This is a genomic window from Escherichia sp. TC-EC600-tetX4, assembly GCF_019356055.1.
Lineage (GTDB): Bacteria > Pseudomonadota > Gammaproteobacteria > Enterobacterales > Enterobacteriaceae.
The window spans coordinates 3,509,570-3,567,240 of the sequence record NZ_CP079924.1; the positions used below are offsets into that span (position 1 = coordinate 3,509,570).

Annotated in this window: 48 protein-coding genes and 13 pseudogenes (1 of these 61 cut by a window edge); 37 read left to right on the top strand and 24 right to left on the bottom strand. The window is 51.9% G+C overall.

All coding sequences use genetic code 11. From position 1 onward, the window contains the following. The 6 genes and pseudogenes from KXD89_RS17065 to yahM form a co-directional block, all read left to right on the top strand. Window positions 1-389: the 3' end of a carbamate kinase family protein gene (locus tag KXD89_RS17065; RefSeq protein ID WP_000661672.1), read on the top strand. Its footprint begins 562 nt before the window's first position; 389 of the gene's 951 nt are visible here — the last part of the coding sequence; its start codon lies beyond the left edge, outside the window; its stop codon occupies window positions 387-389. Between the two features lie 9 nt (window positions 390-398). Next, complete coding sequence (locus tag KXD89_RS17070; RefSeq protein WP_001698048.1) at window positions 399-1,781, top strand: amidohydrolase family protein; 1,383 nt, start codon at window positions 399-401, stop codon at window positions 1,779-1,781. A 215-nt stretch (window positions 1,782-1,996) separates the two neighbouring features. Further along, a pseudogene (locus tag KXD89_RS22335) lies at window positions 1,997-2,071 on the top strand (hypothetical protein); the annotation flags it as partial. Between the two features lie 86 nt (window positions 2,072-2,157). Next, complete coding sequence (gene yahK / locus KXD89_RS17075) at window positions 2,158-3,207, top strand: NADPH-dependent aldehyde reductase YahK (RefSeq protein WP_000692754.1); 1,050 nt, start codon at window positions 2,158-2,160, stop codon at window positions 3,205-3,207. 242 nt (window positions 3,208-3,449) lie between these two features. Further along, complete coding sequence (gene yahL / locus KXD89_RS17080) at window positions 3,450-4,265, top strand: protein YahL (protein ID WP_001301260.1); 816 nt, start codon at window positions 3,450-3,452, stop codon at window positions 4,263-4,265. A 412-nt stretch (window positions 4,266-4,677) separates the two neighbouring features. Further along, a complete protein-coding gene (gene yahM, locus KXD89_RS17085; RefSeq protein ID WP_000290616.1) occupies window positions 4,678-4,923 on the top strand; it encodes a protein YahM in 246 nt (81 codons plus the stop codon). Window positions 4,924-4,939: 16 nt separating this feature from the next. Here yahM and KXD89_RS17090 read toward each other — a convergent pair whose 3' ends face one another. Beyond that, window positions 4,940-5,611, bottom strand: a complete 672-nt coding sequence (locus tag KXD89_RS17090; RefSeq protein WP_000983410.1) for a LysE family transporter — start codon at window positions 5,609-5,611, stop codon at window positions 4,940-4,942. A 146-nt stretch (window positions 5,612-5,757) separates the two neighbouring features. Here KXD89_RS17090 and yahO point away from each other — a divergent pair, with 146 nt between their 5' ends. After that, entirely contained in the window at window positions 5,758-6,033 is a 276-nt protein-coding gene (gene yahO, locus KXD89_RS17095) for a DUF1471 family periplasmic protein YahO (RefSeq protein ID WP_000691956.1), read from the top strand. Window positions 6,034-6,130: 97 nt separating this feature from the next. Here the strand turns inward: yahO and prpR are convergent, their stop codons facing one another. Further along, a complete protein-coding gene (gene prpR / locus KXD89_RS17100; RefSeq protein ID WP_000941041.1) occupies window positions 6,131-7,717 on the bottom strand; it encodes a propionate catabolism operon regulatory protein PrpR in 1,587 nt (528 codons plus the stop codon). 238 nt (window positions 7,718-7,955) lie between these two features. Between prpR and prpB the strand changes: the two genes are divergently transcribed. From prpB to codA, 6 genes are all read left to right on the top strand, one after another. After that, on the top strand, window positions 7,956-8,846 hold the full coding sequence (prpB, locus tag KXD89_RS17105) for a methylisocitrate lyase (protein ID WP_000052206.1): 891 nt from the start codon (window positions 7,956-7,958) through the stop codon (window positions 8,844-8,846). A gap of 439 nt (window positions 8,847-9,285) precedes the next feature. Next, window positions 9,286-10,455, top strand: a complete 1,170-nt coding sequence (gene prpC, locus KXD89_RS17110) for a 2-methylcitrate synthase (protein WP_001285927.1) — start codon at window positions 9,286-9,288, stop codon at window positions 10,453-10,455. A 33-nt stretch (window positions 10,456-10,488) separates the two neighbouring features. Beyond that, on the top strand, window positions 10,489-11,940 hold the full coding sequence (gene prpD, locus KXD89_RS17115; protein WP_001275859.1) for a 2-methylcitrate dehydratase: 1,452 nt from the start codon (window positions 10,489-10,491) through the stop codon (window positions 11,938-11,940). Window positions 11,941-11,979: 39 nt separating this feature from the next. Beyond that, window positions 11,980-13,866 (top strand): propionate--CoA ligase, encoded by a 1,887-nt coding sequence (prpE, locus tag KXD89_RS17120; protein WP_000010288.1) that lies wholly within the window; start codon window positions 11,980-11,982, stop codon window positions 13,864-13,866. 329 nt (window positions 13,867-14,195) lie between these two features. Continuing rightward, complete coding sequence (gene codB / locus KXD89_RS17125) at window positions 14,196-15,455, top strand: cytosine permease (protein ID WP_000076233.1); 1,260 nt, start codon at window positions 14,196-14,198, stop codon at window positions 15,453-15,455. Beyond that, window positions 15,445-16,728, top strand: a complete 1,284-nt coding sequence (gene codA / locus KXD89_RS17130) for a cytosine/isoguanine deaminase (protein WP_001301240.1) — start codon at window positions 15,445-15,447, stop codon at window positions 16,726-16,728. Before codB ends, codA begins: the two co-directional genes overlap by 11 nt. 136 nt (window positions 16,729-16,864) lie before the next feature. Here the strand turns inward: codA and KXD89_RS22590 are convergent. Then, window positions 16,865-16,948: pseudogene (locus tag KXD89_RS22590) on the bottom strand (hypothetical protein); the annotation flags it as partial. Window positions 16,949-16,957: 9 nt separating this feature from the next. Here KXD89_RS22590 and KXD89_RS22595 point away from each other — a divergent pair. Next, window positions 16,958-17,037, top strand: a pseudogene (locus tag KXD89_RS22595) (hypothetical protein); the annotation flags it as partial. Between the two features lie 27 nt (window positions 17,038-17,064). On the opposite strand, the pseudogene KXD89_RS17135 reads toward KXD89_RS22595, so the two are convergent. Further along, window positions 17,065-17,331, bottom strand: a pseudogene (locus KXD89_RS17135) (LysR substrate-binding domain-containing protein); the annotation flags it as partial. A gap of 54 nt (window positions 17,332-17,385) precedes the next feature. Between KXD89_RS17135 and KXD89_RS17140 the strand changes: the two are divergent. Further along, the gene (locus KXD89_RS17140) at window positions 17,386-18,498 is read left to right on the top strand and encodes an IS4-like element IS421 family transposase (RefSeq protein WP_001300563.1); all 1,113 of its coding nucleotides are present in this window, start codon (window positions 17,386-17,388) and stop codon (window positions 18,496-18,498) included. A gap of 170 nt (window positions 18,499-18,668) precedes the next feature. Here KXD89_RS17140 and cynR read toward each other — a convergent pair. Next, window positions 18,669-19,313 (bottom strand): annotated as a pseudogene (cynR, locus tag KXD89_RS17145) (transcriptional regulator CynR); the annotation flags it as partial. Window positions 19,314-19,421: 108 nt separating this feature from the next. Between cynR and cynT the strand changes: the two are divergent. Genes cynT through cynX form a run of 3 tightly spaced genes read left to right on the top strand, consistent with a single transcriptional unit; the run spans window position 19,422 to window position 21,769 of the window. Continuing rightward, complete coding sequence (cynT, locus tag KXD89_RS17150) at window positions 19,422-20,081, top strand: carbonic anhydrase CynT (RefSeq protein ID WP_000658652.1); 660 nt, start codon at window positions 19,422-19,424, stop codon at window positions 20,079-20,081. 30 nt (window positions 20,082-20,111) lie between these two features. Continuing rightward, a complete protein-coding gene (cynS, locus tag KXD89_RS17155) occupies window positions 20,112-20,582 on the top strand; it encodes a cyanase (RefSeq protein WP_000616243.1) in 471 nt (156 codons plus the stop codon). Between the two features lie 32 nt (window positions 20,583-20,614). Beyond that, entirely contained in the window at window positions 20,615-21,769 is a 1,155-nt protein-coding gene (gene cynX, locus KXD89_RS17160) for a cyanate transporter CynX (protein WP_000927953.1), read from the top strand. A 102-nt stretch (window positions 21,770-21,871) separates the two neighbouring features. On the opposite strand, the gene lacA is transcribed toward cynX, so the two are convergent. The 7 genes and pseudogenes from lacA to KXD89_RS17195 form a co-directional block, all read right to left on the bottom strand. Then, window positions 21,872-22,483, bottom strand: coding sequence for a galactoside O-acetyltransferase (gene lacA / locus KXD89_RS17165; protein WP_001335915.1), 612 nt, complete (start codon window positions 22,481-22,483; stop codon window positions 21,872-21,874). Window positions 22,484-22,548: 65 nt separating this feature from the next. Next, window positions 22,549-22,839 (bottom strand): annotated as a pseudogene (locus KXD89_RS17170) (MFS transporter); the annotation flags it as partial. Window positions 22,840-22,850: 11 nt separating this feature from the next. Beyond that, window positions 22,851-23,548, bottom strand: a protein-coding gene (locus KXD89_RS17175) for an IS1-like element IS1A family transposase (RefSeq protein ID WP_094096600.1) whose coding sequence is annotated in 2 segments (ribosomal slippage) — window positions 22,851-23,299 and window positions 23,299-23,548 — 699 coding nt in all. Because the reading frame shifts where the segments join, the coding sequence is not laid out codon by codon here. 56 nt (window positions 23,549-23,604) lie between these two features. After that, window positions 23,605-24,579, bottom strand: a pseudogene (lacY, locus tag KXD89_RS17180) (lactose permease); the annotation flags it as partial. Window positions 24,580-24,630: 51 nt separating this feature from the next. Then, window positions 24,631-27,612 (bottom strand): beta-galactosidase, encoded by a 2,982-nt coding sequence (gene lacZ, locus KXD89_RS17185; RefSeq protein WP_000177853.1) that lies wholly within the window; start codon window positions 27,610-27,612, stop codon window positions 24,631-24,633. Between the two features lie 122 nt (window positions 27,613-27,734). Next, complete coding sequence (gene lacI / locus KXD89_RS17190; protein WP_000805902.1) at window positions 27,735-28,817, bottom strand: DNA-binding transcriptional repressor LacI; 1,083 nt, start codon at window positions 28,815-28,817, stop codon at window positions 27,735-27,737. Window positions 28,818-28,893: 76 nt separating this feature from the next. Continuing rightward, a complete protein-coding gene (locus KXD89_RS17195) occupies window positions 28,894-29,727 on the bottom strand; it encodes a DNA-binding transcriptional regulator (RefSeq protein ID WP_001301325.1) in 834 nt (277 codons plus the stop codon). Window positions 29,728-29,917: 190 nt separating this feature from the next. Here KXD89_RS17195 and KXD89_RS17200 point away from each other — a divergent pair, with 190 nt between their 5' ends. From KXD89_RS17200 to KXD89_RS17235, 9 genes and pseudogenes are all read left to right on the top strand, one after another. Further along, complete coding sequence (locus tag KXD89_RS17200; RefSeq protein ID WP_001007407.1) at window positions 29,918-31,582, top strand: bifunctional 3-(3-hydroxy-phenyl)propionate/3-hydroxycinnamic acid hydroxylase; 1,665 nt, start codon at window positions 29,918-29,920, stop codon at window positions 31,580-31,582. A 1-nt stretch (window position 31,583) separates the two neighbouring features. Continuing rightward, window positions 31,584-32,528, top strand: a complete 945-nt coding sequence (mhpB, locus tag KXD89_RS17205; RefSeq protein ID WP_000543457.1) for a 2,3-dihydroxyphenylpropionate/2,3-dihydroxicinnamic acid 1,2-dioxygenase — start codon at window positions 31,584-31,586, stop codon at window positions 32,526-32,528. 17 nt (window positions 32,529-32,545) lie between these two features. Beyond that, window positions 32,546-33,412 carry a 2-hydroxy-6-oxonona-2,4-dienedioate hydrolase gene (gene mhpC / locus KXD89_RS17210; RefSeq protein WP_000121907.1) on the top strand — a complete coding sequence of 289 codons (867 nt, stop codon included), beginning with the start codon at window positions 32,546-32,548 and terminating at the stop codon, window positions 33,410-33,412. Between the two features lie 9 nt (window positions 33,413-33,421). Then, window positions 33,422-34,231 (top strand): 2-keto-4-pentenoate hydratase, encoded by an 810-nt coding sequence (gene mhpD / locus KXD89_RS17215; RefSeq protein WP_000160710.1) that lies wholly within the window; start codon window positions 33,422-33,424, stop codon window positions 34,229-34,231. After that, a complete protein-coding gene (mhpF, locus tag KXD89_RS17220) occupies window positions 34,228-35,178 on the top strand; it encodes an acetaldehyde dehydrogenase (RefSeq protein ID WP_000044314.1) in 951 nt (316 codons plus the stop codon). Before mhpD ends, mhpF begins: the two co-directional genes overlap by 4 nt. Further along, complete coding sequence (mhpE, locus tag KXD89_RS17225; RefSeq protein ID WP_001013499.1) at window positions 35,175-36,188, top strand: 4-hydroxy-2-oxovalerate aldolase; 1,014 nt, start codon at window positions 35,175-35,177, stop codon at window positions 36,186-36,188. Before mhpF ends, mhpE begins: the two co-directional genes overlap by 4 nt. A 105-nt stretch (window positions 36,189-36,293) precedes the next feature. Next, window positions 36,294-36,587, top strand: a pseudogene (locus KXD89_RS22600) (hypothetical protein); the annotation flags it as partial. 178 nt (window positions 36,588-36,765) lie between these two features. Next, the gene (locus KXD89_RS17230) at window positions 36,766-37,977 is read left to right on the top strand and encodes a 3-(3-hydroxy-phenyl)propionate transporter (RefSeq protein WP_000107627.1); all 1,212 of its coding nucleotides are present in this window, start codon (window positions 36,766-36,768) and stop codon (window positions 37,975-37,977) included. Between the two features lie 101 nt (window positions 37,978-38,078). Further along, window positions 38,079-38,618: a DUF2058 domain-containing protein gene (locus tag KXD89_RS17235; protein WP_001096705.1), complete on the top strand. Its 540-nt coding sequence runs from the start codon at window positions 38,079-38,081 to the stop codon at window positions 38,616-38,618. Window positions 38,619-38,841: 223 nt separating this feature from the next. Here the strand turns inward: KXD89_RS17235 and fghA are convergent, their stop codons facing one another. The 5 genes from fghA to KXD89_RS17260 form a co-directional block, all read right to left on the bottom strand. Then, on the bottom strand, window positions 38,842-39,675 hold the full coding sequence (gene fghA, locus KXD89_RS17240; RefSeq protein ID WP_000419081.1) for an S-formylglutathione hydrolase: 834 nt from the start codon (window positions 39,673-39,675) through the stop codon (window positions 38,842-38,844). 93 nt (window positions 39,676-39,768) lie between these two features. After that, window positions 39,769-40,878, bottom strand: coding sequence for an S-(hydroxymethyl)glutathione dehydrogenase (gene frmA / locus KXD89_RS17245; protein ID WP_000842106.1), 1,110 nt, complete (start codon window positions 40,876-40,878; stop codon window positions 39,769-39,771). 34 nt (window positions 40,879-40,912) lie between these two features. Continuing rightward, window positions 40,913-41,188, bottom strand: a complete 276-nt coding sequence (frmR, locus tag KXD89_RS17250; protein WP_001141271.1) for a formaldehyde-responsive transcriptional repressor FrmR — start codon at window positions 41,186-41,188, stop codon at window positions 40,913-40,915. Window positions 41,189-41,375: 187 nt separating this feature from the next. Next, entirely contained in the window at window positions 41,376-42,149 is a 774-nt protein-coding gene (locus KXD89_RS17255) for a YaiO family outer membrane beta-barrel protein (protein ID WP_000596084.1), read from the bottom strand. Between the two features lies 1 nt (window position 42,150). Beyond that, window positions 42,151-42,594 carry a transferase gene (locus tag KXD89_RS17260; protein WP_000012218.1) on the bottom strand — a complete coding sequence of 148 codons (444 nt, stop codon included), beginning with the start codon at window positions 42,592-42,594 and terminating at the stop codon, window positions 42,151-42,153. A gap of 63 nt (window positions 42,595-42,657) precedes the next feature. On the opposite strand from KXD89_RS17260, the gene KXD89_RS17265 reads away from it, so the two are divergent. Further along, window positions 42,658-43,886, top strand: a protein-coding gene (locus tag KXD89_RS17265; RefSeq protein ID WP_088895425.1) for an IS3-like element IS2 family transposase whose coding sequence is annotated in 2 segments (ribosomal slippage) — window positions 42,658-42,973 and window positions 42,973-43,886 — 1,230 coding nt in all. Because the reading frame shifts where the segments join, the coding sequence is not laid out codon by codon here. A gap of 8 nt (window positions 43,887-43,894) precedes the next feature. Here the strand turns inward: KXD89_RS17265 and KXD89_RS17270 are convergent. From KXD89_RS17270 to KXD89_RS17280, 3 genes and pseudogenes are all read right to left on the bottom strand, one after another. Next, window positions 43,895-44,158, bottom strand: a pseudogene (locus KXD89_RS17270) (acetyltransferase); the annotation flags it as partial. Next, window positions 44,046-45,242, bottom strand: coding sequence for a glycosyltransferase family 2 protein (locus KXD89_RS17275; protein ID WP_000860444.1), 1,197 nt, complete (start codon window positions 45,240-45,242; stop codon window positions 44,046-44,048). The gene KXD89_RS17275 and the pseudogene KXD89_RS17270, both read right to left, overlap by 113 nt. 9 nt (window positions 45,243-45,251) lie before the next feature. Next, window positions 45,252-45,923, bottom strand: a pseudogene (locus KXD89_RS17280) (PIG-L deacetylase family protein). Between the two features lie 615 nt (window positions 45,924-46,538). On the opposite strand from KXD89_RS17280, the gene tauA reads away from it, so the two are divergent. From tauA to tauD, 4 genes are read left to right on the top strand one after another with little or no spacing between them, the layout of a single operon-like run. Then, window positions 46,539-47,501 carry a taurine ABC transporter substrate-binding protein gene (gene tauA, locus KXD89_RS17285; protein ID WP_001018417.1) on the top strand — a complete coding sequence of 321 codons (963 nt, stop codon included), beginning with the start codon at window positions 46,539-46,541 and terminating at the stop codon, window positions 47,499-47,501. Window positions 47,502-47,513: 12 nt separating this feature from the next. Then, the gene (gene tauB, locus KXD89_RS17290; protein ID WP_000939375.1) at window positions 47,514-48,281 is read left to right on the top strand and encodes a taurine ABC transporter ATP-binding subunit; all 768 of its coding nucleotides are present in this window, start codon (window positions 47,514-47,516) and stop codon (window positions 48,279-48,281) included. Next, a complete protein-coding gene (gene tauC, locus KXD89_RS17295; protein ID WP_000114620.1) occupies window positions 48,278-49,105 on the top strand; it encodes a taurine ABC transporter permease TauC in 828 nt (275 codons plus the stop codon). Before tauB ends, tauC begins: the two co-directional genes overlap by 4 nt. Continuing rightward, window positions 49,102-49,953, top strand: coding sequence for a taurine dioxygenase (gene tauD / locus KXD89_RS17300; protein WP_000004027.1), 852 nt, complete (start codon window positions 49,102-49,104; stop codon window positions 49,951-49,953). Before tauC ends, tauD begins: the two co-directional genes overlap by 4 nt. 106 nt (window positions 49,954-50,059) lie before the next feature. On the opposite strand, the gene hemB is transcribed toward tauD, so the two are convergent. Next, the gene (gene hemB, locus KXD89_RS17305; RefSeq protein ID WP_001295337.1) at window positions 50,060-51,034 is read right to left on the bottom strand and encodes a porphobilinogen synthase; all 975 of its coding nucleotides are present in this window, start codon (window positions 51,032-51,034) and stop codon (window positions 50,060-50,062) included. Between the two features lie 523 nt (window positions 51,035-51,557). On the opposite strand from hemB, the pseudogene KXD89_RS17310 reads away from it, so the two are divergent. Further along, a pseudogene (locus tag KXD89_RS17310) lies at window positions 51,558-53,006 on the top strand (outer membrane autotransporter barrel domain-containing protein); the annotation flags it as partial. A gap of 39 nt (window positions 53,007-53,045) precedes the next feature. Here the strand turns inward: KXD89_RS17310 and KXD89_RS17315 are convergent. After that, a protein-coding gene (locus tag KXD89_RS17315; protein WP_085947771.1) for an IS3-like element IS3 family transposase occupies window positions 53,046-54,208 on the bottom strand; the annotation gives its coding sequence in 2 pieces (ribosomal slippage) (window positions 53,046-53,947 and window positions 53,947-54,208; 1,164 coding nt in all). A 58-nt stretch (window positions 54,209-54,266) separates the two neighbouring features. Next, window positions 54,267-55,142 (bottom strand): annotated as a pseudogene (locus KXD89_RS17320) (inverse autotransporter beta domain-containing protein); the annotation flags it as partial. 551 nt (window positions 55,143-55,693) lie between these two features. Between KXD89_RS17320 and KXD89_RS22340 the strand changes: the two are divergent. The 4 genes and pseudogenes from KXD89_RS22340 to ykgO all read left to right on the top strand — a co-directional run. Next, window positions 55,694-55,783 (top strand): annotated as a pseudogene (locus tag KXD89_RS22340) (hypothetical protein); the annotation flags it as partial. A 473-nt stretch (window positions 55,784-56,256) separates the two neighbouring features. Then, entirely contained in the window at window positions 56,257-56,358 is a 102-nt protein-coding gene (gene ykgR, locus KXD89_RS17325) for a small membrane protein YkgR (protein WP_000662258.1), read from the top strand. Between the two features lie 363 nt (window positions 56,359-56,721). Next, complete coding sequence (locus KXD89_RS17330; protein ID WP_000803998.1) at window positions 56,722-56,985, top strand: type B 50S ribosomal protein L31; 264 nt, start codon at window positions 56,722-56,724, stop codon at window positions 56,983-56,985. Further along, window positions 56,985-57,125 (top strand): type B 50S ribosomal protein L36, encoded by a 141-nt coding sequence (gene ykgO, locus KXD89_RS17335; RefSeq protein ID WP_000866436.1) that lies wholly within the window; start codon window positions 56,985-56,987, stop codon window positions 57,123-57,125. Before KXD89_RS17330 ends, ykgO begins: the two co-directional genes overlap by 1 nt. Before the next feature lie 34 nt (window positions 57,126-57,159). On the opposite strand, the gene ykgL is transcribed toward ykgO, so the two are convergent. Next, window positions 57,160-57,387: a protein YkgL gene (ykgL, locus tag KXD89_RS17340; RefSeq protein WP_001147279.1), complete on the bottom strand. Its 228-nt coding sequence runs from the start codon at window positions 57,385-57,387 to the stop codon at window positions 57,160-57,162. Between the last annotated feature and the right edge of the window lie 284 nt (window positions 57,388-57,671).

A 57,671-nucleotide genomic window follows, 5' to 3' on the forward strand; every position in this document is an offset into this window, starting at 1 on the left:
TCGTAATTGGCGCGGGCGGCGGTGGAATTCCGGTAGTGCGTACTGACGCGGGAGATTACCAAAGCGTGGACGCGGTTATCGACAAAGATCTCTCTACCGCGCTGCTGGCCCGTGAAATTCACGCCGACATTCTTGTGATCACCACTGGCGTCGAAAAAGTGTGTATTCACTTTGGCAAACCGCAGCAGCAGGCGCTCGATCGGGTGGATATTGCCACCATGACCCGCTATATGCAGGAAGGGCATTTCCCGCCCGGCAGCATGTTGCCAAAAATCATCGCCAGCCTGACATTTTTAGAACAAGGCGGCAAAGAAGTGATTATCACCACGCCGGAATGCCTGCCTGCGGCGCTGCGCGGCGAAACGGGCACTCATATTATTAAAACGTAAGGACGTAAGATGAAAGAAAGCAATAGCCGCCGTGAATTTCTGAGCCAGAGCGGTAAGATGGTCATCGCCGCCGCGCTGTTTGGTACCTCTGTGCCGCTCGCCCATGCGGCGGTAGCTGGCACCCTAAACTGCGAAGCGAACAACACCATGAAAATCACTGACCCGCATTACTATCTCGATAACGTGCTGCTGGAAACCGGTTTTGACTACGAAAATGGCGTGGCGGTGCAGACCCGCACGGCGCGCCAGACCGTGGAGATTCAGGACGGCAAAATTGTCGCCCTGCGCGAGAACAAGCTGCATCCGGACGCCACGCTGCCGCACTATGACGCTGGCGGTAAGCTGATGCTGCCCACCACCCGCGACATGCATATTCATCTCGACAAAACCTTTTACGGCGGGCCGTGGCGCTCGCTCAATCGTCCGGCAGGCACCACCATCCAGGACATGATCAAACTCGAGCAGAAAATGCTGCCGGAACTGCAACCGTACACTCAGGAGCGGGCAGAAAAACTGATTGATTTATTGCAGTCGAAAGGCACCACCATTGCCCGCAGCCACTGCAATATCGAACCGGTTTCCGGCCTGAAAAATCTGCAAAATTTGCAGGCGGTGCTGGCGCGACGTCAGGCGGGCTTTGAGTGTGAAATCGTCGCCTTCCCGCAGCACGGTTTGCTGCTGTCGAAATCTGAACCTTTAATGCGTGAAGCGATGCAGGCGGGGGCGCATTACGTCGGCGGCCTGGACCCGACCAGTGTTGATGGCGCGATGGAAAAATCCCTCGACACCATGTTCCAGATTGCGCTGGACTACGACAAAGGCGTCGATATTCACCTGCACGAAACCACTCCGGCAGGCGTGGCAGCCATCAATTATATGGTTGAAACGGTAGAGAAAACGCCACAGCTGAAGGGCAAGCTGACCATCAGTCACGCCTTTGCGCTGGCAACGCTCAACGAGCAACAGGTAGATGAACTGGCGAACCGGATGGTGGTGCAACAAATTTCTATCGCCTCGACGGTGCCGATTGGCACGCTGCATATGCCGCTCAAACAGTTGCACGACAAAGGCGTAAAAGTGATGACTGGCACTGACAGCGTTATCGACCACTGGTCGCCTTATGGTCTGGGCGACATGCTGGAAAAAGCCAATCTGTACGCGCAGCTCTATATTCGTCCTAACGAACAGAACCTCTCCCGCTCGCTGTTTTTAGCCACTGGCGATGTATTGCCGCTGAATGAAAAAGGCGAGCGTGTATGGCCAAAAGCGCAGGATGACGCCAGCTTTGTGCTGGTGGACGCCTCCTGTTCCGCCGAGGCGGTGGCGCGTATCTCGCCGAGAACCGCAACGTTCCATAAAGGGCAACTGGTGTGGGGGAGTGTGGCAGGTTGATGCGCATTTGAAACGCCTGCAACGGTGAATAGTAAGAGATTTAAGCCCCAGGGAGTGGGGCAATCTGAATATGAGTGTGTCGGCAGAAATGGACATTATCTTTGAGGAATATGCCCTTATTGACGTTGTGTAGATAACTATTTGTCTACGTGAAAAGATCATCAGTTTTGCCGATTTTAGTCTTTTACAGATAGCAAATATCACACTTACAGGCGCTCGCCTTATGGGGAACGTTGCTGCTCTGTTTCATTCAGGCTCGCGGCATGTTGGGGCTGGATCGGGTGGTTTAAATATTGGCTATATTCAATGGACGCGTTTTGCCGCGATGACATATCAGGCGTTGCCAAATACACATAGCTAATCAGGAGTAAACACAATGAAGATCAAAGCTGTTGGTGCATATTCCGCTAAACAACCACTTGAACCGATGGATATCACCCGGCGTGAACCGGGACCGAATGATGTCAAAATCGAAATCGCTTACTGTGGCGTTTGCCATTCCGATCTCCACCAGGTCCGTTCCGAGTGGGCGGGGACGGTTTACCCCTGCGTGCCGGGTCATGAAATTGTGGGGCGTGTGGTAGCCGTTGGTGATCAGGTAGAAAAATATGCGCCGGGCGATCTGGTCGGTGTCGGCTGCATTGTCGACAGTTGTAAACATTGCGAAGAGTGTGAAGACGGGTTGGAAAACTACTGTGATCACATGACCGGCACCTATAACTCGCCGACGCCGGACGAACCGGGCCATACTCTGGGCGGCTACTCACAACAGATCGTCGTTCATGAGCGATATGTTCTGCGTATTCGTCACCCGCAAGAGCAGCTGGCGGCGGTGGCTCCTTTGTTGTGTGCAGGGATCACCACGTATTCGCCGCTACGTCACTGGCAGGCCGGGCCGGGTAAAAAAGTGGGCGTGGTCGGCATCGGCGGTCTGGGACATATGGGGATTAAGCTGGCCCACGCGATGGGGGCACATGTGGTGGCATTTACCACTTCTGAGGCAAAACGCGAAGCGGCAAAAGCCCTGGGGGCCGATGAAGTTGTTAACTCACGCAATGCCGATGAGATGGCGGCTCATCTGAAGAGTTTCGATTTCATTTTGAATACAGTAGCTGCGCCACATAATCTCGACGATTTTACCACCTTGCTGAAGCGTGATGGCACCATGACGCTGGTTGGTGCGCCTGCGACACCGCATAAATCGCCGGAAGTTTTCAACCTGATCATGAAACGCCGTGCGATAGCCGGTTCTATGATTGGCGGCATTCCAGAAACTCAGGAGATGCTCGATTTTTGCGCCGAACATGGCATCGTGGCTGATATAGAGATGATTCGGGCCGATCAAATTAATGAAGCCTATGAGCGAATGCTGCGCGGTGATGTGAAATATCGTTTTGTTATCGATAATCGCACACTAACAGACTGAAAAAATTAATAAATACCCTGTGGTTTAACATATTAACTTCGCTCTCCACTTAACTTTTTAGTTAAGGAGAGCGAAATAATATCAAAGTAGCAGTAAAACCTATAACGTAAATTTAAATTGTTAAATTAACGCCCTCCAGTACACAATACTTCACACGTTAGTTATGAGCGATTTCTGATAGTGCCTGGTTTAATCAGAGCTTTATTATCTGCGACGTTTATTTTTATTTAAGAGAGATCGCGATGATATCATTAAAAGCTCCGCACAATAATTTGATGCCATATACGCAACAAAGCATACTTAATACGGTTAAAAACAATCAGTTACCAGAGGATATCAAAAGCTCCCTGGTTTCCTGTGTCGATATATTCAAGGTTTTGATTAAACAATATTATGATTATCCTTATGATTGTCGTGATGATTTAGTCGATGACGACAAACTCATTCATCTCATGGCTGCCGTACGAGACTGTGAGTGGTCAGACGATAACGCACTCACCATAAATGTGCAGTTTAATGATTTCCCTGGATTTTATGACTGGATGGATTACCCTGATCACCCGGTTAAGTTTGTTTTTCACATACTTGAAAATCAAAAAGGGACAGTTTGGGTATATGACCAGGATGATGCGTTTCTTGATATTAAAGCAAACGTGCAGGCTGGACGCTTTACCGGGCTTAAGAAATTAGTGCAGTTTATCGATTCAGTGCGAACAGATTGCAAATGTATTCTTCTTGAATACCATATGCCTTTGCTGAGAATTTTCCCTAAAGGGAAAGAGTGTATGCATGTGGAAAAATGGCTTCGCGAAATGTCGTCTATTCCGGAGACAGACGCGCCCATTAAGCAGGCGCTTGCGCATGGATTATTATTACACTTAAAAAATATCTACCCTGTTTTTCCTGAATCACTGGTGATGTTATTGCTCTCTGTTCTGGACGTAAAAACATACAGAGATGATGCGCGATTAAATGAATGGATATCTAATAGAGTGCAGGAATTAGGTGACAGATATTATCCTGTAAATAAGCACGTTAAAATCCGCTACACTCTTTAGTTCAGAAAGGGTTCCACCTGCAAGTTGTTATTCCACCTGAGAGTGAATCGCAATGCAGGTAATCATTTCATCTGTATATCTGTATGCCAACTGGCATTCCATCTCTTTTTTCGCCGATATTTTGTTGTGATCGGCGACACTTCGCTTAAAAAAGCACCAGTAGTGGTTTCGCAGCCATGCGGTGTATAAAAAATGATCTCATGCAGATGTTTTGTGAATGTGTTGGTTGACATTCATATGAAAAAAATCATAATTCCATCATGTTTGTGTGGGGTCTTTTCTGTATCTTACGCATCGCACTCAAGCCTGACAGAAAATATGCTGTAAGGCTCATATCAAAAACCGCCATTAGCTCATCAGGAAGAGCAGACGACAACCAGGATTGTTGTATGGTACGGGGTTCGAGGCCTCGATGGCGGTCCAACTTTTCAAAACTCTTCTGAATCAGATCCCCTTATTATCATCCCTGCAAAGTGGAACATTGCCATTGTTTGGCTATTCAGGATGGGGCAGACCAATGAAAAAAGCCCACACAGGGGAGAGTGGGCTGAAATGGGAAGCTAAAGACTCAAGTAAACTTATCGGAAATAAGGACCACGCATTACGGGGGCTATCATCGCCGATGGCCGTGATTCGGCAAATCAGGTTGATTACGTAGAGAGTAAATTATCTGCTCACCGCTGCGTCACCCCTTCGTAAATCAGGCGTAGCGCGAATACACCAATAATTGCACCAATAACCCGACTGGCAACGCGTTGCATACGCCCATAAGCACGACGCACAGCGGGCAAAGAAAACGCCTGACTAAGAAAAACTCGCCAGATAATTGATGCGAGCACAATCCCCGCCCAGGCCATTAAACGTGCCCATGTTGGTGTTTCGGCATTTAATGTTACTGAGAAAATACTGATAAAAAATAAAACGGTTTGCGGGTTAGAGAGATCGGTAATTAATCCGCGGCGAAAAAAGACATACCAGGGGGCGCTAATCGGTTGTTGTAGTGTGCTCATTTGCGGTGTTGACTGGCGGCGCATGCTGCACCACGCAAACCATAAGAGATAAGCGCCGCCGACGATTCTGATAAGCGAAAAAATCTCCTCACACTGCGTAATTAGCGTTGCAAGACCAAACAAACCCAACCCGGAATAAAATGCATCGCCCAGCGCCACGCCCAGCCCGGTCAGCACCCCTGCGCGTCGACCGGAAGCCAGGCTGGTTTGTACTACCACAAAGAGATTGGCTCCCGGATTAAAAAAAGTAATCACGAACAGTCCTACGGTCAGGTAAACGGCATGCAAAGGATCCATAGTGATTTCATCCATAAATAAGTGAACTAACTGCATCATATTTCTACCAAAAATAATCGGGTGCGAGAGAGATCACAAAGTGTCTTATTTCCGGTTACTGGCGTTTATGCCCTGACTGAACTAATTATTAATCAACCCAATAATGTGGGTGGGTGATAGTGTGATAACAACTCTGGAGCCGTAATATGAAAATAATCTCTAAAATGTTAGTCGGTGCGTTAGCGTTAGCCGTTACCAATGTCTATGCCGCTGAATTGATGACCAAAGCGGAATTTGAAAAAGTTGAATCGCAGTATGAAAAAATAGGTGATATTTCAACCAGCAATGAAATGTCGACTGCAGATGCAAAAGAAGATTTGATCAAAAAAGCGGATGAAAAAGGGGCTGATGTGTTGGTACTGACCTCCGGTCAAACTGACAATAAGATCCACGGCACGGCAAATATTTATAAGAAGAAGTAATTCTGAATCCTATGTAAACATCTCCGATGCGTAAGTTTATCGGTGATCATCTATTGAAATTTATGCCGGATAAAGCGTTCGCGCTGCATTCGGCAGTTCAGCTTTTCAGCCGCCGCCAGAACGTCGTCCGGCTGATGCCTAAATAATTCGCCGCTGCTGTTTTATCGCCATTAAATTTCTCCAGTGCCTGTTGTGGTGTCAGTAAGCGTGGAGCGGGAGTTTTCGCCGACTCGCGCGCCAGTTCCGGCAGTAGCAGTTGCATAAACTGCGGCGTTAAATCCGGCGTCGGTTCCACACTTAAAAACAGCGCCAGTCGTTCCATCATATTGCGCAGTTCACGAATATTGCCTGGCCAGTCGTAGTGCAGCAGCACAGTTTCACTTGCCTGTAACCCCTGGCGTAATGCAGCAGAAAATGGGGCGGAGAGCGCCGCCAGAGACACTTTCAAAAAGCTTTCCGCCAGCGGAAGAATATCCGCCACCCGCTCGCGCAGTGGTGGCAATTGCAGACGCAAAATACTCAGCCGATAAAACAGATCACGGCGAAAACGTCCTTGCTGCATATCTTCTTCCAGATTGCAGTGAGTGGCGCTAATGACCCGTACATCTACCGGAACAGGCTGATGCCCGCCGACGCGGGTGACCTCTTTTTCTTCCAGCACCCGCAGCAGCCGGGTCTGCAAAGGTAGCGGCATTTCGCCAATCTCATCCAGAAACAGCGTACCGCCGTGGGCAATTTCGAACAGCCCGGCGCGACCTCCGCGTCGCGAGCCGGTAAACGCCCCTTCCTCATAGCCAAACAGTTCTGCTTCCAGCAGCGATTCGGCAATCGCCCCGCAGTTGACGGCAACAAACGGATGCGACTTTTTGCCCTGTCGCGCATCGTGGCGGGCAAAATATTCCCGATGAATCGCCTGGGCCGCCAGCTCTTTGCCCGTCCCCGTTTCCCCCTCAATCAACACCGCCGCACTGGAGCGGGCATACAGCAAAATAGTCTGCCGTACTTGTTCCATCTGTGGTGATTGACCGAGCATATCGCCCAGCACGTAACGAGTACGCAGGGCGTTGCGGGTGGCATCGTGAGTGTTATGGCGTAACGACATGCGCGTCATATCCAGCGCATCGCTGAACGCCTGGCGCACGGTGGCGGCGGAATAGATAAAAATTCCGGTCATTCCGGCTTCTTCTGCCAAATCGGTAATCAGCCCTGCGCCGACCACCGCTTCGGTGCCGTTAGCTTTTAGCTCGTTAATCTGCCCGCGTGCGTCTTCCTCGGTAATGTAGCTACGTTGGTCGAGGCGCAAATTAAAGGTTTTTTGAAACGCCACCAGCGCTGGAATGGTTTCCTGATAGGTGACAACGCCGATAGAAGAGGTGAGTTTTCCGGCTTTTGCCAGTGCCTGTAACACATCGTAGCCGCTCGGTTTAATCAAAATAACTGGCACTGACAGGCGGCTTTTCAGGTACGCGCCGTTAGAGCCAGCCGCGATGATGGCGTCACAGCGTTCGTTTGCCAGTTTCTTGCGGATGTAGGTCACTGCTTTTTCAAAGCCAAGCTGAATAGGGGTAATGTTCGCCAGGTGATCAAACTCGAGGCTGATATCGCGAAACAGCTCGAACAGGCGCGTTACAGATACCGTCCAGATAACCGGTTTGTCGTCATTAAGCCGTGGTGGATGTGCCATAGCGCACCGCAAAGTTAAGAAACCGAATATTGGGTTTAGTCTTGTTTCATAATTGTTGCAATGAAACGCGGTGAAACATTGCCTGAAACGTTAACTGAAACGCATATTTGCGGATTAGTTCATGACTTTATCTCTAACAAATTGAAATTAAACATTTAATTTTATTAAGGCAATTGTGGCACACCCCTTGCTTTGTCTTTATCAACGCAAATAACAAGTTGATAACAAAGGATGGGCTATGTCTCTACACTCTCCAGGTAAAGCGTTTCGCGCTGCACTGACTAAAGAAAATCCATTGCAGATTGTTGGCACCATCAACGCTAATCATGCGCTGTTGGCGCAGCGTGCCGGATATCAGGCAATTTATCTTTCTGGCGGTGGCGTGGCGGCAGGTTCGCTGGGGCTGCCCGATCTCGGTATTTCTACCCTTGATGATGTGCTGACCGACATTCGCCGTATCACCGACGTTTGTTCGCTGCCGCTGCTGGTGGATGCGGATATCGGTTTTGGTTCTTCGGCCTTTAACGTGGCGCGCACCGTGAAATCGATGATTAAAGCCGGTGCGGCAGGATTGCATATTGAAGATCAGGTTGGTGCGAAACGCTGCGGTCATCGTCCGAATAAAGCGATCGTCTCGAAAGAAGAGATGGTGGATCGGATCCGCGCGGCGGTGGATGCGAAAACCGATCCTGATTTTGTGATCATGGCGCGCACCGATGCTCTGGCGGTAGAGGGGCTGGATGCGGCGATCGAGCGTGCGCAGGCCTATGTTGAAGCGGGTGCCGAGATGTTGTTCCCGGAGGCGATTACCGAACTCGCCATGTACCGCCAGTTTGCCGATGCGGTGCAGGTGCCGATCCTCGCCAACATCACCGAATTTGGTGCCACGCCGCTGTTTACCACCGACGAATTACGCAGCGCCCATGTCGCAATGGCGCTGTACCCACTTTCAGCGTTCCGCGCCATGAACCGCGCCGCTGAACATGTCTACAACGTCCTGCGCCAGGAAGGCACGCAGAAAAGCGTCATCGACACCATGCAGACCCGCAACGAGCTGTACGAAAGCATCAACTACTACCAGTACGAAGAGAAGCTCGACAACCTGTTTGCCCGTAGCCAGGTGAAATAAAAAACGCCCGTTGATTGTATTCGACAGCCGATGCCTGATGCGTCGCTGACGCGACTTATCAGGCCTACGAGGTGCACTGAACTGTAGGTCGGATAAGACGGATGGCGTCGCATCCGACAACCGATGCCTGATGCGCCGCTGACGTGACTTATCAGGCCTACGGGGTGCACTGAACTGTAGGTCGGATAAGACGCATAGCGTCGCATCCGACAACCGATGCCTGATGCGCCGCTGACGCGACTTATCAGGCCTACGGGGTGCACTGAACTGTAGGTCGGATAAGACGCATAGCGTCGCATCCGACAACCGATGCCTGATGCGCCGCTGACGCGACTTATCAGGCCTACGGGGTGAACTGAACTGTAGGTCGGATAAGACGCATAGCGTCGCATCCGACAACAATCTCGACCCTACAAATGATAACAATGACGAGGACAACATGAGCGACACAACGATCCTGCAAAACAGTACCCATGTCATTAAACCGAAAAAATCTGTGGCACTTTCTGGCGTTCCGGCGGGCAATACGGCGCTCTGCACCGTGGGTAAAAGTGGCAATGACCTGCATTACCGCGGCTACGATATTCTTGATCTGGCGAAACATTGCGAATTTGAAGAAGTGGCGCATCTGCTGATCCACGGCAAACTGCCGACCCGTGACGAACTCGCCGCTTACAAAACGAAACTGAAAGCCCTGCGCGGTTTACCGGCTAACGTGCGTACCGTGCTGGAAGCCTTACCGGCGGCGTCGCACCCGATGGATGTTATGCGCACCGGTGTTTCCGCGCTCGGCTGCACGCTGCCAGAAAAAGAGGGGCATACCGTCTCTGGCGCGCGGGATATTGCCGACAAACTGCTGGCGTCGCTTAGCTCGATTCTCCTTTATTGGTATCACTACAGCCACAACGGCGAACGCATCCAACCGGAAACCGATGACGACTCCATCGGCGGTCACTTCCTGCATCTGCTGCACGGCGAAAAGCCATCGCAAAGCTGGGAAAAGGCGATGCATATCTCGCTGGTGCTGTACGCCGAACACGAGTTTAACGCCTCCACCTTTACCAGTCGGGTGATTGCGGGCACCGGCTCTGATATGTATTCCGCGATTATTGGCGCGATTGGCGCACTGCGCGGGCCAAAACACGGCGGGGCGAATGAAGTGTCGCTGGAGATCCAGCAACGCTACGAAACGCCGGACGAAGCCGAAGCAGATATCCGCAAGCGCGTGGAAAACAAAGAAGTGGTCATTGGTTTTGGTCATCCGGTTTACACCATCGCTGACCCGCGCCACCAGGTGATTAAACGTGTGGCGAAGCAGCTCTCGCAGGAAGGCGGCTCGCTGAAGATGTACAACATCGCCGATCGCCTGGAAACGGTGATGTGGGAGAGCAAAAAGATGTTCCCCAATCTCGACTGGTTCTCTGCTGTTTCCTACAACATGATGGGCGTTCCCACCGAGATGTTCACACCACTGTTTGTTATCGCCCGCGTCACCGGCTGGGCGGCGCACATTATCGAACAACGTCAGGACAACAAAATTATCCGTCCTTCCGCCAATTATGTTGGACCGGAAGACCGCCCGTTTGTCGCGCTGGATAAGCGCCAGTAAACCTCTACGAATAACAATAAGGAAACGTACCCAATGTCAGCTCAAATCAACAACATCCGCCCGGAATTTGATCGTGAAATCGTTGATATCGTCGATTACGTCATGAACTACGAAATCAGCTCTAAAGTGGCCTACGACACCGCACATTACTGCCTGCTCGACACGCTCGGCTGCGGTCTGGAAGCTCTCGAATACCCGGCCTGTAAAAAACTGCTGGGGCCAATTGTTCCCGGCACCGTCGTACCCAACGGCGTGCGCGTCCCCGGAACTCAGTTCCAGCTCGACCCCGTCCAGGCGGCATTTAACATCGGCGCGATGATCCGCTGGCTCGATTTCAACGATACCTGGCTGGCGGCGGAGTGGGGCCATCCTTCCGACAACCTCGGCGGCATTCTGGCAACGGCGGACTGGCTTTCGCGCAACGCGGTCGCCAGCGGCAAAGCGCCGTTGACCATGAAACAGGTGCTGACCGCAATGATCAAAGCCCATGAAATTCAGGGCTGCATCGCGCTGGAAAACTCCTTTAACCGCGTCGGCCTCGACCACGTTCTGTTAGTGAAAGTGGCTTCCACCGCCGTGGTCGCCGAAATGCTCGGCCTGACCCGCGAGGAAATTCTCAACGCCGTTTCGCTGGCGTGGGTGGACGGTCAGTCGCTGCGCACCTATCGCCATGCGCCGAACACCGGCACGCGTAAATCCTGGGCGGCGGGCGATGCCACTTCCCGCGCGGTACGTCTGGCACTGATGGCGAAAACGGGCGAAATGGGTTACCCGTCAGCCCTGACTGCGCCGGTGTGGGGCTTCTACGACGTCTCCTTTAAAGGTGAATCGTTCCGCTTCCAGCGCCCGTACGGTTCCTACGTTATGGAAAATGTGCTGTTCAAAATCTCCTTCCCGGCGGAGTTCCACTCCCAGACGGCAGTTGAAGCAGCGATGACGCTCTATGAACAGATGCAGGCAGCAGGCAAAACGGCGGCGGATATCGAAAAAGTGACCATTCGCACCCACGAAGCCTGTATTCGCATCATCGACAAAAAAGGGCCGCTCAATAACCCGGCAGACCGCGATCACTGCATTCAGTACATGGTGGCGATCCCGCTGCTATTCGGGCGCTTAACGGCGGCAGATTACGAGGACAACGTTGCGCAAGATAAACGCATTGACGCCCTGCGCGAGAAGATCAATTGCTTTGAAGATCCGGCATTTACCGCTGACTACCACGACCCGGAAAAACGCGCCATCGCCAATGCCATTACCCTTGAGTTCACCGACGGCACACGATTTGAAGAAGTGGTGGTGGAGTACCCCATTGGTCATGCTCGCCGCCGTCAGGATGGTATTCCGAAACTGGTCGATAAATTCAAAATCAATCTCGCGCGCCAGTTCCCGACTCGCCAACAGCAGCGCATTCTGGAGGTTTCTCTCGACAGAGCTCGCCTGGAACAGATGCCGGTCAATGAGTATCTCGACCTGTACGTCATTTAAGTAAACGGCGGTAAGGCGTAAGTTCAACAGGAGAGCATTATGTCTTTTAGCGAATTTTATCAGCGTTCGATTAACGAACCGGAGCAGTTCTGGGCCGAGCAGGCCCGGCGTATTGACTGGCAGACGCCCTTTACGCAAACGCTCGATCACAGCAATCCGCCGTTTGCCCGTTGGTTTTGTGAAGGCCGAACCAACTTGTGCCACAACGCCATCGACCGCTGGCTGGAGAAACAGCCAGAGGCGCTGGCGCTGATTGCCGTCTCTTCGGAAACAGAAGAAGAGCGCACCTTTACCTTTCGTCAGCTGCATGACGAAGTGAACGCGGTGGCCTCAATGTTGCGTTCATTGGGTGTGCAGCGCGGCGATCGGGTGCTGGTGTATATGCCGATGATTGCCGAAGCGCATATTACTCTGCTGGCCTGCGCGCGCATTGGCGCTATTCACTCGGTGGTGTTTGGTGGATTTGCCTCGCACAGCGTGGCGGCGCGAATTGATGACGCTAAACCGGTGCTGATTGTCTCGGCTGATGCCGGAGCGCGCGGTGGCAAAATCATTCCCTATAAAAAATTGCTCGACGATGCGATAAGTCAGGCGCAGCACCAGCCACGCCATGTTTTGCTGGTGGATCGCGGGCTGGCGAAAATGGCGCGCGTCAGCGGGCGGGATGTCGATTTCGCGTCGTTGCGCCATCAACACATCGGCGCGCGGGTACCGGTGGCGTGGCTGGAATCCAACGAAACCTCCTGCATTCTCTACACTTCCGGCACGACCGGCAAACCTAAAGGCGTGCAGCGTGACGTCGGCGGATATGCGGTGGCGCTGGCGACCTCGATGGACACCATTTTTGGCGGCAAAGCGGGCAGCGTGTTCTTTTGCGCATCGGATATCGGCTGGGTGGTGGGGCATTCGTATATCGTTTACGCGCCGCTGCTGGCGGGGATGGCGACTATCGTTTACGAAGGATTGCCGACCTGGCCGGACTGCGGCGTGTGGTGGACAATCGTCGAGAAATATCAGGTTAGCCGGATGTTCTCAGCGCCGACCGCCATTCGCGTGCTGAAAAAATTCCCTACCGCTGAAATTCGCAAACACGATCTCTCGTCGCTGGAAGTGCTCTATCTGGCTGGAGAACCGCTGGACGAGCCGACCGCCAGTTGGGTGAGCAATACGCTGGATGTGCCGGTCATCGACAACTACTGGCAGACCGAATCCGGCTGGCCGATTATGGCGATTGCTCGCGGTCTGGACGACAGGCCGACGCGTCTGGGAAGCCCCGGTGTGCCGATGTATGGCTATAACGTGCAGTTGCTTAATGAAGTCACCGGCGAACCGTGTGGCGTCAACGAGAAAGGGATGCTGGTGGTGGAAGGGCCGCTGCCGCCGGGGTGTATTCAGACCATCTGGGGCGACGACGGCCGCTTTGTGAAGACTTACTGGTCGCTGTTTTCCCGCCCGGTGTACGCCACCTTTGACTGGGGCATCCGTGACGCTGACGGTTATCACTTTATTCTCGGGCGCACTGACGATGTAATTAACGTTGCCGGGCATCGGCTGGGGACGCGCGAGATTGAAGAGAGTATCTCCAGCCATCCGGGCGTTGCCGAAGTGGCGGTGGTTGGGGTGAAAGATGCGCTGAAAGGGCAGGTGGCGGTGGCGTTTGTCATTCCGAAAGAGAGCGACAGTCTGGAAGATCGTGATGTGGCGCACTCGCAAGAGAAGGCGATTATGGCGCTGGTGGACAGCCAGATTGGCAACTTTGGCCGCCCGGCGCACGTCTGGTTTGTCTCGCAATTGCCAAAAACGCGATCCGGAAAAATGCTGCGCCGCACGATCCAGGCGATTTGCGAAGGACGCGATCCTGGAGATCTGACGACCATTGATGATCCTGCGTCGTTGGATCAGATCCGCCAGGCGATGGAAGAGTAGGTTATTGTCGGATGCGTCGCGCGGTGCATCCGGCACTGTGTGCCGATGCCTGATGCGACGCTGACGCGTTTTATCATGCCTACGGACCTGAACCGTAGGTCGGATAAGGCGCTCGCGTCGCATCCGACACCATGCTCAGATGCCTGATGCGACGCTGACGCGTCTTATCAGGCCTACCCACTGTTTTTACACCGATAATTTTTCCCCCACCTTTTTGCACTCATTCATATAAAAAATATATTTCCCCACGAAAACGATTGCTTTTTATCTTCAGATGAATAGAATGCGGCGGATTTTTTGGGTTTCAAACAGCAAAAAGGGGGAATTTCGTGTCGCAAGATAACAACTTTAGCCAGGGGCCAGTCCCGCAGTCGGCGCGGAAAGGGGTATTGGCATTGACGTTCGTCATGCTGGGATTAACCTTCTTTTCCGCCAGTATGTGGACCGGCGGCACTCTCGGAACCGGTCTTAGCTATCATGATTTCTTCCTCGCAGTTCTCATCGGTAATCTTCTCCTCGGTATTTACACTTCATTTCTCGGTTACATTGGCGCAAAAACCGGCCTGACCACTCATCTTCTTGCTCGCTTCTCGTTTGGTGTTAAAGGCTCATGGCTGCCTTCACTGCTACTGGGCGGAACTCAGGTTGGCTGGTTTGGCGTCGGTGTGGCGATGTTTGCCATTCCGGTGGGTAAGGCAACCGGGCTGGATATTAATTTGCTGATTGCCGTTTCCGGTTTACTGATGACCGTCACCGTCTTTTTTGGCATTTCGGCGCTGACGGTTCTTTCGGTGATTGCGGTTCCGGCTATCGCCTGCCTGGGCGGTTATTCCGTGTGGCTGGCTGTTAACGGCATGGGCGGCCTGGACGCATTAAAAGCGGTCGTTCCCGCACAACCGTTAGATTTCAATGTCGCGCTGGCGCTGGTTGTGGGGTCATTTATCAGTGCGGGTACGCTCACCGCTGACTTTGTCCGGTTTGGTCGCAATGCCAAACTGGCGGTGCTGGTGGCGATGGTGGCCTTTTTCCTCGGCAACTCGTTGATGTTTATTTTCGGTGCAGCGGGCGCTGCGGCACTGGGCATGGCGGATATCTCTGATGTGATGATTGCTCAGGGCCTGCTGCTGCCTGCGATTGTGGTGCTGGGGCTGAATATCTGGACCACCAACGATAACGCACTCTATGCGTCGGGTTTAGGTTTCGCCAACATTACCGGGATGTCGAGCAAAACCCTTTCGGTAATCAACGGTATTATCGGTACGGTCTGCGCATTATGGCTGTATAACAATTTTGTCGGCTGGTTGACCTTCCTTTCGGCAGCTATTCCTCCAGTGGGTGGCGTGATCATCGCCGACTATCTGATGAACCGTCGCCGCTATGAGCACTTTGCGACCACGCGTATGATGAGTGTCAATTGGGTGGCGATTCTGGCGGTCGCCTTGGGGATTGCTGCAGGCCACTGGTTACCGGGAATTGTTCCGGTCAACGCGGTATTAGGTGGCGCGCTGAGCTATCTGATCCTTAACCCGATTTTGAATCGTAAAACGACAGCAGCAATGACGCATGTGGAGGCTAACAGTGTCGAATAACGCTTTACAAACAATTATTAACGCCCGGTTACCAGGCGAAGAGGGGCTGTGGCAGATTCATCTGCAGGACGGAAAAATCAGCGCCATTGATGCGCAATCCGGCGTGATGCCCATAACTGAAAACAGCCTGGATGCCGAACAAGGTTTAGTTATACCGCCGTTTGTGGAGCCACATATTCACCTGGACACCACGCAAACCGCCGGACAACCGAACTGGAATCAGTCCGGCACGCTGTTTGAAGGCATTGAACGCTGGGCCGAGCGCAAAGCGTTATTAACCCATGACGATGTGAAACAACGCGCATGGCAAACGCTGAAATGGCAGATTGCCAACGGCATTCAGCATGTGCGTACCCATGTCGATGTTTCGGATGCAACGCTAACTGCGCTGAAAGCAATGCTGGAAGTGAAGCAGGAAGTCGCGCCGTGGATTGATCTGCAAATCGTCGCCTTCCCTCAGGAAGGGATTTTGTCGTATCCCAACGGTGAAGCGTTGCTGGAAGAGGCGTTACGCTTAGGGGCAGATGTAGTGGGGGCGATTCCGCATTTTGAATTTACCCGTGAATACGGCGTGGAGTCGCTGCATAAAACCTTCGCCCTGGCGCAAAAATACGACCGTCTCATCGACGTTCACTGTGATGAGATCGATGACGAGCAGTCGCGCTTTGTCGAAACCGTTGCTGCCCTGGCGCACCATGAAGGCATGGGCGCGCGAGTCACCGCCAGCCACACCACGGCAATGCACTCCTATAACGGGGCGTATACCTCACGCCTGTTCCGCTTGCTGAAAATGTCCGGTATTAACTTTGTCGCCAACCCGCTGGTCAATATTCATCTGCAAGGACGTTTCGATACGTATCCAAAACGTCGCGGCATCACGCGCGTTAAAGAGATGCTGGAGTCCGGCATTAACGTCTGCTTTGGTCACGATGATGTCTTCGATCCGTGGTATCCGCTGGGAACGGCGAATATGCTGCAAGTGCTGCATATGGGGCTGCATGTTTGCCAGTTGATGGGCTACGGGCAGATTAACGATGGCCTGAATTTAATCACCCACCACAGCGCAAGGACGTTGAATTTGCAGGATTACGGCATTGCCGCCGGAAACAGCGCCAACCTGATTATCCTGCCGGCTGAAAATGGGTTTGATGCGCTGCGCCGTCAGGTTCCGGTACGTTATTCGGTACGTGGCGGCAAGGTGATTGCCAGCACACAACCGGCACAAACCACCGTATATCTGGAGCAGCCAGAAGCCATCGATTACAAACGTTGAACGACTGGGTTACAGCGAGCTTAGTTTATGCCGGATGCGGCGTGAACGCCTTATCCGGCCTACGTAGAGCACTGAACTCGTAGGCCTGATAAGCGTAGCGCATCAGGCAATTCCAGCCGCTGATCTGTGTCAGCGGCTACCGTGATTCATTCCCGCCAACAACCGCGCATTCCTCCAACGCCATGTGCAAAAATGCCTTCGCAGCGGCTGTCTGCCAGCTGTAGTTTATGCCGGATGCGGCGTGAACGCCTTATCCGGCCTACGTAGAGCACTGAACTCGTAGGCCTGATAAGCGTAGCGCATCAGGCAATTCCAGCCGCAGACCTGTGTCAGCGGCTACCGTGATTCATTTCCGCCAACAACCGCGCATTTATCCAACGCCATGTGCAAAAATGCCTTCGCGGCGGCTGTCTGCCAGCTATTTTTCCGCCGCAACAAAACCGCCGTTCTCTCCAGTAGTGGCGGGGCAAGAGAAATAGCTTTAAGCCCGTCATGTTGTGTGGCAATCGCTGCTGGTAACAATGTGGAAAGGGAAGTGCGGCGAATCAGCTCCAGAACCGCGCTAATTGAGTTCGCCTCAATGACCACCTGTGGATGTAGCCCATAAGCGCTAACTTAAGGGTTGTGGTATTACGCCTGATATGATTTAACGTGCCGATGAATTACTCTCACGATAACTGGTCAGCAATTCTGGCCCATATTGGTAAGCCCGAAGAACTGGATACTTCGGCACGTAATGCCGGGGCTCTAACCCGCCGCCGCGAAATTCGTGATGCTGCAACTCTGCTACGTCTGGGGCTGGCTTACGGCCCCGGGGGGATGTCATTACGTGAAGTCACTGCATGGGCTCAGCTCCATGACGTTGCAACATTATCTGACGTGGCTCTCCTGAAGCGGCTGCGGAATGCCGCCGACTGGTTTGGCATACTTGCCGCACAAACACTTGCTGTACGCGCCGCAGTTACGGGTTGTACAAGCGGAAAGAGATTGCGTCTTGTCGATGGAACAGCAATCAGTGCGCCCGGGGGCGGCAGCGCTGAATGGCGACTACATATGGGATATGATCCTCATACCTGTCAGTTCACTGATTTTGAGCTAACCGACAGCAGAGACGCTGAACGGCTGGACCGATTTGCGCAAACGGCAGACGAGATACGCATTGCTGACCGGGGATTCGGTTCGCGTCCCGAATGTATCCGCTCACTTGCTTTTGGAGAAGCTGATTATATCGTCCGGGTTCACTGGCGAGGATTGCGCTGGTTAACTGCAGAAGGAATGCGCTTTGACATGATGGGTTTTCTGCGCGGGCTGGATTGCGGTAAGAACGGTGAAACCACTGTAATGATAGGCAATTCAGGTAATAAAAAAGCCGGAGCTCCCTTTCCGGCACGTCTCATTGCCGTATCACTTCCTCCCGAAAAAGCATTAATCAGTAAAACCCGACTGCTCAGCGAGAATCGTCGAAAAGGACGAGTAGTTCAGGCGGAAACGCTGGAAGCAGCGGGCCATGTGCTATTGCTAACATCATTACCGGAAGATGAATATTCAGCAGAGCAAGTGGCTGATTGTTACCGTCTGCGATGGCAAATTGAACTGGCTTTTAAGCGGCTCAAAAGTTTGCTGCACCTGGATGCTTTGCGTGCAAAGGAACCTGAACTCGCGAAAGCGTGGATATTTGCTAATCTACTCGCCGCATTTTTAATTGACGACATAATCCAGCCATCGCTGGATTTCCCCCCCAGAAGTGCCGGATCCGAAAAGAAGAACTAACTCGTTGTGGAGAATAACAAAAATGGTCATCTGGAGCTTACAGGTGGCCATTCGTGGGACAGTATCCCTGACAGCCTACAAAACGCAATTGAAGAACGCGAGGCATCGTCTTAACGAGGCACCGAGGCGTCGCATTCTTCAGATGGTTCAACCCTTAAGTTAGCGCTTATGGGATGTAGCCCCGCTTTCTCGCAGTAGTGGTCAATTTGCTCTCTGGTGGCAAATTCCGCGCTGAGCAGGACCAGTTTTTCATCATGCAAGCGACTCAACGCCACCTGTTCATGGACGGCCAGCGGATGATGTTGCGCCACGACTAACGCTAAACTTTCTGTCAGTAAAGGAATTGCCTCCAGCTCCGGCGAATGCACAGGCGCGAAGGCAATCCCAACGTCCAACTCGTCGCGGCAAAGCATATCCTCGATTTTCTCCTGCGACATTTCCTGTAGCTGGAGCGTGATGCTGGGATAGCGCGCATAGAAATCCGCCATTAAGGGGCCGATAAAGTAGCTCGTAAAGGTGGGGGTGACGGCGATACGCAGCGATCCTCGCGTCAGATCGGCAACATCATGAATCGCCCGTTTACCCGCCCCCAGTTCCTGTAACGCCCGGCTGGCGTACTGTCGCCAGACTTCTCCTGCATCAGTGAGACGAATCGTTCGCCCGCTACGGTCAAACAGCGGCACGCCTAAACTCTCCTCTAACTGGCGAATCTGCTGGGAAAGCGCAGGTTGGGAGACGTGCAACGCACTGGCGGCACGGGTGAAGCTGCCATGTTCAGCCACGGCAAGAAAATAATTGATATGTCGAGAGAGCATTCGCAACCTATAAGTAAATCCAATGGAACTCATCATAAATGAGACTTTTACCTTATGACAATCGGCGAGTAGTCTGCCTCTCATTCCAGAGACAGACAGAGGTTAACGGTGAAAGAGATTATTGATGGATTCCTTAAATTCCAGCGCGAGGCATTTCCGAAGCGGGAAGCCTTGTTTAAACAGCTGGCGACACAGCAAAGCCCGCGCACACTTTTTATCTCCTGCTCCGACAGCCGTCTGGTCCCTGAGCTGGTGACGCAACGTGAGCCTGGCGATCTGTTCGTTATTCGCAACGCGGGCAATATCGTCCCTTCCTACGGGCCGGAACCCGGTGGCGTTTCTGCTTCGGTGGAGTATGCCGTCGCTGCGCTTCGGGTATCTGACATTGTGATTTGTGGTCATTCCAACTGTGGCGCGATGACCGCCATTGCCAGCTGTCAGTGCATGGACCATATGCCTGCCGTCTCCCACTGGCTGCGTTATGCCGATTCAGCCCGCGTCGTTAATGAGGCGCGCCCGCATTCCGATTTACCGTCAAAAGCTGCGGCGATGGTACGTGAAAACGTCATTGCTCAGTTGGCTAATTTGCAAACTCATCCATCGGTGCGCCTGGCGCTCGAAGAGGGGCGGATCGCCCTGCACGGCTGGGTCTACGACATTGAAAGCGGCAGCATCGCAGCTTTTGACGGCGCAACCCGCCAGTTTGTGCCACTGGCCGCTAATCCTCGCGTTTGTGCCATACCGCTACGCCAACCGACCGCAGCGTAACCTTATTTTTAAACCATCAGGAGTTCCACCATGATTCAGTCACAAATTAACCGCAATATTCGTCTTGATCTTGCCGATGCCATTTTGCTCAGCAAAGCTAAAAAAGATCTCTCATTTGCCGAGATTGCCGACGGCACCGGTCTGGCAGAAGCCTTTGTAACCGCGGCTTTGCTGGGTCAGCAGGCGCTTCCTGCCGACGCCGCCCGCCTGGTCGGGGCGAAGCTGGATCTCGACGAAGACTCCATTCTACTGTTGCAGATGATTCCACTGCGTGGCTGCATTGATGACCGTATTCCAACTGACCCAACGATGTATCGTTTCTATGAAATGTTGCAGGTGTACGGTACAACCCTGAAAGCGTTGGTTCATGAGAAATTTGGCGATGGCATTATTAGCGCGATTAACTTCAAACTCGACGTTAAGAAAGTGGCGGACCCGGAAGGTGGCGAACGTGCGGTCATCACCTTAGATGGTAAATATCTGCCGACCAAACCGTTCTGACAGCCATGCGCAACCATCAAAAGACGTTCACGATGCTGCTGGTACTGGTGCTGATTGGTCTTAATATGCGACCACTGCTCACCTCCGTCGGGCCACTGCTACCGCAATTGCGCCAGGCGAGCGGAATGAGCTTTAGCGTGGCTGCCCTGTTGACCGCTCTGCCGGTGGTTACCATGGGCGGGCTGGCGCTGGCCGGAAGCTGGCTTCATCAGCATGTCAGCGAACGTCGCAGTGTCGCCATCAGTCTGTTGCTGATTGCCGTCGGTGCATTGATGCGTGAGCTTTACCCGCAAAGTGCGCTGCTGCTTAGCAGCGCACTGCTTGGTGGGGTGGGGATCGGCATCATTCAGGCGGTGATGCCTTCGGTGATTAAACGGCGGTTTCAGCAGCGCACGCCACTGGTGATGGGGCTGTGGTCCGCGGCTCTGATGGGCGGCGGTGGGCTTGGTGCCGCCATAACGCCCTGGTTAGTTCAACATAGCGAAACCTGGTATCAAACACTCGCCTGGTGGGCGCTGCCTGCCGTTGTTGCGCTCTTTGCCTGGTGGTGGCAAAGCGCCCGCGAGGTCGCCTCTTCCCACAAGACAACAACCACTCCGGTTCGCGTGGTATTCACTCCCCGCGCGTGGACGCTGGGTGTTTACTTCGGTCTGATTAACGGCGGTTACGCCAGCCTGATTGCCTGGTTACCCGCTTTCTATATTGAGATTGGTGCCAGCGCGCAGTACAGCGGTTCCTTACTGGCATTGATGACGCTTGGGCAAGCCGCAGGAGCTTTGCTGATGCCTGCTATGGCTCGCCATCAGGATCGGCGCAAACTGTTAATGCTGGCGCTGGTGTTACAACTGGTGGGGTTCTGCGGCTTTATCTGGCTGCCGATGCAATTGCCGGTATTGTGGGCGATGGTGTGTGGGTTAGGTCTGGGCGGCGCGTTTCCGCTCTGTTTGCTGCTGGCGCTCGATCACTCTGTGCAACCGGCTATTGCTGGCAAGCTGGTGGCGTTTATGCAGGGAATCGGTTTTATCATCGCCGGGCTTGCCCCGTGGTTTTCTGGCGTGCTGCGTAGTATCAGCGGCAATTACCTGATGGACTGGGCATTTCATGCGCTGTGCGTCGTTGGGCTGATGATCATAACCCTGCGTTTTGCACCAGTACGTTTTCCGCAGCTGTGGGTCAAAGAGGCATGATGCGACGCTTGTTCCTGCGCTTTGTTCATGCCGGATGCGGCTAATGTAGATCGCTGAACTTGTAGGCCTGATAAGCGCAGCGTATCAGGCAATTTTTATAATTTAAACTGACGATTCAACTTTATAATCTTTGAAATAATAGTGCTTATCCCGGTCGTTTATTTCGCGAATAACCCGACAAGGAACGCCAGCCGCCACGACGTTTGGTGGAATGTCTTTTGTGACGATACTACCCGCGCCAATAACAGAATTATCCCCGATGGTGACGCCTGGATTAATAACCACATGACTTCCGATCCAGACGTTATTGCCAATCGTTATCGGAAAAGAGTACATCTCGCCGTTTTTTCTCAATTCATGGTGTACAGGGTGTCCCGTAACGGAAAGAGTAACGTTGGGTGCAATCAGTACGTTATCACCGATTGTTACCGTGTAGTCATCGACAATGGTTAAATTGAAATTTGCATAAAAATTGCGGCCTATATGGATGTTGGAACCGTAAGAGAAATAGACAGGCGGTTCTACCCAGGCGTTTTCCCCTACCGTGGCAAACATTTCTTTAATCAGGCTTTCTCTTTTTTCAACTTCTGATGGATGCGAGTGATTAAACTCATACATTAACGTTTTCCCACGAAGTCTTTTTTCCGGTAAGCCTTCGCACATATCGGTAAATAGCTTGCCTGCTCTTATTCTTTCGGTCATTGGCATGTTCAATGCGATCACTCCGTTATGATATGTTGGTCGGATAAGGCGCTCGCGCCGCATCCGACATTGATTGCTTAAGCGACTTCATTCACCTGACGACGCAGCAGGGAAAGCGGGCCGGGGCCGCTAAGCGTGAACACGGAAATTAAGGTGAAGCCCAGCGCCACCAGACCCAGCACCAGATAAGCGCCCTGGAAACCGATGCTTTCATACATATTGCCCGCCAGTACAGACATAAAAATCATCGCCAGTTGCTTAAAGAAGCAGAAACAGACCAGATAAATCGTCGCTGAAAAACGCACTTCAAACTGGCTGGTAATATATTTAAAGCAGCCCACCAGCAGGAACGGTACTTCAAACAGGTAATGACTCCAACTTATTGATAGTGTTTTATGTTCAGATAATGCCCGATGACTTTGTCATGCAGCTCCACCGATTTTGAGAACGACAGCGACTTCCGTCCCAGCCGTGCCAGGTGCTGCCTCAGATTCAGGTTATGCCGCTCAATTCGCTGCGTATATCGCTTGCTGATTACGTGCAGCTTTCCCTTCAGGCGGGATTCATACAGCGGCCAGCCATCCGTCATCCATATCACCACGTCAAAGGGTGACAGCAGGCTCATAAGACGCCCCAGCGTCGCCATAGTGCGTTCACCGAATACGTGCGCAACAACCGTCTTCCGGAGACTGTCATACGCGTAAAACAGCCAGCGCTGGCGCGATTTAGCCCCGACATAGCCCCACTGTTCGTCCATTTCCGCGCAGACGATGACGTCACTGCCCGGCTGTATGCGCGAGGTTACCGACTGCGGCCTGAGTTTTTTAAGTGACGTAAAATCGTGTTGAGGCCAACGCCCATAATGCGGGCTGTTGCCCGGCATCCAACGCCATTCATGGCCATATCAATGATTTTCTGGTGCGTACCGGGTTGAGAAGCGGTGTAAGTGAACTGCAGTTGCCATGTTTTACGGCAGTGAGAGCAGAGATAGCGCTGATGTCCGGCGGTGCTTTTGCCGTTACGCACCACCCCGTCAGTAGCTGAACAGGAGGGACAGCTGATAGAAACAGAAGCCACTGGAGCACCTCAAAAACACCATCATACACTAAATCAGTAAGTTGGCAGCATCACCCTTCAAACATATGCAGCGTTTTCAGAATAACCACTTCCAGCGCTGAGGTGGCGAACGATGAGCCAATAATACGTACAGACATAATAGTGCCAGCCAGCAGCAGGGCGTTTTTCCCACCGATGCGATTAATGATCAGTGGCGCAAAGAACATAATCGAGGCGTTAAGTAATTCGCCCATTGTCGTTACGTAGCCAAATACCCGCGTACCCTGTTCACCGGTAGCAAAGAACGAAGTAAAGAAATTAGCAAACTGTTGGTCAAAAACATCGTAGGTGCAGGAAACGCCAATAACATACAGTGACAAAAACCACAGTTTTGGCTGTCTGAACAGTTCCAGTGCCAGCTTAAGGCTAAATGCCGAATGGTTGGCACCTACCGCATTGGCAACCGTGGCAGAAGAGGGCGCATCCGTTTTGGCGAAAAAGAGTAAAACGGCGAGGATGAGTGCACAGCCAGAGCCCAGCCAGAAAACAAACTGATTATTGATGGTGAACATGATGCCGACAATCGAGGCACACAGCGCCCAGCCAACACAGCCAAACATCCGCGCGCGACCAAATTCGAAATTACTGCGACGGCTGACTTTCTCAATAAATGCCTCTACTGCTGGCGCACCGGCGTTAAAACAAAAGCCTAGATAAATACCACCAACAATCGATCCTACTAAAATGTTGTATTGTAACAGTGGCCCGAAGATAAAAATAAAGAACGGCGCAAACATCACTAACATGCCGGTAATAATCCACAGCAGGTATTTGCGCAGCCCGAGTTTGTCAGAAAGCAGACCAAACAGCGGTTGGAATAATAGCGAGAACAGAGAAATAGCGGCAAAAATAATACCCGTATCACTTTTGCTGATATGGTTGATGTCATGTAGCCAAATCGGGAAAAACGGGAAGTAGGCTCCCATGATAAAAAAGTAAAAGAAAAAGAATAAACCGAACATCCAAAAGTTTGTGTTTTTTAAATAGTACATAATGGATTTCCTTACGCGAAATACGGGCAGACATGGCCTGCCCGGTTATTATTATTTTTGACACCAGACCAACTGGTAATGGTAGCGACCGGCGCTCAGCTGGAATTCCGCCGATACTGACGGGCTCCAGGAGTCGTCGCCACCAATCCCCATATGGAAACCGTCGATATTCAGCCATGTGCCTTCTTCCGCGTGCAGCAGATGGCGATGGCTGGTTTCCATCAGTTGCTGTTGACTGTAGCGGCTGATGTTGAACTGGAAGTCGCCGCGCCACTGGTGTGGGCCATAATTCAATTCGCGCGTCCCGCAGCGCAGACCGTTTTCGCTCGGGAAGACGTACGGGGTATACATGTCTGACAATGGCAGATCCCAGCGGTCAAAACAGGCGGCAGTAAGGCGGTCGGGATAGTTTTCTTGCGGCCCTAATCCGAGCCAGTTTACCCGCTCTGCTACCTGCGCCAGCTGGCAGTTCAGGCCAATCCGCGCCGGATGCGGTGTATCGCTCGCCACTTCAACATCAACGGTAATCGCCATTTGACCACTACCATCAATCCGGTAGGTTTTCCGGCTGATAAATAAGGTTTTCCCCTGATGCTGCCACGCGTGAGCGGTCGTAATCAGCACCGCATCAGCAAGTGTATCTGCCGTGCACTGCAACAACGCTGCTTCGGCCTGGTAATGGCCCGCCGCCTTCCAGCGTTCGACCCAGGCGTTAGGGTCAATGCGGGTCGCTTCACTTACGCCAATGTCGTTATCCAGCGGTGCACGGGTGAACTGATCGCGCAGCGGCGTCAGCAGTTGTTTTTTATCGCCAATCCACATCTGTGAAAGAAAGCCTGACTGGCGGTTAAATTGCCAACGCTTATTACCCAGCTCGATGCAAAAATCCATTTCGCTGGTGGTCAGATGCGGGATGGCGTGGGACGCGGCGGGGAGCGTCACACTGAGGTTTTCCGCCAGACGCCACTGCTGCCAGGCGCTGATGTGCCCGGCTTCTGACCATGCGGTCGCGTTCGGTTGCACTACGCGTACTGTGAGCCAGAGTTGCCCGGCGCTCTCCGGCTGCGGTAGTTCAGGCAGTTCAATCAACTGTTTACCTTGTGGAGCGACATCCAGAGGCACTTCACCGCTTGCCAGCGGCTTACCATCCAGCGCCACCATCCAGTGCAGGAGCTCGTTATCGCTATGACGGAACAGGTATTCGCTGGTCACTTCGATGGTTTGCCCGGATAAACGGAACTGGAAAAACTGCTGCTGGTGTTTTGCTTCCGTCAGCGCTGGATGCGGCGTGCGGTCGGCAAAGACCAGACCGTTCATACAGAACTGGCGATCGTTCGGCGTATCGCCAAAATCACCGCCGTAAGCCGACCACGGGTTGCCGTTTTCATCATATTTAATCAGCGACTGATCCACCCAGTCCCAGACGAAGCCGCCCTGTAAACGGGGATACTGACGAAACGCCTGCCAGTATTTAGCGAAACCGCCAAGACTGTTACCCATCGCGTGGGCGTATTCGCAAAGGATCAGCGGGCGCGTCTCTCCAGGTAGCGAAAGCCATTTTTTGATGGACCATTTCGGCACAGCCGGGAAGGGCTGGTCTTCATCCACGCGCGCGTACATCGGGCAAATAATATCGGTGGCCGTGGTGTCGGCTCCGCCGCCTTCATACTGCACCGGGCGGGAAGGATCGACAGATTTGATCCAGCGATACAGCGCGTCGTGATTAGCGCCGTGGCCTGATTCATTCCCCAGCGACCAGATGATCACACTCGGGTGATTACGATCGCGCTGCACCATTCGCGTTACGCGTTCGCTCATCGCCGGTAGCCAGCGCGGATCATCGGTCAGACGATTCATTGGCACCATGCCGTGGGTTTCAATATTGGCTTCATCCACCACATACAGGCCGTAGCGGTCGCACAGCGTGTACCACAGCGGATGGTTCGGATAATGCGAACAGCGCACGGCGTTAAAGTTGTTCTGCTTCATCAGCAGGATATCCTGCACCATCGTCTGCTCATCCATGACCTGACCATGCAGAGGATGATGCTCGTGACGGTTAACGCCTCGAATCAGCAACGGCTTGCCGTTCAGCAGCAGCAGACCATTTTCAATCCGCACCTCGCGGAAACCGACATCGCAGGCTTCTGCTTCAATCAGCGTGCCGTCGGCGGTGTGCAGTTCAACCACCGCACGATAGAGATTCGGGATTTCGGCGCTCCACAGTTTCGGGTTTTCGACGTTCAGACGTAGTGTGACGCGATCGGCATAACCACCACGCTCATCGATAATTTCACCGCCGAAAGGCGCGGTGCCGCTGGCGACCTGCGTTTCACCCTGCCATAAAGAAACTGTTACCCGTAGGTAGTCACGCAACTCGCCGCACATCTGAACTTCAGCCTCCAGTACAGCGCGGCTGAAATCATCATTAAAGCGAGTGGCAACATGGAAATCGCTGATTTGTGTAGTCGGTTTATGCAGCAACGAGACGTCACGGAAAATGCCGCTCATCCGCCACATATCCTGATCTTCCAGATAACTGCCGTCACTCCAGCGCAGCACCATCACCGCGAGGCGGTTTTCTCCGGCGCGTAAAAATGCGCTCAGGTCAAATTCAGACGGCAAACGACTGTCCTGGCCGTAACCGACCCAGCGCCCGTTGCACCACAGATGAAACGCCGAGTTAACGCCATCAAAAATAATTCGCGTCTGGCCTTCCTGTAGCCAGCTTTCATCAACATTAAATGTGAGCGAGTAACAACCCGTCGGATTCTCCGTGGGAACAAACGGCGGATTGACCGTAATGGGATAGGTCACGTTGGTGTAGATGGGCGCATCGTAACCGTGCATCTGCCAGTTTGAGGGGACGACGACAGTATCGGCCTCAGGAAGATCGCACTCCAGCCAGCTTTCCGGCACCGCTTCTGGTGCCGGAAACCAGGCAAAGCGCCATTCGCCATTCAGGCTGCGCAACTGTTGGGAAGGGCGATCGGTGCGGGCCACGACGGCCAGTGAATCCGTAATCATGGTCATAGCTGTTTCCTGTGTGAAATTGTTATCCGCTCACAATTCCACACAACATACGAGCCGGAAGCATAAAGTGTAAAGCCTGGGGTGCCTAATGAGTGAGCTAACTCACATTAATTGCGTTGCGCTCACTGCCCGCTTTCCAGTCGGGAAACCTGTCGTGCCAGCTGCATTAATGAATCGGCCAACGCGCGGGGAGAGGCGGTTTGCGTATTGGGCGCCAGGGTGGTTTTTCTTTTCACCAGTGAGACGGGCAACAGCTGATTGCCCTTCACCGCCTGGCCCTGAGAGAGTTGCAGCAAGCGGTCCACGCTGGTTTGCCCCAGCAGGCGAAAATCCTGTTTGATGGTGGTTAACGGCGGGATATAACATGAGCTGTCTTCGGTATCGTCGTATCCCACTACCGAGATATCCGCACCAACGCGCAGCCCGGACTCGGTAATGGCGCGCATTGCGCCCAGCGCCATCTGATCGTTGGCAACCAGCATCGCAGTGGGAACGATGCCCTCATTCAGCATTTGCATGGTTTGTTGAAAACCGGACATGGCACTCCAGTCGCCTTCCCGTTCCGCTATCGGCTGAATTTGATTGCGAGTGAGATATTTATGCCAGCCAGCCAGACGCAGACGCGCCGAGACAGAACTTAATGGGCCCGCTAACAGCGCGATTTGCTGGTGACCCAATGCGACCAGATGCTCCACGCCCAGTCGCGTACCGTCTTCATGGGAGAAAATAATACTGTTGATGGGTGTCTGGTCAGAGACATCAAGAAATAACGCCGGAACATTAGTGCAGGCAGCTTCCACAGCAATGGCATCCTGGTCATCCAGCGGATAGTTAATGATCAGCCCACTGACGCGTTGCGCGAGAAGATTGTGCACCGCCGCTTTACAGGCTTCGACGCCGCTTCGTTCTACCATCGACACCACCACGCTGGCACCCAGTTGATCGGCGCGAGATTTAATCGCCGCGACAATTTGCGACGGCGCGTGCAGGGCCAGACTGGAGGTGGCAACGCCAATCAGCAACGACTGTTTGCCCGCCAGTTGTTGTGCCACGCGGTTGGGAATGTAATTCAGCTCCGCCATCGCCGCTTCCACTTTTTCCCGCGTTTTCGCAGAAACGTGGCTGGCCTGGTTCACCACGCGGGAAACGGTCTGATAAGAGACACCGGCATACTCTGCGACATCGTATAACGTTACTGGTTTCACATTCACCACCCTGAATTGACTCTCTTCCGGGCGCTATCATGCCATACCGCGAAAGGTTTTGCACCATTCGATGGTGTCAACGTAAATGCATGCCGCTTCGCCTTCCGGCCACCAGAATAGCCTGCGATTCAACCCCTTCTTCGATCTGTTTTGCTACCCGTTGTAGCGCCGGAAGATGCTTTTCCGCTGCCTGTTCAATGGTCATTGCGCTCGCCATATACACCAGATTCAGACAGCCAATCACCCGTTGTTCACTGCGCAGCGGTACGGCGATAGAGGCGATCTTCTCCTCCTGATCCCAGCCGCGGTAGTTCTGTCCGTAACCCTCTTTGCGCGCGCGCGCCAGAATGGCTTCCAGCTTTAACGGTTCCCGTGCCAGTTGATAGTCATCACCGGGGCGGGAGGCTAACATTTCGATTAATTCCTTGCGGTCTTGTTCCGGGCAAAAGGCCAGCCAGGTCAGGCCCGAGGCGGTTTTCAGAAGCGGCAAACGTCGCCCGACCATTGCCCGGTGAAAGGATAAGCGGCTGAAACGGTGAGTGGTTTCGCGTACCACCATTGCATCAACATCCAGCGTGGACACATCTGTCGGCCATACCACTTCGCGCAACAGATCGCCCAGCAGTGGGGCCGCCAGTGCAGAAATCCACTGTTCGTCACGAAATCCTTCGCTTAATTGCCGCACTTTGATGGTCAGTCGAAAACTATCATCGGAGGGGCTACGGCGGACATATCCCTCTTCCTGCAGCGTCTCCAGCAGTCGCCGCACAGTGGTGCGATGCAGGCCGCTGAGTTCCGCCAGCAGCCCGACGCTGGCACCGCCATCAAGTTTATTTAACATATTTAATAACATTAGACCGCGGGTTAAGCCGCGCACGGTTTTGTATTCCGTCTGCTCATTGTTCTGCATATTAATTGACATTTCTATAGTTAAAACAACGTGGTGCACCTGGTGCACATTCGGGCATGTTTTGATTGTAGCCGAAAACACCCTTCCTATACTGAGCGCACAATAAAAAATCATTTACATGTTTTTAACAAAATAAGTTGCGCTGTACTGTGCGCGCAACGACATTTTGTCCGAGTCGTGAGGTACTGAAATGGCAATACAACACCCTGACATCCAGCCTGCTGTTAACCATAGCGTTCAGGTGGCGATCGCTGGTGCCGGCCCGGTTGGGCTGATGATGGCGAACTATCTCGGCCAGATGGGCATTGACGTGCTGGTGGTGGAGAAACTCGATAAGTTGATCGACTACCCGCGTGCGATTGGTATTGATGACGAGGCGCTGCGCACCATGCAGTCGGTCGGCCTGGTCGATGATGTTCTGCCGCACACTACGCCGTGGCACGCGATGCGTTTTCTCACCCCGAAAGGCCGCTGTTTTGCTGATATTCAGCCAATGACCGATGAATTTGGCTGGCCGCGCCGTAACGCCTTTATTCAGCCGCAGGTCGATGCGGTGATGCTGGAAGGGGTGTCGCGTTTTCCGAATGTGCGCTGCTTGTTTTCCCGCGAGCTGGAGGCCTTCAGTCAGCAAGATGACGAAGTGACCTTGCACCTGAAAACGGCAGAAGGGCAGCGGGAAATAGTCAAAGCCCAGTGGCTGGTAGCCTGTGACGGTGGAGCAAGTTTTGTCCGTCGCACTCTGAATGTGCCGTTTGAAGGTAAAACTGCGCCAAATCAGTGGATTGTGGTAGATATCGCCAACGATCCGTTAAGTACGCCGCATATCTATTTGTGTTGCGATCCGGTGCGCCCGTATGTTTCTGCCGCGCTGCCTCATGCGGTACGTCGCTTTGAATTTATGGTGATGCCGGGAGAAACCGAAGAGCAGCTGCGTGAGCCGCAAAATATGCGCAAGCTGTTAAGCAAAGTGCTGCCTAATCCGGACAATGTTGAATTGATTCGCCAGCGTGTCTACACCCACAACGCGCGACTGGCGCAACGTTTCCGTATTGATCGCGTACTGCTGGCGGGCGATGCCGCGCACATCATGCCGGTATGGCAGGGGCAGGGCTATAACAGTGGTATGCGCGACGCCTTTAACCTCGCATGGAAACTGGCGTTGGTTATCCAGGGGAAAGCCCGCGATGCGCTGCTCGATACCTATCAACAAGAACGTCGCGATCACGCCAAAGCGATGATTGACCTGTCCGTGACGGCGGGCAACGTGCTGGCTCCGCCGAAACGCTGGCAGGGTACGTTACGTGACGGCGTTTCCTGGCTGTTGAATTATCTGCCGCCAGTAAAACGCTACTTCCTCGAAATGCGCTTCAAGCCGATGCCGCAATATTACGGCGGTGCGCTGATGCGTGAGGGCGAAGCGAAGCACTCTCCGGTCGGCAAGATGTTTATTCAGCCGAAAGTCACGCTGGAAAACGGCGACGTGACGCTGCTCGATAACGCGATCGGCGCGAACTTCGCGGTAATTGGCTGGGGATGCAATCCACTGTGGGGGATGAGCGACGAGCAAATCCAGCAGTGGCGCGCGTTGGGCACACGCTTCATTCAGGTGGTGCCGGAAGTGCAAATTCATACCGCACAGGATAACCACGACGGCGTACTACGCGTGGGCGATACGCAAGGTCGCCTGCGTAGCTGGTTCGCGCAACACAATGCTTCGCTGGTGGTGATGCGCCCGGATCGCTTTGTTGCCGCCACCGCCATTCCGCAAACCCTGGGCAAGACCCTGAATAAACTGGCGTCGGTGATGACGCTGACCCGCCCTGATGCCGACGTTTCTGTCGAAAAGGTAGCCTGATATGCACGCTTATCTTCACTGTCTTTCCCACTCGCCGCTGGTGGGGTATGTCGACCCGGCGCAAGAGGTGCTCGATGAGGTCAATGGCGTGATTGCCAGCGCCCGCGAGCGTATTGCGGCATTCTCCCCTGAACTGGTGGTGCTGTTTGCGCCAGATCACTACAACGGCTTTTTCTATGACGTGATGCCACCGTTCTGTTTAGGCGTTGGAGCGACGGCAATTGGTGATTTCGGCAGTGCGGCAGGAGAGCTGCCCGTGCCTGTGGAGCTGGCGGAGGCCTGTGCGCATGCCGTCATGAAGAGCGGGATCGATCTTGCCGTTTCTTACTGTATGCAGGTGGACCACGGGTTCGCCCAGCCGCTGGAGTTCCTGCTCGGTGGGCTGGATAAGGTGCCAGTTCTGCCTGTGTTCATCAACGGTGTCGCCACGCCGCTGCCCGGTTTCCAGCGTACCCGCATGTTGGGTGAAGCCATTGGACGTTTCACCAGCACTCTCAATAAACGCGTGCTGTTCCTGGGTTCCGGTGGGCTTTCCCATCAGCCGCCGGTGCCCGAACTGGCGAAAGCCGATGCCCATATGCGCGACCGTCTGTTGGGGAGCGGGAAAGATTTACCCGCCAGTGAGCGCGAATTGCGTCAGCAACGGGTGATTAGCGCCGCTGAGAAGTTTGTTGAGGATCAGAGAACGCTGCATCCGCTCAACCCGATTTGGGATAACCAGTTCATGACTTTGCTGGAGCAGGGACGCATACAGGAACTGGATGCCGTCAGTAACGAAGAGCTTTCCGCCATTGCCGGAAAGTCGACACATGAAATCAAAACCTGGGTCGCCGCTTTTGCCGCTATTTCTGCGTTTGGCAACTGGCGTAGCGAAGGGCGTTATTACCGCCCAATCCCGGAGTGGATTGCCGGATTTGGCTCGTTAAGCGCCAGAACAGAGAACTGAATATGCAGGAGAAGATGATGAGTTATCAGCCACAAACCGAAGCCGCCACCAGCCGTTTTCTGAATGTAGAAGAAGCGGGTAAAACGCTGCGCATCCATTTTAATGACTGCGGACAAGGCGACGAAACCGTTGTCCTGCTGCATGGTTCCGGCCCGGGTGCTACTGGCTGGGCGAACTTCAGCCGCAATATCGATCCGCTGGTAGAGGCGGGCTATCGGGTGATCCTGCTGGATTGTCCGGGTTGGGGCAAGAGCGATTCGGTCGTTAATAGTGGTTCGCGATCGGATCTTAATGCACGAATCCTGAAAAGCGTGGTGGATCAACTGGATATCGCCAAAATCCACCTGCTGGGCAACTCGATGGGGGGCCATAGTTCTGTGGCGTTCACCCTTAAATGGCCGGAGCGCGTCGGCAAACTGGTGCTGATGGGCGGCGGTACGGGCGGCATGAGTTTGTTTACGCCGATGCCAACCGAAGGTATTAAGCGACTGAATCAGCTTTATCGTCAGCCGACTATCGAAAACCTGAAGCTGATGATGGATATCTTCGTTTTTGATACCAGCGATTTGACCGACGCCCTGTTTGAAGCGCGCCTGAATAATATGCTGTCGCGCCGCGATCACCTGGAAAACTTCGTTAAGAGCCTGGAAGCTAATCCGAAACAGTTCCCGGATTTTGGCCCACGTCTGGCGGAAATCAAAGCGCAAACCCTGATTGTCTGGGGGCGCAACGACCGCTTTGTGCCGATGGATGCGGGTCTGCGTCTGCTGTCCGGCATTGCCGGTTCTGAACTGCATATCTTCCGCGACTGTGGTCACTGGGCGCAGTGGGAACATGCCGACGCTTTCAATCAACTGGTGCTGAATTTCCTCGCACGCCCTTAAGGAATGGTCATGACGAAGCATACTCTTGAGCAACTGGCGGCGGATTTACGCCGCGCCGCAGAGCAGGGCGAAGCGATTGCACCGCTGCGCGATCTGATTGGTATCGATAACGCTGAAGCGGCTTACGCCATTCAGCACATAAATGTGCAACATGACGTTGCGCAGGGGCGTCGCGTGGTAGGGCGTAAAGTGGGCCTGACACATCCGAAAGTGCAACAACAACTGGGCGTTGATCAACCGGATTTTGGGACGTTATTTGCCGACATGTGTTATGGCGATAACGAAATCATTCCTTTTTCCCGTGTTCTGCAACCCCGCATTGAAGCGGAGATCGCACTGGTGTTGAACCGCGATTTGCCCGCAACCGATATCACCTTCGACGAATTGTATAACGCCATTGAATGGGTACTTCCGGCGCTGGAAGTGGTGGGGAGCCGCATTCGCGACTGGTCGATTCAGTTTGTCGATACCGTGGCAGATAACGCCTCCTGTGGGGTGTATGTCATCGGCGGTCCGGCGCAACGTCCGGCGGGGTTAGACCTGAAAAACTGCGCCATGAAGATGACGCGTAATAACGAAGAGGTTTCTAGCGGGCGCGGCAGCGAATGCCTGGGACATCCGCTTAATGCGGCCGTCTGGCTGGCACGCAAAATGGCCAGTCTGGGTGAACCGCTGCGCACCGGAGATATCATTCTTACCGGGGCATTAGGTCCGATGGTGGCGGTGAATGCGGGCGATCGTTTTGAAGCCCATATTGAAGGCATAGGTTCAGTTGCTGCGACATTTTCAAGCGCAGCCCCAAAAGGAAGTCTGTCATGAGTAAGCGTAAAGTCGCCATTATCGGTTCTGGCAACATTGGTACCGATCTGATGATTAAAATTTTGCGTCACGGTCAGCATCTGGAGATGGCGGTGATGGTTGGCATTGATCCTCAGTCCGACGGTCTGGCGCGCGCCAGACGTATGGGCGTCGCCACCACCCATGAAGGGGTGATCGGACTGATGAACATGCCTGAATTTGCTGATATCGACATTGTATTTGATGCGACCAGCGCCGGTGCTCATGTGAAAAACGATGCCGCTTTACGCGAAGCGAAACCGGATATTCGCTTAATTGACCTGACGCCTGCTGCCATCGGCCCTTACTGCGTGCCGGTGGTTAACCTCGAGGCGAACGTCGATCAACTGAACGTCAACATGGTCACCTGCGGCGGCCAGGCCACCATTCCAATGGTGGCGGCAGTTTCACGCGTGGCGCGTGTTCATTACGCCGAAATTATCGCTTCTATCGCCAGTAAATCTGCCGGACCTGGCACGCGTGCCAATATCGATGAATTTACGGAAACCACTTCCCGAGCCATTGAAGTGGTGGGCGGCGCGGCAAAAGGGAAGGCGATTATTGTGCTTAACCCAGCAGAGCCACCGTTGATGATGCGTGACACGGTGTATGTATTGAGCGACGAAGCTTCACAAGATGATATCGAAGCCTCAATCAATGAAATGGCTGAGGCGGTGCAGGCTTACGTACCGGGTTATCGCCTGAAACAGCGCGTGCAGTTTGAAGTTATCCCGCAGGATAAACCGGTCAATTTACCGGGCGTGGGGCAATTCTCCGGACTGAAAACAGCGGTCTGGCTGGAAGTCGAAGGCGCAGCGCATTATCTGCCTGCCTATGCGGGCAACCTCGACATTATGACTTCCAGTGCGCTGGCGACAGCGGAAAAAATGGCCCAGTCACTGGCGCGCAAGGCAGGAGAAGCGGCATGAACGGTAAAAAACTTTATATCTCGGACGTCACATTGCGTGACGGTATGCACGCCATTCGTCATCAGTATTCGCTGGAAAACGTTCGCCAGATTGCCAAAGCACTGGACGATGCCCGCGTGGATTCGATTGAAGTGGCCCACGGCGACGGTTTGCAAGGTTCCAGCTTTAACTATGGTTTCGGCGCACATAGCGACCTTGAATGGATTGAAGCGGCGGCGGATGTGGTGAAGCACGCCAAAATCGCGACGTTGTTGCTGCCAGGAATCGGCACTATTCACGATCTGAAAAATGCCTGGCAGGCTGGCGCGCGGGTGGTTCGTGTGGCAACGCACTGTACCGAAGCTGATGTTTCCGCCCAGCATATTCAGTATGCCCGCGAGCTCGGAATGGACACCGTTGGTTTTCTGATGATGAGCCATATGACCACGCCGGAGAATCTCGCCAAGCAGGCAAAGCTGATGGAAGGCTACGGTGCGACCTGTATTTATGTGGTGGATTCTGGCGGTGCGATGAACATGAGCGATATCCGTGACCGTTTCCGCGCCCTGAAAGCAGAGCTGAAACCAGAAACGCAAACTGGCATGCACGCTCACCATAACCTGAGTCTTGGCGTGGCGAACTCTATCGCGGCGGTGGAAGAGGGCTGCGACCGAATCGACGCCAGCCTCGCGGGAATGGGCGCGGGCGCAGGTAACGCACCGCTGGAAGTGTTTATTGCCGCCGCGGATAAACTGGGCTGGCAGCATGGGACCGATCTCTATGCGTTAATGGATGCCGCCGACGACCTGGTGCGTCCGTTGCAGGATCGACCGGTACGAGTCGATCGCGAAACGCTGGCGCTGGGATACGCTGGTGTTTACTCGAGCTTCCTGCGTCACTGTGAAACGGCGGCGGCGCGTTATGGCTTAAGTGCGGTGGATATTCTCGTTGAGCTGGGCAAACGCCGGATGGTTGGCGGCCAGGAGGATATGATCGTTGACGTGGCGCTGGATCTGCGCAACAACAAATAATGATGACTGCCGAGAACGTGCATTTTGTATGCCCATCCCAGCACGACTGCCGGATGCGGCGTGAACGCCTTATCCGGCCTACGGATGGCGTGAGAATTTGTAGGTCTGATAAGACGCGTTAGCGTCGCATCAGGCATCTGCGCACGACTGCCGGATGCGGCGTGAACGCCTTATCCGGCCTACGGATGGCGCGGGAATTTGTAGGCCTGATAAGACGCGTTAGCGTCGCATCAGGCATCTGCGCACGACTGCCGGATGCGGCGTGAACGCCTTATCCGGCCTACGGGTGGCGCGAGAATTTGTAGGCCTGATAAGACGCGTTAGCGTCGCATCAGGCATCTGCGCACGACTGCCGGATGCGGCGTAAACGCCTTATCCGGCCTACGGATGGCGCGGGAATTTGTAGGCCTGATAAGACGCGTTAGCGTCGCATCAGGCATCTGCACACGACTGCCGGATGCGATAAACGTCTTGTCCGGCCTACATTTCGCCCGTAGGCAGTCATTAAATAGTTCTGATTACGCGGCTGGCAATGTATCAGTCGCGATTCACCTGCACTCGCAACGAGGTTCATCTTATGTCGACTCGTACCCCTTCATCATCTTCATCCCGCCTGATGCTGACCATCGGGCTTTGTTTTTTGGTCGCTCTGATGGAAGGGCTGGATCTTCAGGCGGCTGGCATTGCGGCGGGTGGCATCGCCCAGGCTTTCGCACTCGATAAAATGCAAATGGGCTGGATATTTAGCGCCGGAATACTCGGTTTGCTACCCGGCGCGTTGGTTGGCGGAATGCTGGCGGACCGTTATGGTCGCAAGCGCATTTTGATTGGCTCAGTTGCGCTGTTTGGTTTGTTCTCACTGGCAACGGCGATTGCCTGGGATTTCCCCTCACTGGTCTTTGCGCGGCTGATGACCGGTGTCGGGCTGGGGGCGGCGTTGCCGAATCTTATCGCCCTGACGTCTGAAGCCGCGGGTCCACGTTTTCGTGGGACGGCAGTGAGCCTGATGTATTGCGGTGTTCCCATTGGCGCGGCGCTGGCGGCGACACTGGGTTTCGCGGGGGCAAACTTAGCATGGCAAACGGTGTTTTGGGTAGGTGGTGTGGTGCCGTTGATTCTGGTGCCGCTATTAATGCGCTGGCTGCCGGAGTCGGCGGTTTTCGCTGGCGAAAAACAGTCTGCGCCACCACTGCGTGCCTTATTTGCGCCAGAAACGGCAACCGCGACGCTGCTGCTGTGGTTGTGTTATTTCTTCACTCTGCTGGTGGTCTACATGTTGATCAACTGGCTACCGCTACTTTTGGTGGAGCAAGGATTCCAGCCATCGCAGGCGGCAGGGGTGATGTTTGCCCTGCAAATGGGGGCGGCAAGCGGGACGTTAATGTTGGGCGCATTGATGGATAAGCTGCGTCCAGTAACCATGTCGCTACTGATTTATAGCGGCATGTTAGCTTCGCTGCTGGCGCTTGGAACGGTGTCGTCATTTAACGGTATGTTGCTGGCGGGATTTGTCGCGGGGTTGTTTGCGACAGGTGGGCAAAGCGTTTTGTATGCCCTGGCACCGTTGTTTTACAGTTCGCAGATCCGCGCAACAGGTGTGGGAACAGCCGTGGCGGTAGGGCGTCTGGGGGCTATGAGCGGTCCGTTACTGGCCGGGAAAATGCTGGCATTAGGCACTGGCACGGTCGGCGTAATGGCCGCTTCTGCACCGGGTATTCTTGTTGCTGGGTTGGCGGTGTTTATTTTGATGAGCCGGAGATCACGAATACAGCCGTGCGCCGATGCCTGACGTGCCTTATTAGGCAGGGGCGAAAGGGACTTCACCCCAATACACCTACGGCGTTTACAGGTATACTCGCTAAAAATTATTCAGCGGGTTTGGAAACAAAGATGGCAAAACTTACCTTACAAGAGCAGTTGCTCAAAGCAGGATTAGTCACCAGCAAAAAAGCGGCGAAGGTGGAGAGAACGGCGAAAAAATCGCGCGTTCAGGCGCGTGAAGCTCGGGCGGCGGTAGAAGAAAATAAAAAGGCACAGCTTGAGCGTGATAAACAGCTTAGCGAACAGCAAAAACAAGCGGCGTTGGCGAAAGAATATAAAGCTCAGGTGAAGCAGCTTATTGAAATGAACCGAATCACCATTGCCAATGGCGATATTGGTTTTAACTTCACTGACGGCAATCTGATTAAGAAGATTTTTGTCGATAAGCTCACACAGGCGCAGTTGATTAATGGTCGTCTGGCGATTGCCCGCTTGTTGGTCGATAACAATAGCGAAGGTGAATACGCCATTATTCCCGCCAGCGTTGCCGATAAAATTGCTCAGCGCGATGCCAGCAGTATAGTGTTGCACAGCGCGCTCAGCGCCGAAGAGCAGGATGAAGACGACCCGTATGCCGACTTCAAAGTGCCTGATGATTTGATGTGGTAAACATAGATAAGTCGTGCGCAGATGCCTGATGCGACGCTATGCGCGTCTTATCAGGCCTACGGTTTATGGGCGAAGTGTAGACCGGATAAGGCGTTCACGCCGCATCCGGCAGTCGTGCGCCATGCCTGATGCGACGCTTTGCGCGTCTTATCAGGCCTACGGCTTACGGGCGAAGTGTAGGCCGGATAAGGCGTTCACGCCGCATCCGGCAGTCGTGCTATTATCAACGCATATTCAGTTTATTGGCGTGGTAGGCAATATGCTCGCCAATAAAACTGGAGACAAAATAATAGCTGTGATCATAACCCTCGTGATAACGGATTAACGTCTTGATATTCATCTCCTGGCAGATCTTTTCAAGATTTGGAGTCCGCAGCTGTTCTGCGTAAAAATCATCACTCAACCCCTGATCAACCATGATTTCCGCAACGCGTTGACCTTGTGAAATAAGACTCACCGGGTCGTAATCCAACCAGGCATCTTTATTTTCAGCAAGATATGCAGCAAAGGCTTGCTGTCCCCACGGCACTTGCGATGGGGAGACAATGGGCGAAAACGCCGAGACGCTGACATATTCATCTGGGTTACGTAACGCCAGCACCAGCGCGCCCAGCCCGCCCATAGAATGACCAGAGATAGACTTTTTGGCCGTTGCCGGAAAATGATGCATCACTAAATCCGGCAGCTCGTTGCGGATATAGTCATACATTTTGTAATGTTCATTCCACGGCGCTTGCGTCGCGTTCAGGTAAAACCCGGCACCTTGCCCGAGATCGTAACGGTCAGCATCTGCGACATGACTGCCTCGCGGACTGGTGTCCGGCGCAACAACAATAATGTTGTGCTCAGCCGCGTAACGCTGCATCCCCGATTTAGTAATGAAATTCTGCTCGTTGCAGGTCAGGCCTGAAAGCCAGTACAGCACCGGCAATTTTTCATTCGCGGCTTTTGGTGGGAGATAGACGCCGACATTCATTTCACATTTCAGTGATTGGGAATAATGCCGATACATATTTTGCCAGCCGCCAAAGCTGACATGTTTTTCAATGAGTTCCATCAGTCATTATCTCAGGGTTAATCCCCCGGACGGCTGCCCGGGGAGAGTATTAAGAACCCCCGCCTGAAGTGGACGGGGTAAACCTGCGGGAAATCAGTAACGAATTACGGTTCGAATGGATTTGCCTTCATGCATCAGGTCGAAGGCGTCATTAATTTCATCCAGGCTCATGGTATGCGTGACAAACGGTTCCAGATCGATATCACCTTTCATCGCATCTTCAACCATGCCCGGTAACTGGGAACGACCTTTCACGCCGCCAAACGCGGAACCTTTCCATACGCGACCAGTGACCAACTGGAATGGACGGGTGGAGATTTCCTGACCGGCAACCGCGACCCCGATGATCACCGACTGACCCCAGCCGCGGTGCGCACTTTCCAGCGCCGCACGCATCACGTTGACGTTACCGATGCATTCAAAGGTATGGTCGATACCCCATTTGTTGATATCCAACAGGACATCTTTTATCGGTTTGTCGTAGTCATTCGGGTTAATGCAGTCGGTAGCACCGAAGCGACGCGCCAGATCGAATTTCTTCGGGTTGGTATCGATAGCGATAATCCGACCCGCTTTCGCCTGACGCGCGCCCTGAACCACTGCCAGACCAATCGCGCCAAGACCAAACACGGCAACAGAATCACCTGGCTGGACTTTAGCTGTGTTGTGTACCGCGCCAATACCGGTGGTCACGCCACAGCCCAGCAGGCAGACGTGTTCATGGTTTGCTTCTGGATTAATTTTTGCCAGAGACACTTCCGCGACTACGGTGTATTCACTGAATGTAGAGCACCCCATGTAGTGATAAAGCGGCTGCCCGTTGTAAGAAAAACGGGTGGTGCCGTCTGGCATCAGGCCTTTACCCTGGGTTTCGCGAACCGCAACACAGAGGTTAGTTTTGCCAGAACGACAGAACTCACACTCGCCGCACTCCGCGGTGTAAAGCGGGATCACATGGTCGCCAGGTTTGACGCTGGTTACGCCTTCACCGACTTCAACCACAACGCCGGCCCCTTCGTGACCGAGAACCACCGGGAATACACCTTCCGGGTCATCGCCGGAGAGGGTAAATGCGTCGGTATGGCAAACGCCGGTATGGGTGACTTTAATTAGCACTTCACCTTTTTTCGGTGGTGCAACGTCAATTTCAACGATTTCCAGCGGTTTACCGGGAGCAAATGCAACGGCAGCACGTGATTTCATCTCTCGCTCTTCCTCAATATGGTAATAGATTCAGCTATTTAAGATAGGCACGAACCAGTTCAATAGTGTCGTCAACGGATTGGCTGACTTCGCGGCTGTAGCAGTCATTTCGGTCAAACGTTTCCCGGATATGGCTTTCAAGCACTTCTGCCATCAGCCCATTAGCCGCGCCCCGAACGGCAGCGATCTGTTGGAGTATGGCACGGCATTCGGCATCACCCTCCAGCGACCGTTCCAGAGCATCAATCTGCCCCCGAATACGACGAACTCGAGTAAGGACCTTTTTCTTCTCTTCCGGAGTACTGGGCATTTCGCACCTCATCATCTGCATGCAATATACTATAGGGGGGTATTCTATATGTCAATGCATACCCCCCTATAGTATATAACACTGGAGAATAAAATTTATCCGGTGAATGTGGTCGGAAAACAAAGAGGAAAGGGGGGGGGGCTAATCGGCAGGGAAGGCCGCCCCGGATAGCGGGCGGCAGAAGGAATCAGAATTTCCAGGTCAGACGGGCTGCAAGTTGCAGACCGTTAAAATCATCGGTTGGGGTGTCGTACCACACTTTACCTGCCGTCAGCCCGAGATTAAGTTGCTCAGTCAGCGGTTGAATACGTTGCAGACTGACGCTCTTCATGCTGCCGTAGCGTGTTTCTGGCGTCCAGTCATAGGTGTAAGCACCTGTTCCGCGGCTTAGCCATAGTTGCGTATAACCAGTGCCGCGCGGGTCATTCAGACGCACGGAAATCATATTGCTATAACTACCACCTGCATCGCTGGAGTCATAATGGGTATAGCGGTAGCTGGTGATCACCGGGCCAGTATAGAGTGATACGCCGCCTTGCCAGGCATCGACTTCGACATCATCGTAATATTTAGTGTAGCGATAACCGGTCGTGAAAAGCGTTTTTGGTAACAGGGCCAGGTTAATATCCTGACGAAAATCCTGGCGGGCAAAGACCGGCGTATTATCCGCAAAGGCAATACCCGTTCGGGTTGTCAGCCAGTTATTCCATTTATACCAGACCGCACCCTGACCGCGAGTGGCATTGAAATGTTCAGTTTCATAATCACGACGCCCCTGGGAAAGATTAAAAAGCAGCGTTGCGTTTTCAACTTTCGCCACCAGTTCAGCATACGCTAAATTACGGTTGCCATGATCGCCAGAATAATCGGTAAAATCGTAGCCCGCGGTAATGGAAGTTAACCCGGCATAAGCGGGCAATGCGCTAAAAATGGCCGCCGCTAATAACGTCCGTTTTATCATTTTAATCTCCTGTACGGATAAGTTCTTGTCGGAGTGAATAAGTTCCGGTAGGTAAATTACGTTCTACAATCACGCGCGGGCCAAGTTGCGTGTTCGGGGAAATAATTCGCCCAGGCAAAATAATAACTTGTACGCCAAGGCGTGAACGCTGCCCGATATAACAACCTAATTTATCGCATCCGGTAGCGATAATTCCCTCTGGAGTTCGAACAGACACGGGCTGTTCATCCAGACGATGATTACTGGTACGTACTTGTGCGCCTAAATATGCCTGGTTTGCAACTACCGAGTCGGCAATAAAACATTGCGGACCAATCGTTGCTTCCGCTTCAATAACCGCATTTTTAATCTCGGTGGCAAAACCAATTTTTACGCCATTGCTGATTATTGTGCCAGGACGAATAAACGCATAATTACTAGACTGGCCCCCTGAATCTCCAGACAACCAATATCACTTAAATAAGTGATAGTCTTAATACTAGTTTTTAGACTAGTCATTGGAGAACAGATGATTGATGTCTTAGGGCCGGAGAAACGCAGACGGCGTACCACACAGGAAAAGATCGCAATTGTTCAGCAGAGCTTTGAACCGGGGATGACGGTCTCCCTCGTTGCCCGGCAACATGGTGTAGCAGCCAGCCAGTTATTTCTCTGGCGTAAGCAATACCAGGAAGGAAGTCTTACTGCTGTCGCCGCCGGAGAACAGGTTGTTCCTGCCTCTGAACTTGCTGCCGCCATGAAGCAGATTAAAGAACTCCAGCGCCTGCTCGGCAAGAAAACGATGGAAAATGAACTCCTCAAAGAAGCCGTTGAATATGGACGGGCAAAAAAGTGGATAGCGCACGCGCCCTTATTGCCCGGGGATGGGGAGTAAGCTTAGTCAGCCGTTGTCTCCGGGTGTCGCGTGCGCAGTTGCACGTCATTCTCAGACGAACCGATGACTGGATGGATGGCCGCCGCAGTCGTCACACTGATGATACGGATGTGCTTCTCCGTATACACCATGTTATCGGAGAGCTGCCAACGTATGGTTATCGTCGGGTATGGGCGCTGCTTCGCAGACAGGCAGAACTTGATGGTATGCCTGCGATCAATGCCAAACGTGTTTACCGGATCATGCGCCAGAATGCGCTGTTGCTTGAGCGAAAACCTGCTGTACCGCCATCGAAACGGGCACATACAGGCAGAGTGGCCGTGAAAGAAAGCAATCAGCGATGGTGCTCTGACGGGTTCGAGTTCTGCTGTGATAACGGAGAGAGACTGCGTGTCACGTTCGCGCTGGACTGCTGTGATCGTGAGGCACTGCACTGGGCGGTCACTACCGGCGGCTTCAACAGTGAAACAGTACAGGACGTCATGCTGGGAGCGGTGGAACGCCGCTTCGGCAACGATCTTCCGTCGTCTCCAGTGGAGTGGCTGACGGATAATGGTTCATGCTACCGGGCTAATGAAACACGCCAGTTCGCCCGGATGTTGGGACTTGAACCGAAGAACACGGCGGTGCGGAGTCCGGAGAGTAACGGAATAGCAGAGAGCTTCGTGAAAACGATAAAGCGTGACTACATCAGTATCATGCCCAAACCAGACGGGTTAACGGCAGCAAAGAACCTTGCAGAGGCGTTCGAGCATTATAACGAATGGCATCCGCATAGTGCGCTGGGTTATCGCTCGCCACGGGAATATCTGCGGCAGCGGGCTTGTAATGGGTTAAGTGATAACAGATGTCTGGAAATATAGGGGCAAATCCAATTACCTATCAGGCAGTTTGCGCCAATCACTACCGGACCCTGAATAACGGCACCATGACAAATACGGGTATTCGCGCCGATAACAACTTCACCTGCAGTTTCATCAATAATTACCTGGTCTGCAATCTGAATATTTTTCTCTTTAACATTAAGCTTCAGATAGTTTTTCAGTTCCTGTGACAGAAGGTTGGGAATAAGCGGTTGACGCTTCCACCAGTGCGGAATAGCGGGTGGGTTTGTCGCGCTGAGGTTCGCGTCCAGTAAAAAAGGCAATAAGTCCATAAATAATCCAGATGGCATAAGCTAATAATACATACACAACGGAAAGCGGCGCTAAAGGCACCAACAACCAGCAACGATGAAACCAGGCGCTAAAAGCACCAATAACACAAACTACGCCGACCCAGATAAGCGGAAACATTGCCAACACCACTCCATGCGGCCCGGTGGTGATGAATTCATTAAACCAGGTAGTGAGATAAATCCCAACGCCATAAAGCACAACCAACAGCATAGGAAATATACTGAAGATACCGAAGCGGCTAAATAAAAGTCTTTTATGCAGGCGCATACAGACCGCGTATCCCACAATCCAACGCCGCCAGCGACGCCACTCCTCACGCGGGCTGTTGCATTCCTGTGGGTATACGATGCAGCGATTCGCCTGCCGAATACGGTAGCCGTTTGCCACCAATGTCCAGGTGAGATCAAGGTCTTCGACTTTAGTACGATCCGAGAAACCGAACTTACGCAATACATCAGTACGGAACATCCCGCAGGCACCGCTGATAATAAACGGTGCGCCACCCAGGAGCTGCTGTAGCGTGCGCTTCATAACAATCATCGGCAACTTTACGGTCGCGCGGATGTGCGGTAACAGACCCGCGCCTTTCAACGCAGTAGAGGGAATGCCGCCTACGGCATCGGCACCGCGCTCAATTTCTGCCAGCATATAGCCCATTCCGTCTTGATCGGGCGGAACATAGGTGTCGGCATCACTTAAAAAAACCTGGTCGCAGGTGGCGTAATTGAGGCCATTCATCAGCGCACCACCTTTACCGGTATTTTTTTGCGTGACGGCAACAAAGCGGTCGCCCCATTTGCGTTTGACTTCCGCCATGACCGCTTCGGTATTGTCCGTGGAGCCGTCGTTAACGCAAATTACCCGGCAAAAATAAGGGTTACGCAGTAGATTATCCAGTGACTGCGCCAGACACGGGCCTTCGTTATACGCAGGTATAATGGCGTCAATACAGCCTTTCTTTTGACTGGGTTTACGTCTTAGCGTACTTAAAAACCATAGCAACATTGCTATGGACATACAGATAAATATCCAGGTTTTCATGCAATTTGCTCAAAGAATCATTTTATGAATTACAAAGCCTTCACCCAGATCGCTATTGACCTGTTGTCCGCGAAATTGTGCAACTGCACGCAGGCGATCATGACGCATATAATCGCGTCGTTCCTAGCTTTTATGTTTTTTTAATGCAGCAAGTTTGACTGTGAAATATTCTTCTTTAACGGATTCAAAAACCTGAGGCATAAATGAAAGCCAGGTACTTGGGGTTTCGTAGCCGAGAATTTGCGGAATAGTTCGGCAGGCAACCATTGAAGCTTGATAAACAGCAAGATGATCCTGATGGCGGTCGGCATCATGCATGGTATATACCCGCATGATTTCAACATCAGAAGGAATTTGATTTTTAATGATGTCTTCCAGGGCGGAAATCATATCATTGAGCTGTAAATGAGCGCGGGTGTCAGCAAAATTAAGATGAATAGTTTGGTGGCACCCTAATATCTTTAGGGCGTTGCGCGATTCTTCATGGCGATCGATTATTCCATCTGTGCCAGAGTTGCCGGTAGTCATCACCACGGCTGCGATATAAATTCCTTTTTGCGCAAGACGAGCAAGCGATGCGCCACAGCCTAATTCTATATCGTCAGGATGTGCGCCAATAGCAAGGATACCCTTTCTTTTATTTGCCGAAGAAAGGAGGGCTGAATCTAAAACCTTATCCACTTAATGACACTCCATTTTATTTATTATACTACAAGCACAACGATGCACTCAGAGACGTAATCTCTGGCGCAGCCAGATGTTAATTTATAAATGTTAAATGTTGCTAATAACTGAAAAGCAAGGGCTTTCAGACCCGTGGGTTCGACTGGGTAATGTTTCTATGCAATTCATATGTTAAGTGTTTGTATGTTTGGTATGTATAGTTATTTTGTTTTATACATTGTATTTAGATGTGATTTAGTTTGTCAATTAATTGCATTTAAAAAATATGTTCTGTGAACAAGCATTGTTTATATACATTATGTGAATGTAATATGCGAGTGATTGAGAATGATACAGTGATATATACAATGCGAATATAATAGTTTTATTATATGTATTGATATTGATAGAAATAATGAAGTAATAAATCTCGTAATGTGGTTGTTTATGCATCACTAAAATGAAGTGTAGTAATTTTCCCAATTGTTAGAACGGAGTAATTGCATATTTAATCTTTCCTTAGCCGTTTTTTTGCTAAGAATAAAATCATCTGTGCGATAACGACTAATTCTTTTAATGAATGTTTTTATTCCTGAATACTGCTCCCATAACAAGACAGGGGAGCAGACAATCATGGCAATTTCATCGCGTAACACACTTCTTGCCGCACTGGCATTCATCGCTTTTCAGGCACAGGCGGTGAACGTCACCGTGGCGTATCAAACCTCAGCCGAACCGGCGAAAGTGGCTCAGGCCGACAACACCTTTGCTAAAGAAAGCGGAGCAACCGTGGACTGGCGTAAGTTTGACAGCGGAGCCAGCATCGTGCGGGCGCTGGCTTCAGGCGACGTGCAAATCGGCAACCTCGGTTCCAGCCCGTTAGCGGTTGCAGCCAGCCAACAGGTGCCGATTGAAGTCTTCTTGCTGGCGTCAAAACTGGGTAACTCCGAAGCGCTGGTGGTAAAGAAAACTATCAGCAAACCGGAAGATCTGATTGGCAAACGCATCGCCGTACCGTTTATCTCCACCACCCACTACAGCCTGCTGGCGGCACTGAAACACTGGGGCATTAAACCCGGGCAAGTGGAGATTGTGAACCTGCAGCCGCCCGCGATTATCGCTGCCTGGCAGCGGGGAGATATTGATGGTGCTTATGTCTGGGCACCGGCGGTTAACGCCCTGGAAAAAGACGGCAAGGTGTTGACCGATTCTGAACAGGTCGGGCAGTGGGGCGCGCCAACGCTGGACGTCTGGGTGGTGCGCAAAGATTTTGCCGAGAAACATCCTGAGGTCGTGAAAGCGTTCGCTAAAAGCGCCATCGATGCTCAGCAACCGTACATTGCTAACCCAGACGTGTGGCTGAAACAGCCGGAAAACATCAGCAAACTGGCGCGTTTAAGCGGCGTGCCTGAAGGTGACGTTCCGGGGCTGGTGAAGGGGAATACCTATCTGACGCCGCAGCAACAAACGGCAGAACTGACCGGACCGGTGAACAAAGCGATCATCGACACCGCGCAGTTTTTGAAAGAGCAGGGCAAGGTCCCGGCTGTAGCGAATGATTACAGCCAGTACGTTACCTCGCGCTTCGTGCAATAAAAGGAGGCGCAGATGCTGCAAATCTCTCATCTTTACGCCGATTATGGCGGCAAACCGGCACTGGAAGATATCAACCTGACGCTGGAAAGCGGCGAGCTACTGGTGGTGCTGGGGCCGTCCGGCTGCGGTAAAACCACCCTGCTGAATCTGATTGCCGGTTTTGTGCCTTATCAGCATGGCAGCATTCAACTGGCGGGTAAGCGTATTGAGGGACCGGGAGCAGAGCGTGGCGTAGTTTTTCAGAATGAAGGGCTACTACCGTGGCGCAATGTACAGGACAACGTGGCGTTCGGCCTGCAATTGGCAGGTATAGAGAAAATGCAGCGACTGGAAATCGCGCACCAGATGCTGAAAAAAGTGGGGCTGGAAGGCGCAGAAAAACGCTACATCTGGCAGCTTTCCGGTGGTCAACGTCAGCGGGTGGGGATTGCTCGTGCGCTGGCGGCGAATCCCCAGCTGTTATTACTCGACGAACCGTTTGGTGCGCTGGACGCCTTCACCCGCGACCAGATGCAAACCCTGCTGCTGAAACTCTGGCAGGAGACGGGCAAGCAGGTGCTGTTGATTACCCACGATATAGAAGAAGCGGTGTTTATGGCGACTGAACTGGTTCTGCTTTCATCCGGCCCTGGCCGTGTGCTGGAGCGGCTGCCGCTCAACTTTGCTCGCCGCTTTGTTGCGGGAGAGTCGAGCCGCAGCATCAAGTCCGATCCACAATTCATCGCCATGCGCGAATATGTTTTAAGCCGCGTATTTGAGCAACGGGAGGCGTTCTCATGAGTGTGCTCATTAATGAAAAACTGCATTCGCGGCGGCTGAAATGGCGCTGGCCGCTCTCGCGTCAGGTGACCTTAAGCATTGGCACGTTAGCGGTTTTACTCACCGTATGGTGGACGGTGGCGACGCTGCAACTGATTAGCCCGCTATTTTTGCCGCCGCCGCAACAGGTACTGGAAAAACTACTCACCATTGCCGGACCGCAAGGCTTTATGGACGCCACGCTGTGGCAGCATCTGGCAGCCAGTCTGACGCGCATTATGCTGGCGCTATTTGCAGCGGTGTTGTTCGGTATTCCGGTCGGGATCGCGATGGGACTTAGCCCTACGGTACGCGGCATTCTGGATCCGATAATCGAGCTTTATCGTCCGGTGCCGCCGCTGGCTTATTTGCCGCTGATGGTGATCTGGTTTGGTATTGGTGAAACCTCGAAGATCTTACTGATCTATTTAGCGATTTTTGCACCGGTGGCGATGTCGGCGCTGGCGGGGGTGAAAAGCGTGCAGCAGGTTCGCATTCGTGCCGCCCAGTCGCTGGGTGCCAGCCGTGCGCAGGTGCTGTGGTTTGTCATTTTGCCCGGTGCGCTGCCGGAAATCCTCACCGGATTACGTATTGGTCTGGGGGTGGGCTGGTCTACGCTGGTGGCGGCGGAGCTGATTGCCGCGACGCGCGGTTTAGGATTTATGGTTCAGTCAGCGGGTGAATTTCTCGCAACTGACGTGGTGCTGGCGGGGATCGCGGTGATTGCGATTATCGCCTTTCTTTTAGAACTGGGTCTGCGCGCGTTACAGCGCCGCCTGACGCCCTGGCATGGAGAAGTACAATGAGTGAACGTCTGAGCATTACCCCGCTGGGGCCGTATATCGGCGCACAAATTTCGGGTGCCGACCTGACGCGCCCGTTAAGCGATAATCAGTTTGAACAGCTTTACCATGCGGTGCTGCGCCATCAGGTGGTGTTTCTACGCGATCAAGCTATTACGCCGCAGCAGCAACGCGCGCTGGCCCAGCGTTTTGGCGAATTGCATATTCACCCTGTTTACCCGCATGCCGAAGGGGTTGACGAGATCATCGTGCTGGATACCCATAACGATAATCCGCCAGATAACGACAACTGGCATACCGATGTGACATTTATTGAAACGCCACCCGCAGGGGCGATTCTGGCAGCTAAAGAGTTACCTTCGACCGGCGGTGATACGCTCTGGACCAGCGGTATTGCGGCCTATGAGGCGCTCTCTGTTCCCTTCCGCCAGCTGCTGAGTGGGCTGCGTGCGGAGCATGATTTCCGTAAATCGTTCCCGGAATACAAATACCGCAAAACCGAGGAGGAACATCAACGCTGGCGCGAGGCGGTCGCGAAAAACCCGCCGTTGCTACATCCGGTGGTGCGAACGCATCCGGTGAGCGGTAAACAGGCGCTGTTTGTGAATGAAGGCTTTACTACGCGAATTGTTGATGTGAGCGAGAAAGAGAGCGAAGCCTTGTTAAGTTTTTTGTTTGCCCATATCACCAAACCGGAGTTTCAGGTGCGCTGGCGCTGGCAACCAAATGATATTGCGATTTGGGATAACCGCGTGACCCAGCACTATGCCAATGCCGATTACCTGCCACAGCGACGGATAATGCATCGGGCGACGATCCTTGGGGATAAACCGTTTTATCGGGCGGGGTAATACGAGAGTGGACGGTCCCCTCGCCCCCTTGGGGAGAGGGTTAGGGTGAGGGGGCGTTCACCGTACTTTCAACAGGTTAACTCCCCCTTTCTGAGAGGAAACAAAATTAACGCAGAATCTTCTTCTCAGCCAAATCCAGCGCAAAGTAGCTGAAAATCAGATCCGCACCCGCACGCTTAATCGAACCTAAGCTTTCGAGCACGACTTTCTCTTCATCTATAGCACCCGCCAGCGCGGCGAACTTAATCATCGCATACTCACCGCTCACCTGATACGCGCCAATCGGCAATTCAGTACGTTCACGCAGCTCACGCACGATGTCGAGGTACGCTCCAGCAGGTTTAACCATCAGGCAGTCTGCGCCCTGGGCTTCATCCAGCAGTGATTCACGAATCGCCTCACGACGGTTCATTGGGTTCATCTGATAGCTTTTGCGGTCGCCTTTTAATGCGCTTCCGGCAGCTTCACGGAACGGGCCATAAAAGGAGGAGGCGAACTTGGTCGAATACGACATAATCGCCGTATCTTTAAATCCCGCAGCGTCCAGCGCCTGACGAATCGCCTGTACCTGGCCGTCCATCGCGGCGGAAGGGGCGATGAAGTCTGCACCTGCAGCAGCTGCAACCACGGCTTGCTTGCCTAAATTTTCCAGAGTCGCGTCGTTGTCGACGCCATGCTCGCACAGCACACCGCAGTGACCGTGAGAAGTGTATTCACAGAAGCAGGTGTCTGACATAACGATCATTTCTGGCACGGTCTGCTTGCAGATGCGCGACATACGCGCCACCAGTCCATCTTCCCGCCAGGCATCGCTGCCGGTTTCATCGGTATGGTGAGAGATGCCAAAAGTCATCACGGAACGAATACCGGCGTTGGCGATGCGTTCAATTTCGCGTGCCAGATGTTTCTCTGGAATGCGCATCACGCCTGGCATGGCTTCAACGGCTTTGTAGTCGTCAATTTCTTCTTCAACAAAGATCGGCAACACCAGGTCGTTAAGGCTAAGTGTTGTCTCTTCAAACATAGCGCGCAGCGCAGGAGATTTGCGCAGGCGACGAGGGCGTTGGATTAAGTCTGTCATGGTCTGCCTGATGTTTGTGGAATCGAGGGGCATAGTATACCTGAAGCAGGGTAGGGATGTTTTACGAAAGTTGTCGCGATGTTGACAAGAAGAGAATGGAAGAGAGGCCAGGACATCTTTTTAATAGAAACAGCAATAATTTTATATTCACTGAAAATATTTTTAATCTTTATTTATAGCTGTTGGTTATTATTTTTTGGAGTTTGGTTGCGCTGCTATAAATTGAATAATTAAAACTTTGTTGCATATTCATAGGATATTTATCTGGTTTGTGTTTGTGATATTTATTATGCGTATGCTTCAAAAACAAAATTATCTGCAACATGTTGAAATACTGTGCTTTTATGAATTTGATGCGTGTTTTTCTCCATAAATTATATATGTCCACATTCGGACTTAGGGGAAAGAATAATTGAACCATTCGTCTGTAACGCAGCATAATCGTTAGCGCGAAACATAATATGTTTTCTATGCATTGATAATTGATGGATCAACTTATTACGTCCCTGAGGAGGGATGACAAATGCACTCCTGGAAAAAGAAACTTGTAGTATCACAATTAGCATTGGCTTGCACTCTGGCTATCACCTCTCAGGCTAATGCAGCAAACTATGATACCTGGACTTATATCGATAATCCCGTTACAGCACTTGATTGGGATCATATGGATAAGGCAGGCACTGTAGATGGCAACTATGTAAACTATAGTGGTTTTGTCTATTACAACAACACCAATGGTGATTTCGATCAGTCCTTTAACGGCGATACCGTTAACGGCACGATCTCAACCTATTATTTGAACCATGATTATGCAGACAGTACTGCTAATCAGCTTGATATCAGTAATTCAGTGATTCACGGTTCGATTACTTCTATGCTGCCTGGCGGTTATTATGATCGTTTTGATGCAGATGGTAATAATCTGGGTGGATATGATTTTTACACTGATGCGGTTGTTGATACACACTGGCGTGATGGTGATGTTTTCACTTTGAACATTGCTAACACTACTATTGATGATGATTATGAAGCTCTTTACTTCACTGATTCTTATAAAGATGGTGATGTAACCAAGCACACAAATGAGACATTTGATACAAGTGAAGGCGTTGCTGTTAATCTTGATGTAGAAAGTAACATCAATATTTCCAATAACTCCCGCGTTGCAGGTATTGCATTATCTCAAGGTAATACTTACAACGAAACCTACACTACCGAATCTCATACTTGGGATAACAATATCTCTGTAAAAGATTCCACAGTGACTTCGGGTTCAAATTATATCCTGGATAGCAATACTTATGGCAAAACTGGTCACTTTGGCAATTCTGATGAACCGAGTGATTATGCTGGCCCGGGTGATGTTGCAATGTCCTTTACTGCTTCAGGTTCCGACTATGCGATGAAGAACAATGTATTCCTCAGCAATTCAACGCTGATGGGTGATGTTGCCTTTACCAGCACCTGGAATAGTAATTTTGATCCGAATGGTCATGATTCCAACGGTGACGGGGTGAAAGATACCAACGGGGGTTGGACTGATGATAGCCTCAACGTTGATGAACTAAATCTCACTCTCGATAACGGAAGCAAGTGGGTTGGTCAGGCAATTTATAACGTTGCTGAAACGTCAGCAATGTATGATGTTGCTACAAACAGCCTTACTCCTGATGCAACATATGAAAACAATGACTGGAAACGTGTTGTTGATGACAAGGTCTTCCAGAGCGGTGTATTTAACGTAGCGTTGAATAACGGTTCTGAATGGGATACTACAGGTCGTTCCATCGTTGATACCTTGACAGTTAATAATGGTTCTCAGGTTAATGTTTCGGAATCTAAATTAACTTCAGATACTATCGATTTAACTAACGGTTCTTCGCTGAACATTGGTGAAGATGGCTACGTTGATACCGATCATCTGACTATTAACTCCTACAGTACTGTTGCGTTGACCGAATCTACTGGGTGGGGGGCTGATTGATCCTACCCACGTAATATGGACACAGGCCTAAGCGAGGTTCTTGTTTTCAAATTGTTCCGGACTGAGGCCGCCACACCAACTGTGCCGCCGCCACCGATTGTAATCACATTCGATATAATTAAACACCGTTGCCCGCATTATTTCCCGGCTGATAAAGTGTTCTCCATGGATACATTCCACTTTCAGCGAATGAAAGAAGCTTTCCACGCAGGCATTATCGTAGCAGCAACCTTTTGCGCTCATACTTCCACGCAGATTATGCCGCTTCAGTTGCGCCTGATAATCTGCTGAACAGTACTGGCCTCCACGGTCCGTGTGAACGATAACGTTCCGGGGCCTCTTACGCCGCCACAGCGCCATCTGCAGGGCATCGCAGGCCAGTTGCGCCGTCATGCGTGGCGACATTGACCAGCCAATAACGGCACGTGACCACAGGTCAATGACCACTGCCAGATACAGCCAGCCTTCATCTGTACGTAAGTACGTGATGTCTCCTGCCCACTTCTGGTTCGGGCCACTGGCGTAAAAATCCTGCTCCAACAGATTTTCTGACACAGGCAGGCCGTGTGCGCGGTAGCTGACCGGGCTGAACTTCCGGGAGGCCTTTGCCCTCAGTCCCTGACGGCGCAGGCTTGCCGCCACGGTTTTTACGTTAAAGGGGTAACCCTGAGCACGCAGTTCATCCGTCAGGCGTGGGGCACCGTAACGCTGTTTTGACCGGGTAAAAGCCGCGAGGACAACGCTGTCGCAGTGTTGGCGGAACTGCTGACGCGTGCTTATCCTTGTCCGCCGCTGACACCACGTATACCAGCCGCTGCGGGCCACCCGGAGCACGCGGCACATTGCTTTGATGCTGAACTCAGCCTGATGTTTTTCAATAAAGACATACTTCATTTCAGGCGCTTCGCGAAGTATGTCGCGGCCTTTTGGAGGATAGCCAGCTCTTCATCCCGTTCTGCCAGCTGGCGTTTGAGACGTGCAATCTCGGTAGACATCTCCAGTTCACGTTCAGAAGACGTCTGCTGATTTTGCTGTTTACTGCGCCAGTTGTAGAGTTGTGATTCATACAGGCTGAGTTCACGGGCTGCGGCAGTAACACCGATGCGTTCAGCAAGCTTCAGGGCTTCACTGCGAAATTCAGGCGAATGCTGTTTACGGGGTTTTTTACTGGTTGATACTGTTTTTGTCATGTGAGTCACCTCTGACTGAGAGTTTACTCACTTAGCCGCGTGTCCACTATTGCTGGGTAAGAGGCACTGGCGTATAGGTCACCTCGGCAGAAATAGCATGCGGGTCTTTCTGGCGCTTATCTTTACCAAACAGCCCGACTTCATCGCCATAATACTGTTCATACATCAGGCTTGCGCCAAGCTGCGGCCAGGCGGGTAAATAGCCCTCAGCACGAATATCCCAGCCATTCGCCGGGCGTTCCTGATAATCCTCAATATCCGGCGATTTTTTCCAGCCAGAAGCCCGAATATAACCATTGGCGCTCAGTTTCAGATAATCGCGCCAGTATTCCGCACCAACACCAATGCGGGTATGACTACGGGATAAATCATGATCGATAAAAGTATTCACCCCCGCCATCCAGTCATTTCCTGAAAAATGACGCCAGCCAAAACCAATATTTGACTGAGTACGATCGTCTGTACGATGTATTGCCCCCTGAGTGAACAACATATTTGTCGGCGTATCATAAATCGGATAAAGCATTTCCAGCGAAGAATCCTTCAGCGAGAAATCTTTATCGACATTCAGTTTGACGCGCGCAGTACCATATTTCCCGAGCCACTCCTGTATTTCCTGGTTAGCTTTAGCTGTGGCCATTCCGGTAATAAAGTTACGTGTCGCATCGCTATCTGGCTGACTGCTTAAAAATGTCCCGGCATTTGCGGCAAACGACGCGACATTTTTCTCCACGTTATTATCAGCAGTTACCGTAGTATTTCCCATGCTCAACCGTGGCTGAACCGCATGCTGCGCACGTGCCGCCATTACTGGGGTAAAGGTGACAGCGAGTGGAAAAAGAACCTGAACAGAGATATTTGCCCACGCCACGCAGCGGGCCAGAACTGAATAACGAAATCGTGGTTGTTTATGACCTGTTTTATAATGTGACATTGAGATAATTTCCTGATGAACGAATTAACGAACATAGGCAGACACAAATAATGGCGTCTGCTTGTCAGAAAAACCGGGGATTTCCCGATTTCCTTTTCCGCAGAAAAGGAAATACCTTTATGTAAGAAAGTGCACCGCCACCTAATATATCCAGTGCCTATAGCCACTCATCAGGTGGTTGGGCGCGGGATTATATTTTTATTTATGGGGGAAAATTTAGCTTTTTGTGCAAGTCATTAAATAGATACCTAAGTTATATTTCTTACTCTGCGGACAGTGAATAATTCACTATTCAGAGTGAATAACAATGACCTGCCTTTAATTAAAACTATTGGAAATACGTCGAAATAGGTATATATGCCAGGATAAACCAATATATTTTTTATGGATATTCATTTTCCTTCATCGGACTGTAAATTGCGGAGATATCGAACTTGCACTACCCATCGCAACACTCAAACAGATTTATGAATTTCGTTCATAACCCCTGACAAATTCTGCCGTCTAATCGAGCTTTTCCCTTTACGTTATGCTTCTCATGAACGATAACACAACTTGTTCATGAATTAACCATTCCGGATAAACTATGGGATCAAATTCAGGCATCGAAAGGAACTGGCTGGTTTCCGTTAATGGATTAAATATCTATTATTCTCCCGAGAGTAAAACTATCAAATCAATGAGTAACCGATACAGCCTCACAAATTCTTTCAGATAATTAACCCGTCACTGCGGCACGTTCTCTCATAAGGCGTGCCTGCAGTGTAATCCAGTATGTATCCGGCATAGTTGACGGTTTAATAGAACTCAATTTCTCTCCCAGGTCACCAACAACGATATCTTGTATAACACCCCAGGAGATACGACATTATGATGAGATGCGATATGCTCCTCAGCACCAATCAACGCCCGGACTGGGCCAGTCTTGAGATCAGACTCATTCCCGGAACTGACTTCAGGCGACATATATCAATGACGTTGGTGCAATAAAAGATAGTTGATGTAATACATCTATTCAAATTTGTGATACATGTCAAAAAATTGGTTGACCAAACTCGTTATTTATATAAGGGCACTTACGAAGTGCACTCTTTTTTAAAGCGAGGAAGTACCAATGAAAGAGAATAAAGTACAGCAAATCAGTCATAAACTGATTAATATCGTTGTTTTTGTCGCAATTGTAGAATACGCCTATTTATTTCTCCATTTCTATTAATAACGGAAATAAACTGTTCACTTCAGTGATATTTAAAATATGCATCCTCTCCCTTTTTTGTAAGTAATTATTATATCCGTGGGAGAGGAATACACGCTGTCAGGTAATCAATCATACTGCGATAAATTATCGGCCAGTAAAGTGGAGATAACCTCCATTCTCGAAAAATCCATACTCTCAGCAAAACCATCATCAATCACTCATCCAGGCGTTTATGGGAGCGTCACCAATGGCTGCTAACAATGCCAGAGTTCCCCGTTGCGAAAATTCCACATCCACAAAGAGTCACAGGGATTGAGTGTTGAAATGATCCGGATGAGCATGTATCTTTATGGTTATGTTATAACATAACAGGTAAAAATGATGAAGCCCAATATCCATCCTGAGTATCGTACTGTGGTGTTCCACGACACCAGTGTTGATGAGTACTTTAAAATCGGCTCGACTATCAAAACAGACCGTGAGATTGAGCTGGATGGCGTAACGTATCCATACGTGACAATTGATGTCTCTTCTAAATCGCACCCGTTCTATACAGGGAAGCTGAGAACAGTGGCATCAGAAGGAAATGTTGCACGATTCACCCAACGTTTTGGTCGTTTTGTTAGCACGAAAAAGGGGGCGTGATGAAAGTTCTTAACTCTCTGCGTACCGCAAAAGAACGCCATCCAGACTGTCAGATTGTGAAGCGAAAAGGACGGCTATATGTGATTTGTAAATCTAATCCACGTTTTAAGGCCGTTCAGGGTCGTAAGAAAAAACGTTGATTCAAAATTCGACGGATTAACGATATTTGTCTGATTAATAATCAGATCGGATTAATGTTGGTGTGTTTATAACACCAACATTAATTTTCCTGGGGATATATTCTTCCTGTTCATTTGAGGCCAACTGCCTGACGTTTCTCTCCGAATATTCCATTATCTTAATGTTGACTTGTTGACCAGCTTCGCCCCTGTATGCTGGCATCAACCCTCTTTTAGACTGAACACGCCACTCAGTCTCCTCCCTTTGCGGCGCAGCCTGCATTTTCACTCAAACTGTTAAGATGATAAATGTGGTAAATCTGTTGGTACTAACATAAAAACGTTTACGCCACAGGAACAGTCTGATCCACCGGTAACCCCGTCGCCGACGTTCGAGTGCCAGTTAGAGTAACGCGCACAGATAACTGAATGCAGTGCCCTGACAAAAAGGCCATCGTTCCTGTGACAGCTGGCAGCCTTCGTTTAACTTCACTTAATCTGGCTCTTGGGGGCTTACCGAACAGATGACGTACATACGCCCGTTCAATTTTCCATTACTTATTGGAA

Bases quoted from the DNA above. Each gene is read 5' to 3' on its own strand.
- KXD89_RS17070 (WP_001698048.1), top strand. From the start codon at position 399: ATGAAAGAAAGCAATAGCCGCCGTGAATTTCTGAGCCAGAGCGGTAAG.
- prpB (WP_000052206.1), top strand. From the start codon at position 7,956: ATGTCTCTACACTCTCCAGGTAAAGCGTTTCGCGCTGCACTGACTAAA.
- frmA (WP_000842106.1), bottom strand. From the start codon at position 40,878: ATGAAATCACGTGCTGCCGTTGCATTTGCTCCCGGTAAACCGCTGGAA.
- KXD89_RS17275 (WP_000860444.1), bottom strand. From the start codon at position 45,242: ATGAAAACCTGGATATTTATCTGTATGTCCATAGCAATGTTGCTATGG.
- KXD89_RS17195 (WP_001301325.1), bottom strand. From the start codon at position 29,727: ATGCAGAACAATGAGCAGACGGAATACAAAACCGTGCGCGGCTTAACC.
- KXD89_RS17140 (WP_001300563.1), top strand. From the start codon at position 17,386: ATGAATTACTCTCACGATAACTGGTCAGCAATTCTGGCCCATATTGGT.
- cynX (WP_000927953.1), top strand. From the start codon at position 20,615: ATGCTGCTGGTACTGGTGCTGATTGGTCTTAATATGCGACCACTGCTC.
- mhpB (WP_000543457.1), top strand. From the start codon at position 31,584: ATGCACGCTTATCTTCACTGTCTTTCCCACTCGCCGCTGGTGGGGTAT.
- prpE (WP_000010288.1), top strand. From the start codon at position 11,980: ATGTCTTTTAGCGAATTTTATCAGCGTTCGATTAACGAACCGGAGCAG.
- KXD89_RS17090 (WP_000983410.1), bottom strand. From the start codon at position 5,611: ATGATGCAGTTAGTTCACTTATTTATGGATGAAATCACTATGGATCCT.
- mhpE (WP_001013499.1), top strand. From the start codon at position 35,175: ATGAACGGTAAAAAACTTTATATCTCGGACGTCACATTGCGTGACGGT.
- ykgO (WP_000866436.1), top strand. From the start codon at position 56,985: ATGAAAGTTCTTAACTCTCTGCGTACCGCAAAAGAACGCCATCCAGAC.
- lacZ (WP_000177853.1), bottom strand. From the start codon at position 27,612: ATGACCATGATTACGGATTCACTGGCCGTCGTGGCCCGCACCGATCGC.
- tauA (WP_001018417.1), top strand. From the start codon at position 46,539: ATGGCAATTTCATCGCGTAACACACTTCTTGCCGCACTGGCATTCATC.
- frmR (WP_001141271.1), bottom strand. From the start codon at position 41,188: ATGCCCAGTACTCCGGAAGAGAAGAAAAAGGTCCTTACTCGAGTTCGT.
- mhpF (WP_000044314.1), top strand. From the start codon at position 34,228: ATGAGTAAGCGTAAAGTCGCCATTATCGGTTCTGGCAACATTGGTACC.
- tauD (WP_000004027.1), top strand. From the start codon at position 49,102: ATGAGTGAACGTCTGAGCATTACCCCGCTGGGGCCGTATATCGGCGCA.
- yahL (WP_001301260.1), top strand. From the start codon at position 3,450: ATGATATCATTAAAAGCTCCGCACAATAATTTGATGCCATATACGCAA.
- KXD89_RS17235 (WP_001096705.1), top strand. From the start codon at position 38,079: ATGGCAAAACTTACCTTACAAGAGCAGTTGCTCAAAGCAGGATTAGTC.
- KXD89_RS17200 (WP_001007407.1), top strand. From the start codon at position 29,918: ATGGCAATACAACACCCTGACATCCAGCCTGCTGTTAACCATAGCGTT.
- yahM (WP_000290616.1), top strand. From the start codon at position 4,678: ATGGCGGTCCAACTTTTCAAAACTCTTCTGAATCAGATCCCCTTATTA.
- ykgL (WP_001147279.1), bottom strand. From the start codon at position 57,387: ATGCAGGCTGCGCCGCAAAGGGAGGAGACTGAGTGGCGTGTTCAGTCT.
- hemB (WP_001295337.1), bottom strand. From the start codon at position 51,034: ATGACAGACTTAATCCAACGCCCTCGTCGCCTGCGCAAATCTCCTGCG.
- yahK (WP_000692754.1), top strand. From the start codon at position 2,158: ATGAAGATCAAAGCTGTTGGTGCATATTCCGCTAAACAACCACTTGAA.
- ykgR (WP_000662258.1), top strand. From the start codon at position 56,257: ATGAAAGAGAATAAAGTACAGCAAATCAGTCATAAACTGATTAATATC.
- cynS (WP_000616243.1), top strand. From the start codon at position 20,112: ATGATTCAGTCACAAATTAACCGCAATATTCGTCTTGATCTTGCCGAT.
- yahO (WP_000691956.1), top strand. From the start codon at position 5,758: ATGAAAATAATCTCTAAAATGTTAGTCGGTGCGTTAGCGTTAGCCGTT.
- prpR (WP_000941041.1), bottom strand. From the start codon at position 7,717: ATGGCACATCCACCACGGCTTAATGACGACAAACCGGTTATCTGGACG.
- KXD89_RS17255 (WP_000596084.1), bottom strand. From the start codon at position 42,149: ATGATAAAACGGACGTTATTAGCGGCGGCCATTTTTAGCGCATTGCCC.
- tauC (WP_000114620.1), top strand. From the start codon at position 48,278: ATGAGTGTGCTCATTAATGAAAAACTGCATTCGCGGCGGCTGAAATGG.
- tauB (WP_000939375.1), top strand. From the start codon at position 47,514: ATGCTGCAAATCTCTCATCTTTACGCCGATTATGGCGGCAAACCGGCA.
- prpC (WP_001285927.1), top strand. From the start codon at position 9,286: ATGAGCGACACAACGATCCTGCAAAACAGTACCCATGTCATTAAACCG.
- fghA (WP_000419081.1), bottom strand. From the start codon at position 39,675: ATGGAACTCATTGAAAAACATGTCAGCTTTGGCGGCTGGCAAAATATG.
- prpD (WP_001275859.1), top strand. From the start codon at position 10,489: ATGTCAGCTCAAATCAACAACATCCGCCCGGAATTTGATCGTGAAATC.
- KXD89_RS17230 (WP_000107627.1), top strand. From the start codon at position 36,766: ATGTCGACTCGTACCCCTTCATCATCTTCATCCCGCCTGATGCTGACC.
- mhpD (WP_000160710.1), top strand. From the start codon at position 33,422: ATGACGAAGCATACTCTTGAGCAACTGGCGGCGGATTTACGCCGCGCC.
- KXD89_RS17330 (WP_000803998.1), top strand. From the start codon at position 56,722: ATGAAGCCCAATATCCATCCTGAGTATCGTACTGTGGTGTTCCACGAC.
- mhpC (WP_000121907.1), top strand. From the start codon at position 32,546: ATGAGTTATCAGCCACAAACCGAAGCCGCCACCAGCCGTTTTCTGAAT.